General features: G+C 70.3%; 38 protein-coding genes. 25 read left to right on the top strand and 13 right to left on the bottom strand.

Annotation, left to right across the window (positions count from 1 at the left end; genetic code table 11):
• The 20 genes from hisD to QM582_RS05490 all read left to right on the top strand — a co-directional run.
• The coding region (hisD, locus tag QM582_RS05585) for a histidinol dehydrogenase (protein ID WP_415082500.1) at positions 1–1,065 on the top strand (1,065 nt) is incomplete at its 5' end.
• Positions 1,062–2,156: a histidinol-phosphate transaminase gene (locus QM582_RS05580; protein WP_415082498.1), complete on the top strand. Its 1,095-nt coding sequence runs from the start codon at positions 1,062–1,064 to the stop codon at positions 2,154–2,156. The genes hisD and QM582_RS05580, both read left to right, overlap by 4 nt.
• Entirely contained in the window at positions 2,153–2,767 is a 615-nt protein-coding gene (gene hisB / locus QM582_RS05575) for an imidazoleglycerol-phosphate dehydratase HisB (RefSeq protein WP_415082497.1), read from the top strand. The genes QM582_RS05580 and hisB overlap by 4 nt, the downstream gene beginning before the upstream one ends.
• Positions 2,764–3,390: an imidazole glycerol phosphate synthase subunit HisH gene (hisH, locus tag QM582_RS05570; RefSeq protein ID WP_415082495.1), complete on the top strand. Its 627-nt coding sequence runs from the start codon at positions 2,764–2,766 to the stop codon at positions 3,388–3,390. Before hisB ends, hisH begins: the two co-directional genes overlap by 4 nt.
• 136 nt (positions 3,391–3,526) lie before the next feature.
• Entirely contained in the window at positions 3,527–4,528 is a 1,002-nt protein-coding gene (locus QM582_RS05565) for a serine hydrolase domain-containing protein (protein ID WP_415082493.1), read from the top strand.
• Between the two features lie 236 nt (positions 4,529–4,764).
• Complete coding sequence (locus QM582_RS05560) at positions 4,765–5,352, top strand: ArsR/SmtB family transcription factor (protein WP_415082492.1); 588 nt, start codon at positions 4,765–4,767, stop codon at positions 5,350–5,352.
• Positions 5,345–6,025, top strand: a complete 681-nt coding sequence (locus QM582_RS05555) for a hypothetical protein (protein ID WP_415082491.1) — start codon at positions 5,345–5,347, stop codon at positions 6,023–6,025. Before QM582_RS05560 ends, QM582_RS05555 begins: the two co-directional genes overlap by 8 nt.
• Positions 6,026–6,243: 218 nt before the next feature.
• The gene (locus QM582_RS05550) at positions 6,244–7,440 is read left to right on the top strand and encodes a cysteine desulfurase-like protein (protein ID WP_415082489.1); all 1,197 of its coding nucleotides are present in this window, start codon (positions 6,244–6,246) and stop codon (positions 7,438–7,440) included.
• A 218-nt stretch (positions 7,441–7,658) separates the two neighbouring features.
• Positions 7,659–8,384, top strand: coding sequence for a bifunctional 1-(5-phosphoribosyl)-5-((5-phosphoribosylamino)methylideneamino)imidazole-4-carboxamide isomerase/phosphoribosylanthranilate isomerase PriA (gene priA / locus QM582_RS05545; RefSeq protein ID WP_415082487.1), 726 nt, complete (start codon positions 7,659–7,661; stop codon positions 8,382–8,384).
• Between the two features lie 31 nt (positions 8,385–8,415).
• Positions 8,416–9,426, top strand: a complete 1,011-nt coding sequence (locus QM582_RS05540) for a GNAT family N-acetyltransferase (protein WP_415082486.1) — start codon at positions 8,416–8,418, stop codon at positions 9,424–9,426.
• Positions 9,423–10,187, top strand: coding sequence for a YebC/PmpR family DNA-binding transcriptional regulator (locus QM582_RS05535; protein ID WP_415082484.1), 765 nt, complete (start codon positions 9,423–9,425; stop codon positions 10,185–10,187). Before QM582_RS05540 ends, QM582_RS05535 begins: the two co-directional genes overlap by 4 nt.
• Before the next feature lie 870 nt (positions 10,188–11,057).
• Positions 11,058–11,603: a crossover junction endodeoxyribonuclease RuvC gene (ruvC, locus tag QM582_RS05530; RefSeq protein WP_415082507.1), complete on the top strand. Its 546-nt coding sequence runs from the start codon at positions 11,058–11,060 to the stop codon at positions 11,601–11,603.
• The gene (gene ruvA / locus QM582_RS05525) at positions 11,600–12,205 is read left to right on the top strand and encodes a Holliday junction branch migration protein RuvA (RefSeq protein ID WP_415082483.1); all 606 of its coding nucleotides are present in this window, start codon (positions 11,600–11,602) and stop codon (positions 12,203–12,205) included. The genes ruvC and ruvA overlap by 4 nt, the downstream gene beginning before the upstream one ends.
• Positions 12,206–12,272: 67 nt before the next feature.
• A complete protein-coding gene (gene ruvB / locus QM582_RS05520; RefSeq protein WP_415082505.1) occupies positions 12,273–13,289 on the top strand; it encodes a Holliday junction branch migration DNA helicase RuvB in 1,017 nt (338 codons plus the stop codon).
• A gap of 327 nt (positions 13,290–13,616) precedes the next feature.
• Positions 13,617–14,042: a preprotein translocase subunit YajC gene (gene yajC, locus QM582_RS05515; RefSeq protein ID WP_415082481.1), complete on the top strand. Its 426-nt coding sequence runs from the start codon at positions 13,617–13,619 to the stop codon at positions 14,040–14,042.
• 66 nt (positions 14,043–14,108) lie between these two features.
• Positions 14,109–15,734, top strand: coding sequence for a protein translocase subunit SecD (secD, locus tag QM582_RS05510; protein ID WP_415082503.1), 1,626 nt, complete (start codon positions 14,109–14,111; stop codon positions 15,732–15,734).
• Positions 15,734–16,960, top strand: coding sequence for a protein translocase subunit SecF (gene secF / locus QM582_RS05505; RefSeq protein WP_415082479.1), 1,227 nt, complete (start codon positions 15,734–15,736; stop codon positions 16,958–16,960). Before secD ends, secF begins: the two co-directional genes overlap by 1 nt.
• 2 nt (positions 16,961–16,962) lie before the next feature.
• Positions 16,963–17,499 (top strand): adenine phosphoribosyltransferase, encoded by a 537-nt coding sequence (locus QM582_RS05500; RefSeq protein WP_415082477.1) that lies wholly within the window; start codon positions 16,963–16,965, stop codon positions 17,497–17,499.
• Between the two features lie 224 nt (positions 17,500–17,723).
• Positions 17,724–20,051 carry a RelA/SpoT family protein gene (locus tag QM582_RS05495; protein ID WP_415082475.1) on the top strand — a complete coding sequence of 776 codons (2,328 nt, stop codon included), beginning with the start codon at positions 17,724–17,726 and terminating at the stop codon, positions 20,049–20,051.
• Positions 20,052–20,320: 269 nt separating this feature from the next.
• Entirely contained in the window at positions 20,321–21,682 is a 1,362-nt protein-coding gene (locus QM582_RS05490) for an alkaline phosphatase (RefSeq protein WP_415082474.1), read from the top strand.
• 100 nt (positions 21,683–21,782) lie between these two features.
• Here the strand turns inward: QM582_RS05490 and QM582_RS05485 are convergent, their stop codons facing one another.
• Together QM582_RS05485 and QM582_RS05480 are read right to left on the bottom strand one after the other, a co-directional pair.
• A complete protein-coding gene (locus tag QM582_RS05485; protein WP_415082473.1) occupies positions 21,783–22,115 on the bottom strand; it encodes a gamma-glutamylcyclotransferase family protein in 333 nt (110 codons plus the stop codon).
• Positions 22,116–22,119: 4 nt separating this feature from the next.
• The gene (locus QM582_RS05480) at positions 22,120–23,361 is read right to left on the bottom strand and encodes a DUF349 domain-containing protein (protein WP_415082471.1); all 1,242 of its coding nucleotides are present in this window, start codon (positions 23,359–23,361) and stop codon (positions 22,120–22,122) included.
• 258 nt (positions 23,362–23,619) lie between these two features.
• Here QM582_RS05480 and QM582_RS05475 point away from each other — a divergent pair, with 258 nt between their 5' ends.
• From QM582_RS05475 to QM582_RS05465, 3 genes are read left to right on the top strand one after another with little or no spacing between them, the layout of a single operon-like run.
• A complete protein-coding gene (locus tag QM582_RS05475) occupies positions 23,620–24,318 on the top strand; it encodes an MBL fold metallo-hydrolase (protein ID WP_415082469.1) in 699 nt (232 codons plus the stop codon).
• Positions 24,315–25,649: a histidine--tRNA ligase gene (hisS, locus tag QM582_RS05470; RefSeq protein ID WP_415082467.1), complete on the top strand. Its 1,335-nt coding sequence runs from the start codon at positions 24,315–24,317 to the stop codon at positions 25,647–25,649. The genes QM582_RS05475 and hisS overlap by 4 nt, the downstream gene beginning before the upstream one ends.
• Positions 25,646–27,340, top strand: coding sequence for a choline/carnitine O-acyltransferase (locus QM582_RS05465; RefSeq protein WP_415082465.1), 1,695 nt, complete (start codon positions 25,646–25,648; stop codon positions 27,338–27,340). The genes hisS and QM582_RS05465 overlap by 4 nt, the downstream gene beginning before the upstream one ends.
• Before the next feature lie 200 nt (positions 27,341–27,540).
• Here the strand turns inward: QM582_RS05465 and QM582_RS05460 are convergent, their stop codons facing one another.
• From QM582_RS05460 to QM582_RS05425, 8 genes are all read right to left on the bottom strand, one after another.
• Positions 27,541–29,349, bottom strand: a complete 1,809-nt coding sequence (locus QM582_RS05460) for an ABC transporter ATP-binding protein (protein ID WP_415082463.1) — start codon at positions 29,347–29,349, stop codon at positions 27,541–27,543.
• Entirely contained in the window at positions 29,349–30,146 is a 798-nt protein-coding gene (locus QM582_RS05455) for an ABC transporter permease (RefSeq protein WP_415082501.1), read from the bottom strand. The genes QM582_RS05460 and QM582_RS05455 overlap by 1 nt, the downstream gene beginning before the upstream one ends.
• A 5-nt stretch (positions 30,147–30,151) precedes the next feature.
• A complete protein-coding gene (locus tag QM582_RS05450) occupies positions 30,152–31,192 on the bottom strand; it encodes an ABC transporter permease (protein WP_415082461.1) in 1,041 nt (346 codons plus the stop codon).
• Entirely contained in the window at positions 31,189–32,610 is a 1,422-nt protein-coding gene (locus QM582_RS05445) for an ABC transporter substrate-binding protein (RefSeq protein WP_415082459.1), read from the bottom strand. The genes QM582_RS05450 and QM582_RS05445 overlap by 4 nt, the downstream gene beginning before the upstream one ends.
• Before the next feature lie 591 nt (positions 32,611–33,201).
• Entirely contained in the window at positions 33,202–34,404 is a 1,203-nt protein-coding gene (locus tag QM582_RS05440; protein WP_415082457.1) for a hypothetical protein, read from the bottom strand.
• Positions 34,401–35,306 carry a dihydrodipicolinate synthase family protein gene (locus QM582_RS05435; RefSeq protein WP_415082455.1) on the bottom strand — a complete coding sequence of 302 codons (906 nt, stop codon included), beginning with the start codon at positions 35,304–35,306 and terminating at the stop codon, positions 34,401–34,403. Before QM582_RS05435 ends, QM582_RS05440 begins: the two co-directional genes overlap by 4 nt.
• Positions 35,303–36,535: a trans-sulfuration enzyme family protein gene (locus QM582_RS05430; RefSeq protein WP_415082453.1), complete on the bottom strand. Its 1,233-nt coding sequence runs from the start codon at positions 36,533–36,535 to the stop codon at positions 35,303–35,305. Before QM582_RS05430 ends, QM582_RS05435 begins: the two co-directional genes overlap by 4 nt.
• Positions 36,532–37,269 carry a B3/4 domain-containing protein gene (locus tag QM582_RS05425; RefSeq protein WP_415082451.1) on the bottom strand — a complete coding sequence of 246 codons (738 nt, stop codon included), beginning with the start codon at positions 37,267–37,269 and terminating at the stop codon, positions 36,532–36,534. Before QM582_RS05425 ends, QM582_RS05430 begins: the two co-directional genes overlap by 4 nt.
• Before the next feature lie 149 nt (positions 37,270–37,418).
• Between QM582_RS05425 and aspS the strand changes: the two genes are divergently transcribed.
• Positions 37,419–39,212 (top strand): aspartate--tRNA ligase, encoded by a 1,794-nt coding sequence (aspS, locus tag QM582_RS05420; RefSeq protein ID WP_415082449.1) that lies wholly within the window; start codon positions 37,419–37,421, stop codon positions 39,210–39,212.
• Positions 39,213–39,389: 177 nt separating this feature from the next.
• On the opposite strand, the gene QM582_RS05415 is transcribed toward aspS, so the two are convergent.
• The gene (locus tag QM582_RS05415) at positions 39,390–40,124 is read right to left on the bottom strand and encodes a helix-turn-helix transcriptional regulator (RefSeq protein WP_415082447.1); all 735 of its coding nucleotides are present in this window, start codon (positions 40,122–40,124) and stop codon (positions 39,390–39,392) included.
• A gap of 249 nt (positions 40,125–40,373) precedes the next feature.
• Here QM582_RS05415 and QM582_RS05410 point away from each other — a divergent pair, with 249 nt between their 5' ends.
• Positions 40,374–41,726 (top strand): replication-associated recombination protein A, encoded by a 1,353-nt coding sequence (locus QM582_RS05410; protein WP_415082445.1) that lies wholly within the window; start codon positions 40,374–40,376, stop codon positions 41,724–41,726.
• Between the two features lie 122 nt (positions 41,727–41,848).
• Here QM582_RS05410 and QM582_RS05405 read toward each other — a convergent pair whose 3' ends face one another.
• Complete coding sequence (locus QM582_RS05405; protein ID WP_415082443.1) at positions 41,849–43,159, bottom strand: 6-phospho-beta-glucosidase; 1,311 nt, start codon at positions 43,157–43,159, stop codon at positions 41,849–41,851.
• Positions 43,156–44,877 carry an AAA family ATPase gene (locus QM582_RS05400; protein WP_415082441.1) on the bottom strand — a complete coding sequence of 574 codons (1,722 nt, stop codon included), beginning with the start codon at positions 44,875–44,877 and terminating at the stop codon, positions 43,156–43,158. The genes QM582_RS05405 and QM582_RS05400 overlap by 4 nt, the downstream gene beginning before the upstream one ends.
• Positions 44,878–45,112 lie beyond the last annotated feature (235 nt).

Genomic DNA, 45,112 nt, shown 5'->3' with positions numbered 1-45,112 from the left:
GCCGAGGTGGAGGCCCGGGCCGCCACCCTGCGCGCCGAGCCGGCCCCGGGTGCCGTGGTCGAGTCCCGCGCCGTCCCGGTCGACCGGGTCGGGCTGTACGTGCCGGGCGGGCTCGCGCCGCTGGCGTCCTCGGTGCTGATGAACGTGGTGCCCGCCCAGGTGGCCGGGGTGCCGTCGATCGCGGTGGCGTCCCCGCCGCAGGCCGACTTCGGCGCCCTGCCGCATCCCACCATCCTGGCCGTCTGCGCCCTGCTCGGCGTGGACGAGGTGTACGCCGTCGGCGGCGCGCAGGCGATCGCCATGTTCGCCCACGGCGTCGACGACCTGTGCGCACCCGTCGACCTGGTCACCGGTCCTGGCAACATCTACGTGGTGGCCGCCAAGCGGCTGCTCCGCGGCAAGGTCGGCATCGACTCCGAGGCCGGCCCCACCGAGATCGCGATCCTGGCCGACGACAGCGCCGACGCGCGGTTCGTGGCCGCCGACCTGATCTCGCAGGCCGAGCACGACCCGTTGGCCGGAGCCGTGCTGGTCACCGATTCCGTCGGATTGGCGGACGCCGTCCGCGCCGAGCTCGAGCCGCAGGTCGCAGCGACCACCCACAGCGAGCGGATCCGCACCGCGCTCGCCGGGCAACAGTCGGCGATCGTGCTGGTCGACGACCTGAACCAGGGCCTGGACGTGGTCAACGCCTACGCCGCCGAGCACCTCGAGATCCACACCCGGGACGCCCGCGCCGTCGCCGGACGGGTCCGCAACGCCGGGGCGATCTTCGTCGGCCCCTGGGCGCCGGTCTCGCTCGGCGACTACAGCGCGGGCAGCACCCACGTGCTGCCGACCGCCGGCTGCGCCTGCCACTCGTCCGGGCTGAACGTGAACAGCTTCCTCAAGCACGTGCACGTCATCGACTACTCCCGCGAGGCCCTCCTCGAGGTGGCGAGCGTCGTCGAGACCTTCGCGGCCGCCGAGAACCTGCCCGCCCACGGCGCCGCGGTGACCGTGCGCCGCGAGCCGGTCCCGGCCGGCGCCGTCCGATCCACGTCCGACCAGGAGTCGAACCGATGAAGCCGAACCCGTCGCTGGCCGATCTGCCGCTGCGTCCGGAGCTGATCGGCGAAGAGCCCTACGGGGCGCCGCAGCTGGACGTCCCGGTGTGCCTGAACGTCAACGAGAACCCGTTCCCGCCCAACGCCGAGATCGCCGCCGACATGGCCGCCGCGATCACCGCCGGAGCGACCGGGCTGAACCGCTACCCGGACCGGGAGGCCACCGGGCTGCGCACCGCGCTGGCCACGTATCTCGGGCACGGGCTGACCATCGAGAACATCTGGGCCGCGAACGGCTCCAACGAGGTGATGACCCACCTGCTGGGCGCCTTCGGCGGCCCCGGACGCACCCTGCTCAGCTTCACCCCCACCTACTCGATGTACCCCGAGTACGCCCGCAACACCCACACCCGCTACGTCACGGCGCCGCGCCACGACGACTACAGCCTGGACGCCGACCTGATCGGCTCCGCGATCGCCGAGCACGACGCCGGCGTGGTGATCATCACCACGCCGAACAACCCGACCGGCACCCCGACCGCGCTGCAGGTGATCGCAGAGGTGTTGGCGCACACCGACGCGGTCGTGGTGGTCGACGAGGCCTATCAGGAGTTCTCCCGGCACCCCGAGCAGACCGCGCTCACCCTGCTGCCGCGGTTCGGCAACCTGATCGTCAGCCGCACCATGAGCAAGGCGTTCGCCCTGGCCGGCGGACGGGTCGGCTACTTCGCCGCGGCCCCGGCGATCGTGGACGCCTGCCGCATCGTCCGGCTGCCCTACCACCTGTCGGCGCAGACCCAGATTGTCGCCGAGACCGCGCTGCGGCATGCCGACTTCCTACTCGGCCAGGTCGACCAGCTGCGCCGCACCCGCGACGAGATGCTGGTCCGGCTGCCGGAACTCGGCGTCGAGGTGATCGACTCCGACGCTAACTTCTGCCTGTTCGGCGCCTTCGCCGACCGGCACGATGTCTGGCAGCGGCTGCTCGATCGCGGGGTGCTCATCCGGGAGACCGGACCAGCGGGCTGGCTACGGGTTTCGGTGGGGACACCGGAAGAGACCGAGACGTTCTACACGGCCCTGGCCGAGGTACTGGAGGAGATCCGATGACGGCACGCACCGCGGTGGTGGAGCGCAGCACCAGCGAATCGAGCGTTCGGGTGGGGGTGAACCTGGACGGCACCGGCACGTCCACGATCAGCACCGGCGTCGGCTTCTACGACCACATGCTGACCGCGCTGTCCAAGCATTCGCTGATCGACCTGGAGGTCAGCACCACCGGCGACCTGCACATCGACGGCCACCACAGCGTCGAGGACACCGCGATCGCGCTCGGCGCGGCGGTGAAGCAGGCGCTCGGCGACAAGCGCGGCATCGTCCGGTTCGGCGACGCCACCGTCCCGCTGGACGAGGCCCTCGCGCACGCGGTGGTGGACGTCGCCGGACGTCCCTACGCGGTCTGCTCGGGCGAACCGGACGGCCAGGTCTACGCGCTGATCGGCGGCTCGGGCGTGCCCTACGCCGGGTCGATGACCTACCACGTGATGGAGTCGTTCGCGATCAACGCCGGCATCTGCCTGCACCTGCGGCTGCTGGCCGGACGCGACCCGCACCACATCGTCGAGGCGCAGTTCAAGGCGGTCGCCCGGGCGCTGCGGATCGCGGTAGCGATCGACCCGCGGGTGGCGGACGCGATCCCGTCCACCAAGGGCTCGCTGTGACCGAGCCGCGGGTCGTCGTCCTCGACTACGGCTCCGGCAACCTGCACTCGGCGACCCGGGCGCTGCGCGCCGCCGGCGCCGAGGTCGTGCTCACCGCGGACGCCGACGCGGCGCTGGCGGCGGACGGCCTGGTGGTGCCCGGCGTCGGTGCCTTCGCGGCCTGCATGGCGGGGCTGGAGGCCGTCGGCGGGCCGGCGGTGATCCGCGAGCGACTGGCGAGCGAGCGTCCGGTGCTGGGCATCTGTGTCGGTCACCAGGTGTTGTTCGGCCATGGTGTCGAGCACGGTCTGGACGCCGCCGGCGTCGGCGTCCTGCCCGGCGTGGTGGAGCGGCTGACCAGCGCCCGGCTACCGCATATGGGGTGGAACACGGTCGACGCCCCGGACGATTCGAGGCTGTTCGCCGGCCTGGCCGGGCAGCGCTTCTACTTCGTGCACTCCTACGGCGTCCGATCCGGCGCCGACCTGCCCGGCGACGCCACGATCACCTGGGCCGAACACGACGGCGACCGGTTCATCGCCGCGGTGGAGCACGGGACGCTCTCCAGCACCCAGTTCCACCCGGAGAAGTCCGGTCAGGCCGGCGCGGCGCTGCTGCGCAACTGGATCGCCACCCTCGGCTGACGGTGGGACGAGGGGACGGTTCTTTTCGTCCCACGGATGGAGTTCGGGTCGACCGGGGAGGGACGAGAACCGTCCCCCTCCTGCCCCGGCGTTTCGACGGGGTAGGCATCCGGCAGCTCCGGCGGCACACTGAGGCATGGAACTCGACACCGACGCATTGGTCGCCGCCGCCACGGACAACGGCTTCACTGGGGCGATCCGGGTGGAGGCGGCCGGGGAGTGCCTGTTCGAGCAGGCCTTCGGTCTGGCCGACCGGGCCCACGGGATCCCGAACACGGCCGAGACCCAGTTCGGCATGGCCAGCGGGTCGAAGACCTTCACCGCGCTCGCGGTGTTGTCCCTGGTGGCGGACGGCATCATGAGCCTCGACGATCCGGCGCGCCGCTGGCTCGGCACCGACCTGCCGCAGATCGACGATGCCGTCACCGTGCGGCACCTGCTCGGCCATCGGTCCGGGGTCGGCGAATATCTCGACGACGACGCCGACCTCGACGCGTACCTGCTGCCCGGCAGCATGCACAGCTACACCTCGCCCGAGGATTTCGTGCCCCTGCTGGACCTGCCGATGCAGGCCGAGCCCGGCGCCGAGTTCTTCTACAACAACGGCGGTTTCGTGCTGCTCGGGCTGCTCGCCCAGCGGGCGTCCGGCGTCCGCTACCAGGACCTGGTACGCCAGCGCGTGCTGCGGCCCGCGGGTCTGCAGCGCACCGACTTCCTGCGCTCCGACGAGCTGCCCGGCTCGGCCGCGCTCGGCTACCTGTACCCGGACAGCCTGCGCAGCAACATCTTCCACCTGCCGATCGAGGGCAGCGCGGACGGCGGCGCCTACATCACCGTCGGCGACGCCCGGCGGTTCTGGCTGGCGCTGGCCGCGGGGGCGATCGTGCCGCTGGAACTGGTCGAGGAGATGACCACGCCGGTGCCCGGTCACGATGCCGAATGGCCGTACGGCTTGGGGTTGTGGTTGCCGACGCCGGGTGGCGTGTGGGCGATGGTGGGTGCGGACGCCGGCGTCGAGATGAAGAGCGAGCACGTGCCGGCCCACGACCTGACCTGGACGGTGCTGGCCAACGAGTCGGACAAGGCCGGCCCGATGATGCGGCACCTGCGGCTCTGGCGCGAGGACGTCCTCGGCTGATTTCGTTCGTCGAGCTTGTCGGGACCAGGTCGTCGGTCGAGATTGTCGAGACCCAGGCCGTCGGTCGAGCTTGTCGAGACCCCCTGGCGACGGTTTCGACATGCTCAACCAGCGGTGCTCAGGTTGGCCGAGTTCCCGGTTTCGACAAGCTCGACCAGCGATGCAGCGACTGTGCCTCACAGGACGTCCATCCTCAGCTATTGACAAACAATATTGTCGAATTGCACCCTGGTGCCATGCCAGCCGCAGCGATGGAACTCCTTCACCAGGACGGACAGGTGAAGGCTGCGCTCGCGCCGATCCGCCGGCAGTTGCTCGAACTGCTGTGCGAGCCGGCGTCCGCCACCGAACTCGCCCGGCAGACCGGGCTGTCCCGGCAGAAGCTGAACTACCACCTGCGGGTGCTGGAGCGCGCCGGGCTGGTCGAGCTGGTGGAGACCCGGCAACGCCGCGGCTGCGTCGAACGGGTGCTGCGGGCCAGCGCCGACCAGCTGGTGGTCGATCCGGGCATCCTGGCGCCGGGGGAGCGGCTGCGGTCCCGTGACCGCTACGCCGCCGAACACCTGGTGGACGCCGCATCGGACGTCGTCCGCACCGTCTCGCGGCTGCGCGCCGGTGCCGAGTCGGCGCAGAAGCGGCTGCTCACCTTCACCGTCGAGGCCGAGGTGACCTTCGGGCAGCCGGCCGACGTGCACGCCTTCGCCGATGCGCTCGCCGCATCGGTCGCCGAACTGGCCGAACGATTCGGCTCCGACCAGGGACAACGATTCAGCCTGCTGATCGGCGGGCATCCGGCAACGAGAGAGGACCACGACCATGACTGACGATCGACCGGTGATCGAGGTGACCATCGCCGCCCCGGTGGAGGCGGTGTGGGCCAGCCTGCGCGACCCCGTGCTGATCCGGCGCTGGCACGGCTGGCACTACGACGGCCTGGACGAAGAGATCGCGATGATCTTCGGCACCGAGGGCGCCGACGACGAGGCGCACGTCCTGAACGCCAACGCGGGCGATCGCTTCGAGGTGGACGCCGTCCCCGGCGGCACCCGGGTCCGGGTCACCCGTGCGCCGTACCTGCCCGACGAGGCGTGGAGCGCCTACTACGACGACATCACCGAGGGCTGGAAGTCGTTCCTGCAGCAACTGCGGTTCATGCACGAGCGGCACCCCGGCGAGGACCGGCGCACCATCTTCCTGATGGCCCGCGGCGAACCGGACGCGCCCGAGCGGCTGCGGGGCTCGGTGCCGGCCCGCGCGGGTGAGCTCTGGTACGCCGCCGAGCGGCAGCGCGGAGTGCTCTTGCCCGACCTCGGCCCCGGGCTGCTGATCACCGTCGCCAAGGAACCCGCCACCGACGAGACCGGCACGAGCTTCGTGGACGCCTCCGCGATCGTCACCTGCTACGGGCTGGACGACGATCAGTTCGCCGCCGAGCAGGCGCGCTGGACGGCGTGGTGGGCCAGCGCCTACCCCGAGACGGCGCCGGCGCCCGCCTGAGGTCGCCCCGCGTCGGCCGAGCCTCGTTGGTCGAGCTTGTCGAGACCTCTACGGGTGTCGACAGGCTCGACCAGCGATGGGTGGGCCGCGCAGGACCAAGGCCCCTCGGGCTTCGACGAACTCGCCCAGCGATCGCTCGCCGATAGAACCCGGCGTCCGCGGCAGGCCCTAGACTCACCAGCGCCCCGGCCCGCCGACCACCGAATGTGAGTTGCCCGATGTCCCTCGACGTGAACGCCCTGCGTGCCCGCTTTCCCTCGCTGACAACGGGCGTCGCGCACTTCGACGGACCGGGCGGGACGCAGACGCCGATCGAGGTGGGCGAGGCCATCGCCCGCACGATCACCGGACCGCTGTCCAACCGGGAGACGATCACGCTGGCCGAGCGGAACGCCGATTCCGCCGTCGCGGAGTTCCGGACGGCGTTCGCGGACCTGCTCGGCTCACAGCCCGGCGGCATCGTGCACGGCCGCAGCGCCACCCAGCTCACCTACGACTTCTCCCGGGCGCTGGCCAAGACCTGGCGTCCCGGCGACCAGATCGTGGTCTCCCAGCTCGACCACGACTGCAACGTCCGGCCCTGGGTGCAGGCCGCCGAACACGCCGGCATCGACGTCCGCTGGCTGCGGCTCGACCCGGCCAGCGCCGAACTCGACCTATCCGACCTGGACGAGGTGGTCAACGACCGCACCCGGTTGGTCGCCGTCGCCGCGGCGTCCAACCTGCTCGGGACGAAGCCGCCGGTGGCCACCATCGCGGCTCGGGCTCATGCCGTCGGAGCCCTGGTCTACGTGGACGGCGTGCACTACGCCGCGCACACCGCGATCGACCGGAGGGCGCTGGGGGCGGACTTCTTCGTCTGCTCGCCGTACAAATTCTTCGGACCGCACTGCGGGGTGCTGGCCGCCGATCCGGAACTGCTGGACGGCATCCATCCGGACAAGCTGGCACCGTCCACCGACGCGGTCCCGGAGCGCTTCGAACTGGGCACCCTGCCCTACGAGATCCTGGCCGGCGCCACCGCGGCGGTCGACTTCATCGCCGGTCTCGCGTCCGAGGGCGGCAGCCGCCGGGAACGGATCGTCGCCGCCAATGAACTCGTCGACCAGCACGAGCTCCGGCTGCGGCGCCGGATCGAGGACGGCCTGGCCGGCTTCGGCGAGCGGGTGAGGCTGCACTCCCGGGCGCAGGACCGGACGCCGACCCTGTTCGTCACCTTCGCCGACCGGGACCCGGCGGACGCCTACCGCTTCCTCGCCGCGCGCGACATCGCTGCCCCGGCGGGCACTTTCTACGCCTACGAGCCGGCCCGGGCGCTCGGTGTGACCAGCGGGCTGCGGGTCGGTCTGGCCCCGTACAACACCGACGCCGAGATCGATCGGCTGTTGGACGGACTGGACGCCTTCCTCCGCTGATCCAGGCGTCGTCTCGCTGGTTGAGCTTGTCGAAACCGTTGTCAGAGCGGTCTCGGCAAGCTCGACCAGCGAATGATCGGCACTGCCTGATCCAGTGAGGACGGTTCTCGAGAACCGTCCCCGAACCGTTCAGGAACCGTCCCCGAAAGGGTCCTCAGCCGCCCGCGGAACGTTGCACCGCCGCGCACTCGCCCGCCGAGCCTCTAGAGTCGAGCACCGTGACCGCACTGACTTTGTTCCCCGCCGTCGACATCCAGAACGGCCAGGCCGTCCAGCTCACCCAGGGGGTGGCCGGCTCCGAGAAGGTGTTCGGCGACCCGCTGGCCGCCGCGCTGCGCTGGCAGGACGCGGGCGCCGAATGGCTGCACCTGGTCGACCTGGACGCTGCCTTCGGACGTGGGTCGAACGCGGACCTGATCGCTTCGATCATCGCCGAGCTGAGCCTGAAGGTCGAGCTGTCCGGCGGCCTGCGTGACGACGCCAGCCTGGAACGGGCGCTGGCCACCGGCTGTCGGCGGATCAACATCGGCACCGCCGCTCTGGAGAACCCGGAGTGGTGCGAGCGGGTGATCGCCGAGCACGGCGACCGGATCGGCATCGCCATCGACGTGAAGGGATCCCGGCTCGCCGCCCGCGGCTGGGTCCGTGAGGGCGGGGACTGGGCCGAGGCCGTCGACCGGCTGTCGGCGGCCGGCTGCTCGGCGTTCGTGGTGACCGACGTGAACTCCGACGGCATGCTCACCGGCCCCAACCTCGACCTGCTGCGCGCGGTCTGCGCGCGCACCGACGCCGAGGTGATCGCCTCCGGCGGCATCGCCCGGCTGGACGATCTGGTCGCGCTGCGCGGACTGGTCCCGGCCGGTGTTACCGGCGCGATCATCGGCACCGCGCTCTACGTCGGCAACTTCACCCTTCAGGATGCACTGGCTGTTGCCGGTGGATGAGCCCGACTAGATTTGGGGCAAGGAGGCGACGATGCCCATACCGGCCAAGAGCCATGGCTGCACGTGGCACTGGCTGTCCCAGCAGGATCTCCCCGAGATCGCCGGCCTGATCGCGGCCGAGGAACATTTCGGCGACGCCACCCACCACCACGACCTGCCGGCTCTGGAGGCGGCGGTGGCCCGGGGCGTCGTCCGCGAGACGTCCACCGGCGTGGTGCTGCGCAAGCCCAGCGGCACGCTGATCGCCTACGCCTGGATCCGGTTGCCGGACGCCGGCGAGGCGGCCAATCGGTTGCGGCTGCACGGCGGCTGCCACCCGGCGTGGCGGGACGAGGGCGTCCAGGAGACCATGCTGCGCTGGCAGATCGAACGTGCCGAGGAATGGCAGCTGGAGCAGGACGAGCCCGAACCGGTCGAGCTGTCGATGCTGATCTCCGGCGGCAACCTGTTCCTGGCCGAGACGCTGTCCGACTGCGGTTTCCGGCCGCAGCGCTGGTACCACGCCATGCGCCGCAACCTCGCCGACCGGCTGCCGGACGGCCGCGGTCCGCTCGAGGTCGGGATGGAGCCGTTCGGGGCGTACTGGAGCGAGCCGGTGCGACAGCTCTATAACGAGACGGTGAGCCATCCCGAGGATCGGCTGGAACCGGACGCCTGGGAGTGGGGCCTGGCCAGCGCCGGCATCCGGGACTACTGGTCGTGGGTCGCCGTGGTCGGCGGCGAGCCGGTCGGCTGGGTTTTGAACGCCGAGACCAGCCTGGCCGGGGAACTCGCCGGCTGGACCGAGTATCTGGGTGCTCGGCCGCAATGGCGCAACCGCGGCCTGTACCGGACGCTGCTGGCCCGCAGCCACGACTCCTTCGTCGAGGCCGGCCTGGCCACCGCCGGGATCGGCATCGAAACCGACTCCGACCAGGGCGCGCGGCCCTACGCGGAGCTCGGGTACACCAGCGTCGACTCGATGGTCTGGTACGTGCACCAGCTCGGGCTGGATACAATCGGGGCCGCGCACACGGACGAGCAGCAGATGGGACGTACATGAGCGGGCACTCCAAATGGGCCACCACCAAGCACAAGAAGGCAGCGATCGACGCCAAGCGAGGCAAGCTCTTCGCGAACCTGATCAAGAAGATCGAGGTGGCGGCGCGCGTCGGCGGCGGTGATCCCGGCGGAAACCCGACCCTGTACGACGCCATCCAGAAGGCGAAGAAGAACTCGGTCCCCAACGACAACATCGATCGCGCCGTCAAGCGTGGCTCCGGCGTCGGCGGCGAGGCGGTCGACTACACCGAGATCATGTACGAGGCCTACGGCCCGGGCGGCGTGGCGATCCTGATCGAATGCCTGACCGACAACCGGAACCGTTCGGCGTCCGACGTAAAGGTGGCGGTGACCCGCAACGGCGGCACCATGGCCGACGTCGGCTCGGTGTCGCGGATCTTCGACCGCAAGGGCATCGTCGAGGTGGCCAAGACCCAGGGCGGGCGGCAGCTCGACGAGGACGACCTGCTCGAGGCCACCCTGGACGCCGACCCCGAGGACGTCTCGGACGAGGGCGAGACCTTCAAGGTGATCTCCGACCCGAGCGCCGTGGTCGAGGTGCGCAAGGCCGTCCAGGACGCCGGCTACGACTACGAGTCGGCCGAGGTCCAGTTCGTCCCGCAGTACACCCAGGCGATCGACGCCAAGGAGTCCGCCGAGAAGCTGTTCAAGCTGCTCGACGCGATCGAGGACGTCGACGACGTGCAGACCGTGTACTCCAACGAGGACGTCCCCGAGGCGGTGCTCGCCGAGCTGGAGTGACCAGCCGTCGCAGGGGATCGCGCTCGGCGAAAGCCAGGATCTTGTGCCCGAGGCGGTGCCCGCCGAGTGGGAGTGACTGATCGTCGCAGGGGATCGCGCTCGGCGAACGCTGGGATCTTGTGCCCCGATGCGGTGCTCGCCGAGTTGGAGTGTCCAGTCGTCGCAGGGATCGCGCTCGGCGAACGCTGGGATCTTGTGCCCCGATGCGGTGCTCGCCGAGTTGGAGTGTCCTGTCGTCGCAGGGGATCGCGCTCGGCGGACGCTGGGATCTTGTGCCCCGATGCGGTCGCCGAGTTGGAGTGACCAGCCGTCCCGGTCACCTGGGCGTCCCGTCAGCCCGCGTCCCGTGCTCATCTCGGGATCTCGGCGCCCGCAATCAGGTGGCACGCCCGGGGACGGTTCTTTGTTCACCGTTGGGCGAGCTTGTCGAGCCCCGCTCCACAATCTGGCAGCGGCGATCTCGACATCGCCGTCCGGTGGAGGGAAACCTGCCCGATTTCGCGTCACGACACTAAATCGGCGAGGTTTGCCTCCATCCGTGAGCGATGTCGAGATGGCCGGCCCCGTAAGGCCGCGGGCATCCAGGTGGTGGTGGAGATTTCCCTCCACCGGACGGCGATGTCGAGATGGCTGGCCCGGTAAGGCCGGGCATCCAGGTGGTGTCGGCGAGGTTTCCCTCCACCGGACGGCGATGTCGAGATCGCCGGCACCGCGGATACGGGCGGTGGCGTCGCGGTAGTGCCCGCCACGTAGGGCCCGCCAATGGCAAGGACCAGCGGCACGCCCGCCCGGTTACCTGGCCGGGCGTCCGACGTCCACTAGTATCCGAACATCTGTTCGGCTGACCGGGAGTTCATCGGCATGCGTGTTCTGGGCGTCGACCCGGGCCTGACCCGCTGTGGCGTGGGCGTGGTGGACGGTGTGGTGGGCCGCACCCCGACGCTGGTCGAGGCCGGGGTGATCCGCACCCCGTCGGACGCCGACCTGGCGCTGCGGCTGCTGGCCATCGAGGCCGGCTTGGAGGAGTGGATCGGACGGCACCGTCCCGACGTGGTCGCGGTCGAGCGGGTGTTCAGCCAGCACAACACGATGACGGTGATCGGCACCGCCCAGGCCGCCGGCGTGGCGCTGCTGGTCGCGGCGCGTCACCGGCTGCCGGTGCGGCAGCACACCCCGAGCGAGGTGAAGGCGGCGATCACCGGTTCCGGACGCGCCGACAAGGCCCAGATCGGGGCCATGGTGACCCGGGTGCTGCGGCTGGCCGAGGCGCCGAAGCCGGCCGACGCCGCGGACGCGGTGGCACTCGCGGTCTGTCAGCTGTGGCGCGGGGCCGGGCAGGCTCGGCTCGCCGCCGCGGTGGAGGCCGAGCGCCGTCAGCAGCACGGGAGCCGTCAGCAACACAGGAGAGGTGCATGATCGCCCAACTCAGCGGGACCGTGATCGCCGCCGGCGCCACCTGGGTGGTGCTCGATCTGAACGGCTTCGGCGTCCGTACCCTGTGCACGCCGGCGACGGCGTCCGCGGTGCGCGTCGGGCAGCCCGCCACGCTGGCCACTTCGCTGGTGGTGCGCGAGGATTCGCTCACCCTCTACGGCTTCGCCGACGCCGACGAGCGGGACTGCTTCGAGCTCGTCCAGTCGGCCAGCGGGATCGGTCCCAAGATCGCCCAGGCCGTGGTCTCGGTGCTCAGCCCGGATGCCCTGCGCGCCGCGATCGCCGCCGAGAACATCAGCGCACTGACCAAGGTGCCCGGCATCGGCGTCAAGGGTGCCCAGCGGCTGGTGATCGAGTTGAAGGACAAGATCAACATCCTGGCCGCGGTCACCGACCCGGCCACCGCGGCGGCGTCCGTGCCCGCGCAGTGGCGCGACCAGGTCAAGGGCGGCCTGGAGGGCCTGGGCTGGTCGTCCCGGGACGCCGACAAGGCCTGCGACACCGTCGCCCACCTGGTCGACGACGATCCGGCCACCCCGGTCGCGGTGCTGATGCGGGCCGCGCTCCGTAGCCTGGCCAAGTGAGGGCCGGCCAAGTGAGCGAGATGAGCGGACGGGGCGCGACGACGTGAGCCATGAGACCGACGAGGTGATGGATCCGCACGTCCACGACGGCGAGGCGTTGGCGGAATCGGCGCTGCGGCCCGGCAGCCTGGCCGAGTTCGCCGGCCAGCCGCGGGTCAGCGACCAGCTGGGGCTGGTGCTGGACGCCGCCCGGCACCGCGGTTCGGTGCCCGACCACGTGCTGCTGTCCGGCCCGCCCGGGCTGGGCAAGACCACGTTGGCGATGATCATCGCCGCCGAGGTCGGCTCGCCGATCCGGATCTCCTCGGGCCCCGCCATCCAGCACGCCGGTGACCTGGCCGCGATCCTGTCCGGACTGACCGAGGGGGAGGTCTTCTTCCTCGACGAGATTCACCGCATGTCGCGGCCCGCCGAAGAGATGCTCTACCTGGCCATGGAGGATTTCCGGGTCGACGTGGTGGTCGGCAAGGGCCCCGGGGCGACCGCGATCCCGCTGGAGATTCCGCCGTTCACCCTGGTCGGCGCCACCACCCGGGCCGGCCTGCTGCCCGGACCGCTGCGCGACCGGTTCGGCTTCACCGCCCAGCTCGACTTCTACGACACCGAGGCGCTGCGCTCGATCGTCCGTCGCTCGGCGGGCCTGCTCGGCATCGCCCTGGAGCGCGGCACGGACGAGGTGATCGCCTCCCGCTCCCGGGGCACGCCGCGGATCGCGAACCGGCTGCTGCGCCGCGTCCGGGACTATGCGCAGGTGCGGGCCGACGGACGGCTGACCACCGCCGTGGCCAAGGCCGCCCTGGAGCTGTACGAGGTGGACGAGCTGGGCCTGGACCGGCTGGACCGCTCGGTGCTGTCGGCGTTGTGCGAACGCTTTGGCGGTGGTCCGGTCGGGTTGTCCACGCTGGCCATGGCGGTGGGGGAGGAGCGCGAGACCGTCGAGGAGGTCGCCGAGCCGTTCCTCGTCCGGCAAGGATTCTTGATGCGGACGCCGCGCGGACGGGTGGCCACCGGTCGGGGTTGGGCGCATCTCGGCCTGGCCATGCCGAACGCTGCCGAGCCCGAGCTGTTCGGCACCGACGGCTGACGTCGAACGGCAGCCCTTCCCCGCCCACGCCGAGACTCGACCTCGACGCCGGCCGGGCCGCACCGCCACCTGACTGCCTTCGTGGCCCGTCGCTGCCCGCGCGCAGGCAGCGACGTGTCAGGCAGGCAGCGACGGTGTTGAGCCGGGGAGCCAGGAGCCGGCGAGCGGAGCCGGAGACGCGGGTGCTGACGCCCTCGGCCGGCCGAAGAAGCCGCGCCCGGCAGGGTGCCCCCGGCTGGTCGGAATCGGGCAATCCGGACGCCTCGGCTAGAGTTGTGCGTCGGTGGCTGCGCCCACCGCCCAGCCATCTAGCGAAAGAAACCACACATGCCTGACCTGAGCACCCTCCTGATGCTTGTGCTGATGGGGGCCGCGTTCTACTTCCTGCTGATTCGTCCGCAGCAGAAGCGGGCCAAGAAACAGCAGGAGATGACCAACTCGCTGGCGTCGGGCACGCGCGTCATGCTGTCGTCCGGGGTGTTCGGCACCATCCGCCACCTGGGCGAGCGGCAGGCCATCATCGAGATCGCGCCCGGCATCGAGATGACCGTGGTGAAGCAGGCCATCGTCAAGACCCTGACTCCCGAGGACGACGAGTTCGAGTACTCCGACGATCAGCCGGCCGCCGCCGACGACGAGCCGCTGGGTTCGCCCTTCGACAGCATCGAGCCGTCCGACTTCGTCGATCCGAAGCCGTCCGAGTCGCGCGCCGCCGACGACGACCCGACCGATCAGTCCAGCTCGCACAAGTGAGCCGCGGGATCATCACGAGCCGTGGCAACGACAAGTAAGCATCACAGCCATCCGCTGCGCACGCTGATCGTCTTCCTGGCGTTCAGCATCGCCCTGGTCGGGCTGATGGCGCTCGGCGGCGCCTGGACGCCCAAGCTGGGCCTGGACCTGCGCGGCGGCACCACGATCACGCTGACCGCCAGCAACACCACCGGCGAGGGATCGGTCGATCCGGCCAGCCTGGAGCTGGCCCGCACGATCATCCAGCAGCGCGTCGACTCGATCGGTGTCGGCGAGACCGAGGTGACCACCTCCGGCGACCGGCAGATCATCGTCAGCGTTCCCAACGTCCAGCAGGACGAACTGGTCCGCATGGTCGGGCAGACCGCGCAGCTCTACTTCCGCCTGGTCTACGCGAAAGAGGCGGTGACGCCCCAGGTTGAGCCGTCGGCCGAACCCAGCCAGGGCACCGGCGACCCGTCGGTCGAGCCCAGTGCGCAGCCGTCGGCGACGCCGAGCGTCAACCGGCGTCCGCTGCCCAACCTGCCGACCCCGGTTCCCAGCCCGCGTCCGACCGCCCCTGGTGCCACGCCGCTGACCACCCAGCAGGTGCTGGACTGGCAGCCCTCCGAGCGCGATCAGAGCGAGTACACCAGCTACCAGTGCGGAGACCCGTTCCCCGACGTCTCCGACCAGCCGCTGATCACCTGCGACCAGGGCGGCACCACCAAGTACCTGCTGTCGCCCACGGTGATCTCCGGACGCGAGTTGACCTCGGCCGCCGCCGGCATCCCGCAGAACCAGGTGAGCTGGGTGGTGAACCTGGAGTTCAACAGCACCGGCGCGACCACCTTCGAGACGGTCACCCAGGCGATCTCCACCAAGACCAGCCCGCAGAACGAGTTCGCCATCGTCCTCGACGGCGACGTGATCAGCAGCCCGTACGTGAGCAAGGCGATTCCGGGTGGCCGGGCGGAGATCTCCGGCTCGTTCAACCAGCAGAGCGCGACGGAGCTGGCCAACGTGCTGAAGTACGGCGCGCTGCCGCTGGCCTTCGACGTGTCCAGCGTCGACAACGTGTCCGCCAAGCTCGGCGGCGAGCAGCTCGAGGCGGGCATCATCGCCGGCATCATCGGCCTCGCGCTGGTGGTCGCCTACAGCGTGCTGTACTACCGCGCGCTGGCGCTCGTGGTGGTGAGCAGCCTGGTGGTCGCCTTCGGCGTCACCTACGCCTTCATCGTGCTGCTCGGCCAGGCGATGGGCTTCGCCCTCAACCTGCCCGGCGTGGCCGGCCTGATCGTGGCCATCGGCGTCACCGCGGACTCGTTCATCATCTACTTCGAACGAATCCGGGACGAGGTGCGCGACGGTCGCACGCTGCGTACCGCGATCGAGGTCGGCTGGGTGCGTTCCCGGCAGACCATCCTGGTCGCCGACGGGGTGTCGCTGCTGTCGGCCATCGTGCTGTTCATCCTGGCCATCGGCGCGGTCAAGGGCTTCGCCTTCACCCTGGGCCTGACCACCCTGATCGACCTCGCGGTGGTGTTCTGGTTCACCAAGCCGCTGGTGTCGGTGCTGGGCCGGACCAAGTACTTCGGCGAGGGACGCAAATTCTCCGGCTTCGAGCCCGAGCATCTGGGTGCCAAGCGCCAGCCGCCGCTGCATCGCCGGCGTCCGGTGAAGGCCGCCGCAACCGCGACCAAGGAGGCGTGATGAGCACCACGACGGACGCCCCGGAAACCCCGGTCGAGCAGCCGAAGGACGGCGGCAAGCCCGCCAAGAAGGCCAGCTTCGCGCATCGGCTGTACACCGGTGAGGTCGAGTACGACTTCGTCGGCAGGCGCAACCGCTGGTACATCGTCTCGGCGGCGCTGCTGGCCATCTCGGTGCTGGCCATCGCGATCCTGGGCCTCAACCTGGGCATCGAGTTCAAGGGCGGCGCCGACTTCACCGCGCCGGTCGCGGTCAAGGCCGACACCACCGACCAGATGCGCACCGCGGTCGAGCAGCTCAAGCTGCCCGACAACGACGACGTCAGCGTCACCACCATCGGCGAGGGCCAGGTGCGGGTGCAGACCCGTTCGCTGAGCGTGGACGAGGTGACCCAGGTCAAGGCGGCCATCGCCAAGGTGGCCGGCGTCGAAGTCGACCAGGTCGGCTACAGCCTGATCGGCGCGTCGTGGGGAACGATGATCACCCAGCAGGGCCTGATCGCGCTGGCCGTCTTCCTGGTGCTGGTGTCGCTGCTGATCTGGGGCTACTTCCGCAACTACAAGATGGCGATCGCCGCCATCGTGGCGTTGCTGCACGACCTGGTGGTCACCGTCGGCATCTACGCCCTGGTCGGCTTCTCGGTGACTCCGGCCACCCTGATCGGCGTGCTGACCATCCTCGGCTACTCGCTGTACGACACGGTGGTGGTGTTCGACAAGGTCCGCGAGAACGTCGCCGATCTGAAGAACAGCCGCACGACCTACTCGGAGGCGGCCAACGCGGCGGTCAACCAGGTGCTGATCCGGTCGATCAACACCACCATCCTGGGTGTCCTTCCGGTGGCGGCGCTCACCGTCACCGGCACCTTCGTGCTGGGCACCGGCCCGCTGAAGGACCTCGGGCTGGCGCTGCTGGTCGGCATGCTGGCCGGTGCCTACTCGTCGATCTTCATCGCCGCCCCGATGCTGGCGCAACTCAAGGAGGCCGAGCCGGAGATGCGCGAGCATCGCGAGCGGCTGGCCCGCCGGGCACAGCGGCATGCCGCCAAGGAGCAGGAAGAGGCGGCAGCGGTCAAGCGCCGGGCCGTGGTGCTGCACGACGGCGACGGCCCGCTGGCCGAGGTGGAGCAGGTGGAGCCGGAGAAGCTCGGCCTGGTCAGTGCCACCGAGTTGAGCCGCCAGCGGCAGCAACCCCATCGCAGCACCCGAGCGAAACGGAAGAAGTGACCGTGACCGGACGCGACGACAAGCAGCTGATCCAGGAACTGATCACGGACATCCCGGACTTCCCGAAGCCGGGGGTGGTCTTCAAGGACATCACCCCGCTGCTGGCGTCGCCGGCCGGGCTGCGGGCGGCGGTCAGCGAGCTGGTCGCCCTGGCCCCGGAACGCATCGACGTGGTGGTCGGGATGGAGGCCCGCGGCTTCATCCTGGCCGCACCGGTCGCCCTGGAGCTGGGCGCCGGCTTCGTTCCCGTCCGCAAGCCGGGCAAGCTGCCCGGCAACCTGTACTCGGAGCAGTTCGCCCTCGAGTACGGCCACGAGACGCTGACCGTGAAGACGGACGCGGTGCTGCCCGGCGCCCGGGTTCTGGTGGTGGACGACGTGCTGGCCACCGGCGGCACCGTGGGTGCCACCGCGGCCCTGGTGCACCGGCTGGGTGCCGACCTGGTGCACGTCGCGGTGCTGATGGAACTGAGCTTCCTGCCCGGACGCGCCAAGCTCGCCGAGCTGGGCATCGGTTACTCCGCCGTCGTCACCGTCTGAACCACAGGGGACGGTTCTCGGTGGTTGGGGACGGTTCTGGTCGGTCCAAATTCGCACCGTTGGGGACGGTTCTTCCGCTCCGGGGCTGGGATCCCCGGCTGGATACCGGCCCGGACGGCTCGGCGGTCCGATGCCCGCCCAGGGTGTTCTGGCAACGTGAAACGTCCGCTCGCGCACGGGTGGGAGCCGGGCAGTATGATGCAAGCCTGCCGAAGGGGAGCCGGGTGAGCGAAAGCGTCCATGGTCCGTACGGGGCAGGCAACGGCCTGCCTGGAGAGCCCCGCGCGCTGACGCGTCCGGCCACCGTGCCCGACCAGCCGCGAATGCGGATGCGGCACGCCCTGGCCCGCCTCGGCGCCCCGAAGAACAGTCAGGCGGCGGTGCTCGATCCGCTGGTCAAGACGCTGCGGGCGAACCATCCGCGGGCCGACATCGCGGTGATCGAACGCGCCTACCGGACGGCCGAGCACTACCACTCCGGCCAGTCCCGCAAGAGCGGCGACCCCTACATCACCCATCCGCTGGCGGTGGCCACCATTCTGGCCGAGCTGGGGATGACCGAGACCACGCTGTGTGCCGCGCTGCTGCACGACACCGTCGAGGACACCTCGTACACGATGGCGCAGCTGACCGCCGACTTCGGCTCCGAGGTGGCCACCATGGTGGACGGGGTGACCAAGCTCGACAAGGTCACCTACGGCGATTCGGCGAAGGCCGAGACGCTGCGCAAGATGGTGCTGGCGATGAGCCGCGACATCCGGGTGCTGGTGATCAAGCTCGCCGACCGGCTGCACAATATGCGCACGCTCGGCTTCCTGCGCCAGGACAAGCAGGCGGTGATCGCCAACGAGACACTGGAGATCTTCGCGCCGCTGGCCCACCGGCTGGGCATGAACGCCATCAAATGGGAGCTGGAAGACCTGGCCTTCGCCACCCTGCACCCGAAGATCTACGACGAGATCGTCCGGATGGTCGCGGCCCGGGCACCGCTGCGGGAGAACTACCTGCGCCAGTTGATCGAGCAGGTGCAGGCCGCGCTAACCGAGGCCAAGATCAAGGCCACCGTGTACGGACGGCCCAAGCACTACTACTCGATCTACCAGAAGATGATCGTGCGCGGCCGCGACTTCTTCGAGATCTACGACCTGGTCGGCCTGCGCATCCTGGTCGATCACCAGCGCGACTGTTACGGCGCGCTGGGCGTGCTGCACGCCCGCTGGAACCCGCTGCCCGGCAGGTTCAAGGACTACATCGCGATGCCGAAGTTCAACCTGTACCAGTCGCTGCACACCACCGTGCTGGGGCCGGACAGCAAGCCGGTGGAGTTCCAGATCCGCACCCACGAGATGCACAAGCAGGCCGAGTACGGCGTGGCCGCGCACTGGAAGTACAAGGCCGGCAAGGGGGCCGGCGCCAACGACCTGGCCTGGGTGCGGCAGATCACCGAATGGCAGCGCGAGACCGAAGACCCGGGGGAGTTCCTGGACACCCTGCGCTTCGAGATCAACACCACCGAGGTCTTCGTCTTCACCCCGAAGGGGGACGTGATCTCGCTGCCCGCCGGCTCCACCCCGGTCGACTTCGCCTACGCGGTGCACACCGAGGTCGGGCATCGCTGCATCGGCGCCCGGGTCAACCAGCGGCTGGTGCCGTTGGAGTACCAGCTGAACAACGGCGACCAGATCGAGGTGCTGCTCTCCAAGTCGCCCAACGCCGGGCCCAGCCGGGACTGGATGAACTTCGTCGCCAGCCCCCGGGCTCGGACCAAGATCCGCCAGTACTTCACCCGGGAGCGTCGCGAGGAGTCCATCGAGCAGGGCAAGGAGGCGTTGGCCAAACAGCTGCGGCGGACCGGCCTGCCGGTGCACCGGCTGCTCTCCGCGGAGCATCTGGCCGCGCTGGCCCGGCACTTCCGGGTGCCGGACGCCAACGCGCTCTACGCGGCGATCGGCGAGGGAACGGTCAGCGCGCAGAACGTCGTGGAGCGGTTGATCGCCGCCGAGGGTGGGGCCGAGGCGGTGGCCGAGGCCAGTGTCGAGGATCATCCGGCGCTGACCACGACAGCGACATCGCGGCGGCGGCGTCCGTCGCGGCGGACCAACGACATCGGCGTCGTCGTCCAGGGCCACTCGGACATGTGGGTCAAGCTGGCCAAATGCTGCATGCCGGTGCCGGGCGACGACATCATCGGCTTCATCACCCGCGAGGAGGGTGTGTCCGTCCATCGCGCCGACTGCACCAATGCCGACAATCTGCGGCAGAAGCCGGACCGGCTGGTCGAGGTGAGCTGGGCGACCCCGTCCGCCGACTCCAGCTTCCTGGTCGCGGTCCACGTCGAGGGCCTGGACCGGGCCGGGATGCTCTCCGACGTCAGCCGGGTGATGACCGAGCACCACTCGAACATCCTGTCCATGTCGGCCACCACCAACAAGGACCGGGTCTTCACCATGCGGTTGCAGTTCGAGACCCCGGACCCGACCCACCTTGCCTCGCTGACCAATGCGTTGAAGCGCATTCCGGGGGTGTACGACGCCCACCGGGTGAAGAGTTGATCGGGCCAGTCGACCGGGCCCGTCGATCGCGGTGGTTGCGCGATCCGGGTCGTTCTGGGTGGCGGACGACGTCGCCCACGAGCGAGGGTGGCGCAACAACCCAATATCGAGTTTGATTCTCATTCCGATTGATTCGGAGAGTTCGCGGTACGGTCGGCGGGATTGGCGATTCGGGGTGAATTCTCCGGTTTCCCTGGCGCGACCTTCTTAGTTCTCCTAAGATCCGGCTAAGCGACAACGATGTCGCCGTTCACCCCAGGAGGCTCTTTATGCCCAAGAAATCGAGCGCGCCCTTGGCGGCTCTGGCCGGACGCGGAAGCGGCGTCCTCGCGGTCGCCGTTGCGGCGCTGCTGGCCTCGTCGATGTCCGGACCGGCAGCGACCCAAGCCCAGCAGCAATCCCCGAAAGCGGCCCCGGAACAAGCTTCGGCACAGGCCGCGACACAGCAGATCGTGGCCGCCAATAGTTCCGGAAAGGGCCAACGGGCGCGGAATGTCATCTTCATTCAGGGCGACGGTATGGGCATCGCCCACCGCGAACTGATGCGTCTGGCACTCAAGGGCCAGAACGGTCAGCTGACCATGAACAAGATGGAGTACACCGGCCTGGTGCACACCGACTCCGCCGACAAGAAGGAGGCGGTCACCGACTCCGCGGCCGCGGCGACCGCGTACTCGACCGGCGTGCGCAGCTACAACGGCGCGATCGGCGTCGACAGTGACGGCAAGCCGGTCACCAACCTGCTGGAGCGGGCTCGGGCCGCCGGCAAGTCGACCGGCGTGGTCACCACCTCGCAGGTGACGGACGCCTCGCCGGGCGCGTTCTCGGCACACGTGGCGAACCGTTCCGACCAGAGTGAAATCGCCCGGCAGATCATCGAACAGACCAAGGTGGACGTCGTCCTGGGTGGCGGCGAGGACTGGTGGTACCCAGCCGGAAATCCCGGCGCGTGGCCCGATAATCCGCCCACCGATCCCACCGAGCAGAGCAAGGGAACCAAGGGCAATCTGGTCGATCGGGCCCAGCAGCTCGGCTACAAGTACGTGCGCAATGAGGCGGAACTGAAGAAGGTGAAGCGCGGCAAGGTGCTCGGGCTGTTCGCCAACGAAGAGATGTTCGAATACCACAATGAGGGTGAGGGTGATCTCTACGACCCGTCGGTCCGGCTGCCGGTGATGACCAAGAAGGCCATTGACCTGCTCTCCCGCGACCGCGACGGCTTCTTCCTCTTCGTCGAGGAGGAGGGTATTGACGAAATGGCTCATCACGGCAATGCCACGCTGATGGTCAAGGCCGGCGCCGAGCTGGACCGCACCGTCAAGATCGCGCTGGACTTCGCCGCCCGGACGCCCGGCACCCTGGTCCTCGTGGTCGGCGACCACGAGACCGGCGGCCTGGCGATCGAGAACGTCGACCCCAATGACGAGAACGGCACCGGCGACCAGGCCGAGGACACCATCCCGATCGCCAACTCGGACCTGAAGATGGTGGCCGACTGGACCACCGGCGGTCACACCGGCGCGGCCACCCCGGTCACCGCGTCGGGGCCGGGCGCCTACCGGCTCAGCGGCTTCATCAAGAACACCGACGTGCACGACGCGGTGCTGAAGGCCATGGGCTTCAGACGCTGACCCTCCCGCGGTCGGCCCGGTTCCACCTCGGTGGGCCGGGCCGATCGGCGTCCGAGCGGAATCGGTGTCGTCTCCGGCCAGCGGGCGGAGACGCCAGGCCCTAGCCGGCCAGATAGACCCAGGCCGGCGTCCCGGAACCCAGGGTGACCGCGGTACGGACGTAGTCGTCCACCTCGTAGGCGTCGGCCTGGGCCAGCTCGTGGTCGTCGAGTTCCAGGTAGGCGCCGTCGACGACGTCGGCGGGCGAGCCGGGGCGCAGGATCGGGTGTCGATCCGATCCGCTGGTCGCGATCACCGCGGGGTCGGTGATCGTCAGCCAGTCGATCCGGTAGCCGGGCAGGGTGTCGGCCACCGTGCGAACCGGACGCCCGAACAGCGCGGTCTGGACGTTCTCCTGCCGCAGCGTGCCGTAGGAGAAGACGCGATGGGTCACGGGCTCAGCGGGAGAAGTCGGCCAGCGTCTCGCGGGCCTGGTCGAGCCAGGTCTGGTACGTGGCGATCGAGTCCCGCGCCTTGTCGGCGGCCTTCGCGTCGCCCCGGGCCTCGGCCTTGACGATCTTCTCGTTCAGCTTGTCGATCTCGTTGCTGAGCATCGCCACGGTCTCCTCGGCGCGGGAGCGGGCCTCGGGATCGGTGCGCTTCCACTCGGCGTCCTCGGCCTCGCGGATCGCCGACTCCAGGGCCCGGACGCGGTTGTCCAGCCCGCGGATCGACTCCCGCGGCACCTTGCCGAGCGCGTTGTAGGCGTCCAGGAAGGTGCGGAAGGCGGCCCGCGCGGTGGCGGTGTCGGCGACCGGGACGATCTCGGCCTCGGCCTTGCCGAGCAGCGCCTCCTTGGCCTCCAGGTTGGCCCGGAACTCGGCGTCCTGCTCCGACAAGGTGGCCTGCCGGGCGTTGAAGAACTGATCCTGCAGGCCGCGGAACTCCGCCCACAGCGCGTCGTCGATCTCGCGCGGCGCGGCGCCGGCGGCCTTCCAGCGGGCCATCAGGTCACGGAAGGCGCCGGAGGTCGGACCCCAGTCGGTGGAGTCGGCCAAGGTGCGGGCCTCGGCGATGATCTGCTCCTTGATCCGGCGGGCTCCGTCGCGCCGCTCGGCCTGCTCCGCGAACTGCGCCTTGCGGCGCCGGGTGTAGGTGGTCCGGGCGGTCGAGAACCGATGCCACAGCGCGTCGTCGGTGGCCCGGTCGATCCGGGGCAGCGCCTTCCACTCGTCCAGCAGGCTGCGGAACCGGTTGACCCCGCCGCGCCAGTCGTTGCCCTGGGCGAGCCGCTCGGCCTCGGCCACCATCCCCTCCTTGGTGGCCTTGGTCTGCTCTGCCTGCCGGGCGCGCTCGGCCTTGCGGGCCTCGTTGGCCTGCGCCAGCACCGGTGCCAGCGCCTCCAACCGGACCAGCAGGGCGTCCAGGTCGCCGACCGCATTGGCGCCGGTGACGTTCGAGCGCACCGTGGCGATGCTGCCGCGCGCCTCGTCGGGCGACAGGGCGCCGGACGCGATCCGGCGCTCCAACAGGCTCACCTCGAGTTCGAGTGCCTCGAACCGCCGGGTGTAGAAGGCGAGTGCCTCCGCCGCGGGCACGTCCGGGATCTGTCCGACGCTGCGCTCTCCCTCGGCGGTGCGGACGTAGACCGTCCCGTCGGAGTCGACGCGACCGAAGTCGGCCGGGCTGCTAGAAGTCATGGGGACATCTTGCCGTATGCCTGCCCGGTTTGTGATCGCGCCCGCCCGGGGTGCCGCGGCTCGTCGGTCATTGCGCCGCCGCCGGCCGATCTGCCGCTGTCCCGGGCGTCGTGGTTCCTTGCCCCCGCACGCGCCCGAGCACCTTCTTTCTCGGTCGACATGGCTCCGCCCCAGCGTCGTGCGTCGGCGGCATTCAGGCACGCACGGGAACGACGCCCAACTCGACCGTCCTCGCCGCGGAACCTCTAAGCTGTCGGGGTGTTCTTGGCGTCCTTTCCCGCCGGCCCCTGGCAGGCGAACTGCTATCTGGCCGCGACGGCGGAGGGCGGCGAGTGCGTCATCGTCGATCCGGGCGTGGACGCCTTCGATGGCGTCCGGTCCGCAGTGGTCGAGCACGGACTCACCCCGGTCGGCGTGCTGCTCACCCACGGGCACATCGACCACGTCGCCTCGGCGACCCGGGTGGCGGACGAGTGGGGGGTTCCGGCCTGGATCCATGCCGCCGATCGGGAGCTGCTCACCGACCCGGTGGCCGGCCTCGGCCGGTCCAGCGCCGGGCTGCTCGCCCAGGTGCTGGGCGACGTCCAGCTCCGCGAGCCCGATGACCTGCGTCTCTTCGAGACCGGTCTGGACGTCGCCGGGCTGACCTTCGAGGTGCTGCACGCCCCCGGCCACCGGCCCGGCTGCGTGATGCTGTCCACCCGGCTGACCGGTCACGATCAGCTGGACGCCGTGGTGTTCTCTGGCGACGTGCTGTTCGCCGGGTCCATCGGACGGACCGATCTGCCCGGCGGCGACCATGCCGTCATGCTGGACACCCTGCGCGTCGCGGTGCTCGATCTGCCCGACACCGCCGCGATCCTGCCCGGACACGGGCAACAGACCGTGATGGCCCGGGAGCGGGCCACCAACCCGTACCTGCAAGCCAACTATCTAGGTGGTGCCCGCACCCGATGAGTCGTCCCAAGCCGTTGAGCGGTTTTCCCGAGTTCCTGCCCGCCCAGCGGATCGTCGAGCAGCGCGTCCTGGCGTCCCTCGCCGAGACCTTCGAGCTGCACGGCTTCGGCTCGATCGAGACCCGGGCGCTGGAGCCGATGGCGCAGCTGGCTCGCAAGGGCGAGATCGACAAGGAGATCTACGTCGTGCGCCGGCTGCAGGCCGAACGCCACGGCGGGGGAGCCGAGGCCGACGAGCTCGGGCTGCACTTCGACCTGACCGTGCCGTTCGCCCGCTACGTGCTGGAGCACTCCGGGCACCTCACCTTCCCGTTCCGGCGCTACCAGATCCAGAAGGTGTGGCGCGGTGAGCGTCCCCAGGAGGGCCGCTACCGCGAGTTCCTGCAGGCCGACATCGACGTGGTCGGCCAGGCCACCCTGGCCGCGCACCACGACGTCGAGGTGGCCCGGGTGATCCTGGACGCGCTGGAGCGGCTGCACACCGACTTCGGCGTCCCGCCGGTGCTGATGCGGGTGAACAACCGCCGGCTCGCCGAGGGCTTCTACCGCGGCCTCGGTATCGACGACCACCTCGCCGTGCTGCAGCGGGTCGACAAGCTGGACAAGATTGGCCCGGACGCGGTGGCTGAGCTGCTCACCGGCGAACTCGGGCTCAGTGCCGAGGTGGCGGCGACCTGCCTGGAACTGGCCACCATCTCCGCCCCGGACGACTCGTTCGTCGAGCGGGTCCGGGCGCTCGGCGTGCGCAACGACCTGCTGGACGAGGGGCTGGAGCAGCTCGCCGCGGTGGTGCGCGCCGGCGCCGCGGCCGCCCCCGGACGCATCGTCGCCGACCTGAAGATCGCCCGCGGCCTGGACTACTACACCGGCACCGTCTACGAGACCGAGCTGAGCGGCTACGAGCACCTCGGATCGGTCTGCTCCGGCGGCCGCTACGACTCGCTGGCCTCCGACGGCCGCACCACCTACCCCGGCGTCGGGCTGTCCATCGGCGTCACTCGGATCCTGGTCCCGCTGCTCGCCAAGGGCGCGCTGACGGCGTCCCGGACGGTGCCGACCTGCGTGCTGGTCGCGGTCGACTCCGAGGAGACCCGGGGTGAGGCGGACGCCATCGCGGCCCGGCTGCGGGCCCGCGGCATTGCCACCGAGGTGGCGCCCAAGGCGGACCGGTTCGGCAAGCAGATCCGCTACGCCGACCGCCGCGGCATCCCGTTCGTCTGGTTCGCCAGCGGCGAGGTGAAGGACATCCGCTCCGGTGAGCAGACGGCGGCCGACCCGGACCAGTGGCAACCGCCCGCCGACGACCTCACACCGAAGGTGAGTGCCCGATGAGAACCCTGCCCGTCCCGCCGCTGAGCGGCACCTTGGAGCGTTACCGGGCCGCGGTCGGTCCACTGCTGACCGACGCCGACCGGGACGCCACCGCGGCCCGGGTCGAAGCGTTCGCCGAGAACGACGGCCCCGCGCTGCAGGCCGAACTGGAGGCGTTCGCCGCCGCGGAGGACGCGGCCGGGCGGAGCTGGCTCTCCGAGGCCTGGCTGGACGGCTACCTGACCAGCCGGGGTCCGATCACGCTGACCAGCAACGTCGGCTTCCTGCTCAACTGGCCGGGCTCGGCCACCGGGATCGAGCGTGCCGCCGACCTGGTGCATCGGATGGCGGCCGTCCATCTCGGCTGGCTGCGTGGCGAACTTCCGCCGGAGAGCACCCCGCGCGGCGACGAGCTCGACCCGCAGCAACTCCGCTACCTGGCCGGTGGGCTGCGGCATCCCCGCCCGGGGGCCGACGAGTTCATCGAGGGTCCGGGGCAGGCCGCGGATCGCGAGATCGTGGTGTTCCGCGGCGGAGCACCCTTCGTCCTGCGGATCAGCGACGGCGCGGGACAGCCGCTGAGCGTCCCGGCGATCGCTGCCGGCCTGACCGGTCTGCTCGGACGGGCCGGCGCGGACAGTGCCGGCTTCACCCGTCCGTCCTACGCCGGCAGCGAGCCGGCCGCGGCCCTGCTCGACCGGCTGCTGGCCGACGAGGCGAACGCCGCCGGCTACGACCGGTTGACCCGGGCCCTGTTCGCGGTCAACCTCGCCGACGACGGGCTCGACGCCGACGGCTACCTGCAGCGGGCCACCTTCGGGCTGGGCCGCACCTGGGTGTACAAGCCGGCCACTTACGACATCGATCTGGCTACCGGGCTCGCCTCGGTGCAGATGGAACACACCGTGGTGGACGGCGCGACCCTGAAGCGGGTCGTCGCGCTGGCCCAGCAGGTCGTCCCCGACCTGAACCCCGGTGCCGCACCGGAGGCCGAGCCGCTGCACTGGCGGTTGGACGACGCCCTGGCGGCCGACATCGACGCAGCGGCCGGGCGGTACGCCGAACAGGCAGCCGACTACCGGGTACGCACGGTCGCCGTGCCGTTGCCGGCACCCGGGCGGCCCTCGTTCAAGCTGAGCCTGGACGGCGTCCAGCAGTGGGTGATGTTGTTCGCCCAGCTCGCCTATCACGGCGGTGCGCCGCGCGGCACCTACGAGGCCGTCGACATGCGCGAGTACCAGGCCGGACGGACCGAATGCCTGCGGCCGGTGACCGCCGAGGCGGTGGCGCTCGCCCGCGGGCTGCGGGCCGGCGAGGCCGTCCCCGAGCAGTTGTTTGCCGCGATGGCCGCGCACAAGGGGTGGGTGATCGCCTGCAAGACCGGCAACGGCATCGACCGGCACCTATTCGGGCTGCGGCTGATGGCCGCCCGCAGCGGCCGGACGCCGGAACTGTTCGCCGACCCGGCCTACACCCGGCTGACCACCGACTACCTCTCCACCACTTCGCTGGGCGATCCGCACCAGCTGGTCCGGTTCGCCTTCGCCCCGACCAGCGCGGGGGGCATCGGGATCAGCTACAGCAGCGACGCCGGCGTGCTCGAGTTCTGCCTCAGCTACCGGGCGTCCGAGCACGACGACATCGAGGCCTTCGCACAAGCGCTCACTGAGGGCACCCAGGCCCTGGGGGACCTGATCACCCGCGCGTCGTAGCGGTCGTCGGTCGAGCCCGTTGAGAAGGGCTCGACGGACTCACAGTGGGACGAAAGGAACCGTCCCCGTCGTCCCACGCTCAACCCACAGTGGGACGAAAGGAACCGTCCCCACCGTCCCACCGCTCGACCGAGGTGGCCCGGCGGCGGCGCAACCAGACACAACCGCGAAATGGCCAGCCACAAGGGGTTTCGGCGAGCTCAACCGGCGGAGGTGTCCATCCAGCGGTCCAGGGTCGGGGTGTTGGCCAGCAGCTTCTGGGTGTATTCCTCCTGCGGACGGTCCAGGACGTCGGCGGCCAGCCCGCCCTCGACCAGGCGTCCGTTCTGCAGCACCAGGACCCGGTCGGCGATGGAACGGACCAGGGCCAGGTCGTGGGTGACGAACAGCATCGAGATCTGCCGCTCGGCCTTGATCGAGTTGAGCAGTTCGGTGATCGAGCCCTGGATCGACACGTCCAGCGCCGAGGTGATCTCGTCGCAGACCAGGATGTCCGGTTCCACCGCGATCGCCCGGGCGATCGCCACCCGCTGGCGCTCGCCGCCGGAGAGCCGGTTGGTCCGCAGCGACATGGTCGACTCGCCCAGCTGGACGTCGTCCAGCAGCCGGGCGGCCCGCTCCCGGGCGGCCTTGCGCTTGGCGACCCCGAACAGCTCCAGCGGACGGACCAGGATCTGTTCGACCGTGCGGCGCGGGTTCAGCGACAGGTACGGATTCTGGAAGATGTACTGGACGCGGCGGCGCTGCTCGGCCGTCCGCTTGCGGGCCGCGTGGGCGAGCGGTTCGCCCTCCACCGCGATGGTGCCCTCCCAGTTGTCGTGGATGCCGCCGACACAACGCGAGATGGTGGTCTTGCCGGAGCCGGACTCACCGACCAGGGCGACGATCTCGCGCACTGCCAGGTCGAAGTTCACCCCGTGCACGACGTGGCTGGTGCCGTAGAAGATGTCCAGGTCGGAGACGGTGAGGATGATCTTCCGGTCCCGCCGCGGGTCGGTGTCGGCGACCACCCGGTCGGTGGGGTCCCACGGCGGCAGGGCGTCGGTGCGGATGCATGCGGCGAAATGACCGGGGGAGACCTCCACGTCCGGCGGCTCCTCCGCGGAGCATTCCGGGGCGGCGAAACTGCACCGATCGTTGAACCGGCACCCCGGCGGACGGTTGCCCGGCGCCGGCGTGCGGCCGGGAATCCCGGTCAGGGCGAACGGACGGTGCAGGTGCGGGATCGCGTTCAGCAGGGCACGGGTGTACGGGTGACTCGGGTTGGTGAAGATCTGCTTGACCGGGCCGATCTCGGCCAGCCGTCCGGCGTACATCACCGCCACCCGGTTCGAGATGGTGGCCACCACCGACAGGTCGTGGGTGACGTACAGGGCGGCGACGTCGAACCGTCGGCACAACTCCTCCAGGGTGCGCAGCACCATGCCCTGGGTGGTGACGTCCAGGCCGGTGGTGGGCTCGTCCAGCACCAACACCTGGGGACGGGGCAGGAAGACCATGGCCAGCGCCACCCGCTGCACCTGACCGCCGGAGAGCTGGTGCGGGTAGCGGCGGAGGAACGCCTCGTCGTTCGGCAGGCCCACCTCGGGCAGGATCTGCCGGATCCGCTCCGCGCGCTCGTCGGGCGTGCCGATGTCGTGCAGGTCCAGCAGCTCGCGCAGCTGGGCGCCGATCCGGATCGACGGGTTCAGCGCCGAGCTGGGATCCTGCGGCACGTAGCCGATCGTGACGCCACGAATGGCGCGCACCTGGGCCGGCCCGAGGTCGCGCACCTTGTGCCCGGCCACTTCGATGTCGCCGCCGGAGATGGCGGCCCCGGTGCGGGCGTAGCCGAGCAGGGCCGTGCCGGTGGTGGTCTTGCCCGAACCGGATTCGCCCACCAGGCCCAGGATCTCGCCCGCCGTCAGGGTCAGGTCGACGTGATCGACGACGTCCACACCCCGGGCCGGCAGGCTGATCCGCAGATCCTCGACTCGGCAGCGGACGTCTTCGGTGACGGTCTGGCTCATCATGCCCCCTTCGCGGCCCGCTGGCCGATGCCGTCGGCGATCAGGTTGGTGCCGATGGTGAACAGACCGATCAGGATGACCGGGGCCAGCACACCCCAGGGCTGCACCAGCAGCGCCAGCCGGTTCTCGTTGGTCATCTGGCCCCAGTCGGCGGCGCTCGGGTTGCTGGCGAAACCCAGGAAGCCGATCGCGGCGACGGTGCCGATCGAGTAGGTGAGCCGCAGGCCGGTCTCGGCCAGCAACGGCACCACCAGGTTCGGTCCGAGCTCGAACACGGCGATCCGCCAGCGCGGCTCGCCGATGGCCTCGGCGGCGGTGACGAAGTCGTTGTTCACGTACGACAGGGCGACGCCGCGGGCGACCCGGGCCACCCGCGGGGCGTGCGCGATGCCGACCAGCAGCACGATCATCCACCAGGTGGGCTGCTCCACGGCACTCAGCACGACCAGGGCGATCAAGATCTGCGGGAAGGCCAGCAGCACGTCGTTGCCACGCATCAGCAGCTCGTCCAGCCAGCCGCCCACGTAGGCGGCCGTGACGCCGACGACCAGCCCGAGCGCGACTCCCAGGACGGTGGCCAGCACCGCGATCATCAGCACCGACTGGCCGCCGTACAGCACCCGGCTGAGCACGTCCTGACCCAGGTAGTCGGTGCCCAGCGGGCCGCCCTCCATGGTGAACGGCTTGCCCACGATCTGGTTCTCGCCGTACGGCGCGAACAGCGGGCCGAGAACGGCCAGCACCACGACCACCAGGGCGATCACCGACCCGGTCACGATGCGCGGGTCGCGCAGCATGCCTCTCACTTCACCATCCCCGTCCGGGCGCGCGGTGTGAACAGGATCGACAGCACGTCGGCGATCAGGTTCACCAGCACGTAGACGGCGGCGATGATCATGGCCAGCGCCTGCACCATCGGGAAGTCGGAGTTGCGCACCGAATCGACCAGGGTGGCGCCGATGCCCGGATAGTTGAACAGGTACTCGATCAGCACCACGCCACCGACCAGCCAGGCCAGCTGCAGCGCGGTCACCTGAATCGTCGGCACCACGGTGTTCGGCAGCACGTGCCGGCGCAGCACCAGGTTCTCGGGGACGCCTTTGAGCCGGGCCAGTTCGACGTAGTCGGAGTCCATCGCCTCGATCATCGTCGAGCGCAGGATCCGGGACAGATACGGCACCACCGCGATGATCAGGGTGGCCACCGGCAAGATCATCGACGCCGGACGATCCCAGGGCGCGCCGCCGACCGGCATCACGGTGACCGCGGGCAGCCAGTGCAGGACGCTGGTCGAGAACAGCGCCACCAGCAGGATGCCGGTGACGAACTCGGGCAGACCGGCCAGCGCCAGGGTGAGGAACTGCAGGGTGTTGTCCAGCAGCCCGCCCCGCCACCGCGCCGCCAGCATGGCCAGACCGAGCGACATCGGGATCATGATCACCGCGGTCACCAGCACCAGGAAGGCGCTGTTGATCACCCGGTCGCCGATCAGTTCGACGACCGACAGGCCGTTGGCCGCCGAAACGCCGAGGTCGCCGCGCAGCAGGTCGCCGAGCCACATCAGGTAGCGCTGCCAGGCCGGCAGATCGAGGTGCAGCAACTGCTCCAGCGCGGCCACCCGGTCCGGGCTGACGTCGTAGTCCTTGCCGAGGATGGCCCGGACGGGGTCGCCCAGCGCGTTGGTGGCGAAGAACACGATGATCGACACCGCCAGCAGGGTGAGGATCGCCAGCCCGAGGCGGCGCAGCAGCCACTGCGTCCAGGCCCGGGCCGGAGAACCCACCCGGCGGGACGGCTGGTCGGCCGGGGCTTCGACCAGGACTTCCTGTTCCACGGCGCTCATGGCATCACCGGCCGGACCCGGTTGAATCGGAAGGCGGAGACGGGTTGCTCACGGGCCGGCTCGAGCCCGGTGACGAAGCTGCTGTAGGCGTCCACCTGGTTCTGGAATCCCCAGATGATGTAGCCGCCCTCCTCGTACTCGATGCGCTGGGCGTCCTGGACGAGCCGGCGCCGGCGGACGGGATCGACCTCACGCTGCGCGGACTGGATCAGGCCGGCGAACTTATCGTCGTAGAAGTGGGTCTCGTTGTACGGCGACGATTTCAGCGCACAGTTGGCTGCCTGCGGCAGGTAGAGCCGGGTGCTCCAGAAATCTTGGGCGAAGATCCAGGAGAGGTACTGGTCGCCGAAGAAGATGCCGCCGTCGACCTTGTTCAGCCGGACGTCCACGCCGGCCGCTTTCGCTTGCTGGACGAACAGGCTGGCTGCTTCCACCGCGCCCGCGCCGACGCCGGTGGAGGTGACCAACTCGACCTGCAGGTTTTCGTAGCCGGCGGCCTTGAGCAGCGATCGGGCCTTCTCGGGGTCGGGCTTGCGCTGTGGCACGTCGTTGCCGATGTAGTCGGGATCGAACGGTGCGTAGAGGTCGTTCGCGACGCGTCCGAAACCGTTGAAGGCCTGGTCGATGATCTGTTGCCGGTCGACGATCAGCCGCATCGCCTGCCGGACCCGGACGTCGTTGAACGGCTTGGCGTCCACCCGCATGGTGAACGGCACCCAGCCGCCGGTCTCGGAGACCAGGGTGTTCGCGCCCTGGCTTTCGATCGCCCCGGCCAGGTAGGTGGGCAGGTTGTCCAGCGACTGCACCTGGCCGGCCAGCAGCGCGTTCACCTTGGCGGCGTCGTCGCTGAAGTTGAGGATCACCAACTCTTCGAAGGTCGCCTTGACGTCCCAGTAGTCGTCGAACTTCAGGAACCGGCTGCGCTGCCCGGGGACGAAGGCGTCGTAGCGGAACGGACCGGTGCCGATCGGGTGCTTGACGTCGAAATCCTCCGGGACGATGCCCAGCGCGTAGCCGGCCATCACGGCGTCCAGAATCGCGTACGGAGACTTCAGCTTGAGCCGATAGGTGCGGCCGTCGAGCACCCGGCTGCCGGCGAGGTCGGCGATCGCGGCGATGTCCGAGGCCTGGGCGCCCGGATTCTTCGGGTTCAGCATCCGCTCCATGCTCGCCTTGAGATCGGCCGCGCGCACCGGACGCCCGTCGTGGAAGCGCAGCCCCTGCCGCAGCCGGAACGTCCACTCGGTCGCGTCGGCGTTGTGCTCCACCTCTTCGGCGAGGCCGTGCTCGATCTCGAACGCCGAGTTGAACCGCATCAGCGGCTCGAAGAGCTGCCGCACCCGGGCGATGTCGGGGTAGCTCACCGGGAAGTGCGGGTCGAGGGTGTCCTTCAAACCGCCGCCCGTGGTGGCGTGCACCAATTGCAGGTTGACCGCATCGGATGAGGGTGCTGCACAGCCGCTCATACCGAGAGTCGCGCCGGCCACCGAGGCGGCCCCCAACTGCAGAAATCGTCGTCGATTCATCCCCGTTGAAGACACCTCGCCAGGATTCGAATTCATCGTCACCTCCGTCAAGGTTGCCGCCAACCTAGGCCACAATGCGCTCGATGTCACAACCGTGCGGGGTGGACGGAGTGTCGCCGCGCACCGATCGGACCAGTGCCGGTGCGCCGGACGAGGGAAAGACAGGCGTCGATCGGCGGCTTGTTCAGGGTGCTGCGGATGCCGGAAGAATGCGCGCCAAATCTGCGTATCGCGCGCCTGTGGCGCGAAGATCGTGCGTCACAGCGCATGACTCCGAAATATCCGCCCGCCCCCGGCCGATGTCGCCGCACTCGGGACGATGCGCGTCCCAACCCTGCCGGAGCTGGTGGGCCCGGACTCGTGGAGCCGTCCGGACGTCCCGGCGCGATCGCCCCGGTCGCGGGTGTGGCTATTCCCCGGCGGGTCGGCGCTCGAGCCGCCTCCCTTATTCATACAGCCGTTCGATACTGGGTTGGGGTTGGGTCATCTCGTGTGGTGATCGGGGGCGGGGGCCAGCCGTCGGTCGAGCACGGCGAGGCCGACCCCGAGCGCGGTGAGTGCGGCACCGAGCGCCACCGGCAATTGGACGGCGTGCGCGACCAGGGCGCCCGCGGCGGCGGTTCCCGCCGAGCCGGCGGTGATCTTCAGCGCGCCGACCCAGACGAACACCTGGCCCCGGACCGCCGGCGGTGAGTACTCGCTGCGCGCCGCCAGCGTGGCGGCGAAGAAGAACGAGTTGAGGACGCCGGCCGTCGCGTAGCCGGCGGCCGCGATCCAGATGCCGGGGGCGAGCAGCACCCCGATCAGCGCGATGGCGACCAGGCTCGCGAGCAGCGGCATGGCGGCGTCCGGATCGCCGCGCAGCGGGCGGATCGTCACCAGCACCGATCCGGCCAGTCCGCCGAGCCCGTAGCAGGCGGCGAGCGCGCCCGCGGTGGCCGGATCGACGCCGAACAAACCCGCGCTGGCTACCGCGGTCACCGGCAGCACACCGACCGACAGGGCCACCATCGTGGTCAGGTACAGGGTCCGGCGCAGCGCCCCGGTGCGGGCGATGATCTGCAGGGTCCGGACGGGGTGCGGCACCTCGGCGTCCGTGCCGTGCGGCGCGGCATAGGGCAGCAGCCGGACGACGAAAGCGGCCAGCAGGGTGCCGCCGGCCAGCACCAGCGCCGCGACGGTCGCGTTCGTCCAGGCTGCGACGAGCGCGACCACACTCGGCCCGATGGTGCCGCCGATGCCGTAGGTGGCGACGTCCCAGCCCTGGGCCCGACGCTGCGCGACCAGATCCGGCCCGGCGATCGCCGGCAGTCGGGAACTGATCCCGCCGGTCAGCAGCGGGCCGACCACTCCGGACGCGACGAGCAGCGCCGCCGGGACACCCACCCAGCCGAACGGGTAGCTCAGCACGGCCGCGGCCAACAGCCCGCCGTGCAGCACACAGGCCGCGGCGAGCACCGTTCGGCCGTCGCGGGCCACGTCCGGGCTGCGGGCGACGAACGGGCCGGCCATGTGCGGCAGGGTGAGGCAGGCGCCGAGCAAGCCCGCCGTCCAGCCCGATCCGCCGGAGGTGGTGACCAGCAGCACGACGGCGACCACGCCGCCTCCGTCGGCGGTGCGAGCCAGGGTGGCCGCGATCACGTAGCGCGCCAGCCCCCAGCGGACGGCCTCACCGGCCGCACTCATCGCGTCGGCTGCAGGCCGAGCCTCTCGATGAGAGCGATCGCCTCGGCGCGCACCCCGTCGTCCAGTCCGCGAATCGGCAGCGGCAGGCAGGACCGACTCGCCGGCCCGTAGTGCTCGGCGACGGCGGCCATCACCCGCAGGCTGCCGACCCGGCCGAACAGCTCCCAGAAGGGGCGCAACCGTTCCGATTCGGCGACGGCGGCTGCGGCGTCCCCTTGCTGGACGGCCCTGGTGATGGTCAGCGCCGGCTGCGGCAGGGTGCCGCCGATCACCGAGTACCAGGCCTCGCAGCCCGCGATCAGGCCGGTGGCCGCCGCCGGATCGCCGGAGATCCCGATCGTCACCTGGGCGGGGAGGTGGGCGCGGATCTGTGCTACCCGCGCGGCGGCCGCGTCCGGATCGTCGGGCAGACCGGGGATCTTGATCGACGCCACGTTCGGCAGCGCGGTGATCCGCTGATAGAGCTCGTCGGTGAAGGTGAAGTGCGTGGTGCCCGGGTTGTCGTAGACGATCAGCGGCACCGACAAGTCGCCGGTGACGTCGGCATACAGGCCGTACACGTCGTCGTCGGTGTGGGTCTGGTAGGTCATCGGCGCCAGCAGCACGCCGACCACCCCGGCGTTCTGGGCGTCCTCGGCGAGGGCCCGGACGTGGCTGGTGCGCAGCGCGCCGATGCCGGCGAAGACCGGCACGTCGCCGGCGTTCTCGATCGCGATCCGCAGCGCCGTCCGGCGTTCCTCGCGGGACAGATACGCGTACGAGCCGGTCGAACCCAGCGCGGTGATCGAGTCGACCCCCGCGTCGACCAGCCGGCGGATCAGCCTGGCGTAGCCGGTCTGATCGAGGGCGTCGTCGCGCAGCGGGGTGAGCGGGAAGGCGCTCAGTCCGGTGAACAGGTTCATCGCGGTGCCTTTCGTGAGCCGGTGATCTCGGTACGGTCCAGTGCCTCGGCGAGGTCGGCGATCAGGTCGTCGGTGTCCTCCAGGCCGACCGACAACCGCAGGTGGCCGTAGGTCTGGAAGCCGGGCGGGTAGCCCTCGCTGCCGCCTCGGGTGCCGGGGCCGACGTGCACGATCAGGCTCTCGTCGTGGCCCAGTGAGAAGGCGGAGGTGATCACCCGCAGGTTGGCGACGAACCGATTCTGGGTGTCCGGGTCGCCGTCGATCGCGAAGGCGAGCATGCCGCCGTAGCCGCGGCCGCCGAACTGACGGGTGGCCAGGTCGTGCTGCGGGTGACCGGGAAGTCCCGGGTACTCCACGTAGGCGACCCGTGGATCGGCGGCCAGGAAGGTCGCGATCTGCTCCGCCGAGGCGAGCAGTTGCCGCAGCCGCAACGGAAGAGTCACCGAGCCGCGGATGATCAGCCAGGCGTTGAACGGCGAGATCACCCCGCCGACGTCCACCACCGCGTCGTGCCGGATCCGGTCGATCAGGTCGGCGCGTCCGGTCACCACGCCGCCCATCGCGTCGCCGTGGCCGTTGATGTACTTGGTCAGCGAATGGACCACCAGGTCGGCGCCGTCGGCGATCGGACGATAGAGCGGCGGGGGAGTGAAGGTGCCGTCGACGGTCAGGATCGCGCCGGCCCGATGGGCGATGTCGGCCATGGCGCGGATGTCGGCCACCTTCGTGGTCGGGTTGCCGATCGTCTCCACGTGCACGAGTTTCGTGTTGGGGCGGACTGCCGCGCGGACGCCGTCCAGATCGGCGACGTCGACGAAGGTGGCCTCGATGCCGTAGCGCTGCGGCAGCAGTTCGGCGAACAGCCGCCAGACCGCCTCGTAGCTGACGTCCGAGACCACGACGTGATCGCCGGACTTCAGCAGGGTGAAGAACACCCCGTGCAGCGCGGCCACCCCGGACGCGAAGCAGGCGGACGCGTCACCGCCGTCCATCGCGGCCAGCTTGCGTTCCAGGGACTGCTGGTTCACCCCGCCGTTGCGGGTGTAGGTGAGCTGATCGGTGGCCGACCAGTCCATCGCCGCCGGGTCGTCCGGCAGCCGGTACGAGTTCGCCATCACCAGCGGGGTGCGGAGCGCGCCGGTGCCCGCGTCGATGCTGTTGCCGCCGTGCACCGCCCAGGTGCCGAAGGCGACGGACGCCGGGTCGTGCTTGTCGGGACGCGCGGTCATCGGGGCTCCTGGGTGGACGGGCGGGCGATCAGCCGGCGGGTGGTGACGACATCGCTGCCCAGCCGGCGCAGCTGCCCGGCCAGCTCGTCGGCGGCCGTTTCGAGTTCGTCGTCAGTCATCGGGTCCAGCACGTCGAGGATGAACAGCACCGCGGACGTCGCGTCGGTCAGCTGGGTGCGGCGGCCCTGGCGCCAATTCCAGCGCCGGCAGGTGACGCCGGCGTCGTCGCACCAGATCACCTCGCCGGTCTCCGGGTGCTCGATGGCGGGCTCGCCGCCGGCGACGGTGTCGAACGGCTCGTCGCCGGTGGCCCGGATCAGCCGTGGCGCCCCCGCGTAATTCCGCAGGTTCTCCCCGCCGATCGGCAGCTGATGCAGCACCGAGATCGCGTTGTAGAGGTCGGTCAGCCGGTTGATCCGGGGCAGTCCGGTGACGGCCCGCCGGGTCAGCGCCTCGACGCTGGTCCGGGTGCGTTGCGGCTTGGCGCCGAAGCCGCGGAAGGCGTCCCGCCAGGCGGCGATGTGCGGCAGCTGCTCCACCGGGGTGCCCGCGGTCGCCCGCCTCGCCCATTCCTCGGCACGGACCAGCAGCGCCTCGCCGGCATCGTCCCCGGCGCCGGGTTCGATGCCGTCCGCGGCGATCAGCAGCGCGCGATAGTCGGGACGCAGCGCGAACACCTCGTCGGCCACGCTGGCCGAGGCGAGGAACGCGTCGAGTTCGGTGATGTCGGGCATGGGCTCCTTCTATCTCGATCCGGGCTCGGCTCGCCGGGACCGGGCTGCCGGATGACCATCATGGCCGTTTCGACGCACCCGCGCCCGTCGTCATAGGATCGAACGACGTGCCCGCACCGTCTATGCGGGGCAGAGAAAGGAACATCGCCATGCTGCGGACCCATCAGGCCGGAACCCTGCGCGCCTCCGACATCGGAACGACCGTCACCCTGACCGGCTGGGTGGCCCGCCGCCGAGACCATGGCGGTGTCGCCTTCGTCGATCTCAGGGACGCCTCCGGCGTCGTCCAGGTCGTCGTCCGGGACGAGGTGCTGGCCGCGTCCGGCGCCCACGAGCTGCGCAACGAGTACTGCGTCAAGGTGGTCGGCGAGATCGAGGCGCGGCCCGAGGGCAACGCCAACCCCGACCTGCCCACCGGTGAGATCGAGGTCGCGATCAGCGAGCTCGAGGTGCTCAACCCGTCCGCGCCGCTGCCGTTCCAGATCGACGAACGGGTCAGCGTCGGCGAGGAGGCCCGGCTCAAGTACCGCTATCTCGACCTGCGGCGTCCGGCCCCGGCCCGTGCGATCCGGCTGCGCTCTCAGGTGAACGCCGCCGCCCGCCGGGTGCTCGAGGCCCGCGACTTCGTCGAGATCGAGACCCCCACGATGACCCGCTCGACGCCCGAGGGTGCCCGCGACTTCATCGTGCCGGCCCGGCTGGCGCCCGGCTCCTGGTACGCCCTGCCGCAGTCCCCGCAGCTGTTCAAGCAGCTGCTGATGGTGGCCGGCATGGAGCGCTACTACCAGATCGCCCGCTGCTACCGCGACGAGGACTTCCGCGCCGACCGGCAGCCCGAGTTCACCCAGCTCGACATCGAGATGTCGTTCGTCGACCAGGAGGACGTGATCGCGCTCGGTGAGGCGCTGGCCACGGAGATCTGGTCGCTGATCGGCGTCGAGCTGCCCACCCCGTTCCCGCGGCTCACCTACGCCGAGGCGATGGACTGCTACGGCTCCGACAAGCCCGACCTGCGCTTCGAGGTGAAGCTGACCGAGCTGACCGCGTTCTTCGCCGACACCCCGTTCCGGGTCTTCCAGGCGCCCTATGTCGGTGCCGTGGTGATGCCGGGTGGGGCGTCCCAGCCGCGGCGCACCTTCGACGCCTGGCAGGAATGGGCCAAGCAGCGCGGCGCCCGCGGCCTGGCCTACGTCACCATCGCCGAGGACGGCACCCTGGGCGGTCCGGTCAGCAAGAACATCTCGGACGCCGAACGCGCCGGCCTGGCCGCCGCGGTGGGCGCCAACCCGGGTGACTGCGTCTTCTTCGCCGCCGGCGCCAAGGCGTCCTCGCAGGCGTTGCTCGGCGCCGCCCGCAACGAGATCGCCAAGCGCTGCGACCTGATCGCCGAGGGCAGCTGGTCGTTCGCGTGGGTGGTCGACGCGCCGCTGTTCAAGCCCACCGGCGAGGCGGTCGCCGAGGGCGACGTGGCGGTCGGCGCCGGCGCCTGGACGGCGGTGCACCACGCCTTCACCTCGCCGCAGGACCTGGACACCTTCGACACCGATCCCGGCAACGCGCTGGCCTGGGCCTACGACATGATCTGCAACGGCAACGAGATCGGCGGCGGCTCGATCCGTATCCACCGCCGCGACATCCAGGAGCGGGTGTTCGCCGTGATGGGGCTCGCCGAGGAAGAGGCCCAGGAGAAGTTCGGCTTCCTGCTGGACGCCTTCAAGTACGGCGCCCCGCCGCACGGCGGCATCGCCTTCGGCTGGGACCGGATCGTGGCCCTGCTGTCCGGTTCGGAGTCGATCCGCGACGTGATCGCCTTCCCGAAGAGCGGCGGCGGCTACGACCCGCTGACCGGTGCGCCGGCCCCGATTTCGCCGGAGCAGCGCAAGGAGGCCGGGGTGGACGCCAAGCCGCCCGCAGCCAAGGCCGCTGAGCCGGCCCAAGGCTGATCCTCCCCACCACAAGGCCCTGCCTAACCAGTTCTGCCCTCCCGCATGTGAGAGGGCAGAACCAGTCAGGGAAGCGCTGATTTCCGTTGGTCGAGCTTGTCGAGACCGCTATGGCAACGGGTTTCGACAAGCTCAACCAGCGCAACACCGCATTGATCAGCGGTGGGTTCTACGGTGTCAGCGCAAGTCGTCGGGGTTGGCCAGGTCCTGGTCGTCCTCGGTGCCGTCGCCGTCGCCGTCGCTGGCCAGCAGGCCGTAGAGGCTGCGCCGGGTCTCGGCGAGGATCTGGGCCGCCTGCTGCTGCTGGGCCCGGCTGCCGGAGCGGGTCAGCTCCTGGGCCGCCATCGCCAGGGAACTGAACTCCTTCCACAGCCCGCGCAGCACCTCGGGGTGCTCCGGGGCGTTCTCGGCGTTGAAGGCGTCCCACGGCTTGGGGTCGATCAGCGCCGCGGCGGTCTGGCCACCCTCGGTGAGCCGGTAGGCCTTGGCGCCGTTGTTGTCGAACGGCTCGATCAGCCGCTCGTCCTCCAGCTGGGACAGCGCCGGGTAGATCGCTCCGGGGGACGGCTTCCAGCCGCCGCCGGTGCGCTCGGCCATGGTCTGGATCATCTGGTAGCCGTTCATCGGCTCCTCGGCCAGCAGGGCGAGGACGGCTTGCCGGATGTCACCCCGGCGGGCGCGTCCGCGACCCCGTCCGCCGAAACCGCGACTGGCGAACGGGCCGCCAGGGCCGAAGGGGCTGTGCGGCCCGAACGGACCGGCCGGACCGAAGGGTCCGCGGGGCCCGAAGAACGGGTCGCCGCCGAAGGCCTGGCCGCCCCGGGCATGGCCCTCGCCGCGCGGTCCGCGACGGGGGCGCTGGTCATCACGCTTGCCGCGGAAGTCCCGCGGCTCAAAATCCTGGTTCCACATGAGTGGACTCCTTTCGTAGGTATCTCGTTGTGTCAAAGATATATCGCGAGTGTTCGCAACGCAAATGATGGGTGTCTGGCGCGGGCCTCGGGTCCGGCCTCAGGTCCGGCGTCCGGGATCGACGTTGCCCTGCTTCAGCGTCTTTCACCGGGTTTGAACCTGTGCAATGACGCTGAACCCGGGCAACGTCGGACGGCCGGTCGGGACGCGCGGTGCGGACTGTCGGCGTCCACTCGTAGACTCGGCGCAGTGGAGGATCTCTTCGGCAACACCGACCCCGTCACCGCAGCGCCGGGCGGGTCGCTGAGCACCCCGTCCGCGGACGCCCCGCTGGCCGTCCGGATGCGGCCGCGCAACGTCGACGAGATCGTCGGCCAGCAGCATCTGCTCGGCCCCGGTTCTCCGCTGCGCCGGCTCGCCGAGGGGGACGCCGCCATGTCGGTGTTCCTGTGGGGGCCGCCCGGCGTCGGCAAGACCACCATCGCCGCGGTGGTGTCGCAGTCGGCGAAGCGGCGCTTCGTCGAGTTGTCCGCGGTGACCGCGGGGGTCCGCGAGGTCCGCGCCGAGTTGGACGCCGCCCGCCGCGAACTGGCCCGCGGCCGGTCCACCGTCCTGTTCGTGGACGAGGTGCACCGATTCTCCAAGGCCCAGCAGGACGTCCTGCTGCCGGCGGTGGAGAACCGACTGGTCACCCTGATCGCCGCCACCACCGAGAACCCGTCCTTCTCGGTGATCGCGCCGCTGCTGTCCCGCTCGCTGCTGCTCACCCTGAAGTCGCTGACCGACGCCGACCTCGGCGTGCTGATCGATCGGGCGCTGACCGACGAACGCGGGCTCGGCGGCGCCTTCACCCTCACCGACGAGGCCCGCGCCGACCTGCTCCGGCTGGCCGGCGGGGACGCCCGTCGCGCCCTCACCTACCTGGAGGAATCAGCCGCCGGCACCGCGTCCGCCGGCCAGGACAGCATCACCCCCGAGGCGATCAGCCGCGCCGTCGATCGGGCCGCCGTCCGCTACGACAAGGACGGCGACCAGCACTACGACGTGATCAGCGCCTTCATCAAGTCACTGCGCGGCTCCGACGTGCAGGCGGCGCTGCACTACCTGGCCCGGATGATCGAGGCCGGCGAAGATCCCCGGTTCATCGCCCGGCGGCTGGTGATCCTGGCCAGCGAAGACATCGGCATGGCGGCTCCCTCGGTGCTGCAGACCTGCGTGGCGGCCGCGCAGGCCGTCCAGCTGATCGGCATGCCGGAGGCCCGGCTCAATCTCGCCCATGCGGTGGTGGCCTGCGCGCTGGCGCCCAAGTCGAACGCGGTGACGCTCGGCATCGACGCGGCGCTGGCCGACGTCCGGGCCGGACGGATCGGGCAGGTGCCGCCGCACCTGCGTGACGCGCACTACGCCGGCGCCAAGGCGCTCGGCCACGGCAAGGGCTACAAATACGCCCACGACCATCCGCACGGGGTGGCCGCTCAGCAGTACCTGCCCGACGAGCTGGCCGGCGCCCGCTACTACGTGCCCACCGACCACGGCAACGAGGCCGGCATGGCCGAACGGATGGAGACCCTGGACGAGCTGCTCGGACGCCCTTCCTCGTAGCCGGCGACCCGGACCGACCACATCGCCCGGGTTCGGCGTCCTTCACCGGGTTGGAACCACGGAAAGGACGTCAAGGCAGGGCAACGTCAAGCGGGCAACGTCGCGCCAGGGTTGCGGACGGCTCAGCGCAGGTAACCCAGTTGTGGGAACGCCCGGCGATACTCGGCCAGCAGTTCGGACGCCACCGCGGCCGAGTCGACCAGCGGATGGTGGGTGAGCGCCAGCCGGGCCGCCCGTGCCGAGCCGGTGATGGCGGCCTCGATCGTCCAGCGCTCCACCTGCTTGATCGTGGCGACCAGGCCGCGGGCATAGTCGGGCAGCGGGGCCAGCGGCAGCGGATGCAGGCCGCGTCCGTCCACCCGGCAGGGCGCCTCGATCACCGCGTCGTCGGGCAGCTCGGGCAGCCGTCCGGCATTGGGCAGGTTGAGGATCAGGGTGGCCGGCTCGTCGCGTCCGATGGCTCGCATGATCGCCAGCGCCACCCCCTCGTAGCCGCCTGAGACCAGGTCGGCGATCGAGCGCTCGAAGCCGCCGGCGGCCTCCCGGTTGGCCGCGCCGTAGGTCTCCTCGCGCTCCCGGCGGGTGGCGTCCCAGGCGGCCAGGGCGGCGTCCGGGGCGGTGGGACAGTCGCGGTAGAAGCGGTCCTGCTGCTCGGCCAGGAACGCGCCGCGACCGCCGCCGGTGCCGCCCTCGCGGCGGAAGTAGAACCAGTGCAGGTACTCGTTCGGCAGCGCACCCAGGTCGCCGATCAGCTGGGGTCCGAACAGCCGGCCCTCCTCGACGGTGTGCAGCGCGTCCGCGTCGGCGAGCAGTTCGGGCAGCCGATCGACGCCGTCCACCAGCAGGCCGCGCAGCCAGCCCAGATGGTTCAGCCCCACGTAGTCGGGCTGCGCGGACGCCGGATCGACGCCGAGCGCGGCGGCGGCGCGACGGGCCAGCGCGACCGGCGAATCGCAGATGCCGACCACCCGGGGATGGACGGCGCTGAGTGCCTCGGTGACCATGCCGGCCGGGTTGGTGAAGTTGATCAGCCAGGCCTGCGGCGCGACCTGGGCGACGGTGCGGGCCAGGTCGAGCGAGGCGGGAATGCTGCGCAGCGCGTAGGCGATCCCGCCGGCGCCGACCGTCTCCTGGCCGATCAGCCCGTGCCCGGCGGCGATCCGCTCGTCCAGCACCCGAGCCGCGGTCCCACCGGCCCGCAGTGCGGAGAACACGAAGTCGGCGCCCTGCAGAGCCTCGGCCGGGTCGGTGTGCACGGTGTGCCGCAGTCGCGCCGAACCACCGGCCTGCGCGGTCAGCACCCGGTCGATCACCGCCAACCGCCTCGGGTCGACGTCCAGCAGCGCGACCTGGTCGATCAGGTCGTCCGCCAGCAGTGCCGCATGTACCAGCGGCACCCGGAACCCGCCGCCCCCGACGATGGTCAGCTTCATGGCCGCAGCCCATCCCACCCCGCCGCCAGATCGGCCGCCGTAATCGTGGTGAGCTCGGACAGCGACGGGGGCTCGGACACCTCATCGCCGAAGACTCGAAGATCGCGCTCCCGGGCGGCGCCTTCAACGAGGTTCCGGACGAAACGCGCGTTGCCGAAGGCCGGATCGTCGAACCCGCCGCTCTCCTCCAGTGAGCTCAGTCGCTGCCGCAAATAGCGGAGGCCGCCTTCGTTGATGGTGTTGCCGGAGCCAGCCGCCATTAGTTGCGCGATCTGGACCAGTTCCGGCGTCCGGTAAGGGTCGAAGCGGATGGTGGTGGTGAACCGGGATCGGAGTCCAGGATTCGAATCCAGGAACCGGGTCATCGGCTCGGTATACCCCGCCACGATCACCACCAGCCGCTCCCGGTCGTCCTCCATCCGCTTCAGCAGGGTATCGATCGCCTCCTGCCCGAAGGGGTCGCCCGCGTCGAAACCCTCGGTCTGCAGCGCGTAGGCCTCGTCGACGAAGAGCACCCCGTCAAGTGCGGAGTCGATCGCCGTCGTCGTGCGGGCGACGGTGTGGCCGTGGTACTCGCCGATCATTCCCGACCGGTCCACCTCGATCACCCGGCCGTCGGCCAGGATGCCCAGAGCGCGGTAGAGCCGGCCCAGGATGCGGGCGATGGTCGTCTTCCCGGTGCCGGGCGGACCGGTGAACACGAAGTGCTCAGTCAGCCGGCCCTGCGGCAGGCCGGCGTCACGCCGCGCCAGGTTCGCCCGGGTCTGGGCCAGTACGCGCTTGACCTGGGCCTTCACCCCGGGAAGCCCGATCTGCGCGTCCAGATCGGCCAACACCTCGGCCACCGTCTCCTCCGCCCCCGGCGGCCTCTGGTTCGTACCTGCCGGCTCCGCGGTCGCGGGCCCGGGGCGGGCCGGAACCGGCTGTGGGGGAGCGGGCTCATCCGGGACGCGTTCGCCGAGGCTACGGACCCGGATGATGGCGTAGTTCGAGTCGCGCAAGGCTTCGGTCACTTCGGACAGGCCGGGGTTGAGGGCGTATGCCCGGTGCAGGTGGTCGCGGGCGGCGTCCTCGCGTCCTTCTGAGCGGGCGATCAGACCTAGAAACAGCTGAGCTTCGGCGTGGGTGTCCGGCACCGCCTGCTGTCGCAAGACGGCCATCAGATGATCCCGGGCGGGTGCGATCGCGGACAGCTGAGCGAGCGCGACCGCGCTGAGCAGTCGGCTCTCGGCATCGAAATACGGGTCGCCGCCGAGGATCGGCAGCAGGGTCCGAACGGTCTCCTCCGGGTTCTCGCTGGCGAAGGCGAGCCGTCCGGCGAGGAACCGGGACGGCACCGCGGTGGGAACGGTGCGTCGCAGCGCGGACGACGCTAGGTCGAGTTCGTTGCGGGCCAGATGCATCGCAGCCACCGCGCAGAACAGGTCGAGGTGGTCTTCGAGGCTGTGCGACACGTAGGTGCCGATGTTGTAGCGCGAGGTCAGTCGGCGATTCGCTCGGGTGCGCTCCTGCCCGAACCGGCGCTCATTGCGCGCCATGGCCGACAGTGCTTCCTCTTCACGGACACCGCAGGCGTGCAGGCCCAGCCAGGCGTCGGCCATCCCGGGATCGATGTCGACGGCGCGCTCGAAATGCTCTCGGGCGCGCCCACGGTTGGTCGGCAGTTCGTAAACGCCACTGAGCCAGTGACTGCGTGCCCGCGTCGTTTCCAGTACCACAGTGATCCCAACTCACTCCTCCGGTGGACAACGCAAGTATCCGCCGATCTTCGCCCCGGCGTCTCGACGCGGTCGCGATCCGGGCGCCCACGGCCCTCTGTGCGACCCGGGACGGTTCTCAAGGGAGCAGGAGCTGCTCGACGAGGTGCGGGACCGCTAAGAGTTCCCCCACCCCAGCGCTCGCCTAACTATTTGGGGCTCGCTGAACTCAGCGAGCCCCAAATAGTTAGGCGAG

This window comes from Micropruina sp. (assembly GCF_047607385.1).
Classification (GTDB): domain Bacteria; phylum Actinomycetota; class Actinomycetes; order Propionibacteriales; family Propionibacteriaceae; genus Micropruina.
Note: the sequence above shows the minus strand (reverse complement) of the source record. Positions and strands in the feature narration are given on the sequence as shown.

Coding starts and splice junctions, on each gene's coding strand:
- QM582_RS05435 (WP_415082455.1), bottom strand. CDS start 35,306: ATGAACCTGTTCACCGGACTGAGCGCCTTCCCGCTCACCCCGCTGCGC.
- QM582_RS05535 (WP_415082484.1), top strand. CDS start 9,423: ATGAGCGGGCACTCCAAATGGGCCACCACCAAGCACAAGAAGGCAGCG.
- QM582_RS05455 (WP_415082501.1), bottom strand. CDS start 30,146: ATGCTGCGCGACCCGCGCATCGTGACCGGGTCGGTGATCGCCCTGGTG.
- hisS (WP_415082467.1), top strand. CDS start 24,315: ATGAGTCGTCCCAAGCCGTTGAGCGGTTTTCCCGAGTTCCTGCCCGCC.
- QM582_RS05560 (WP_415082492.1), top strand. CDS start 4,765: ATGCCAGCCGCAGCGATGGAACTCCTTCACCAGGACGGACAGGTGAAG.
- QM582_RS05480 (WP_415082471.1), bottom strand. CDS start 23,361: ATGACTTCTAGCAGCCCGGCCGACTTCGGTCGCGTCGACTCCGACGGG.
- QM582_RS05450 (WP_415082461.1), bottom strand. CDS start 31,192: ATGAGCGCCGTGGAACAGGAAGTCCTGGTCGAAGCCCCGGCCGACCAG.
- QM582_RS05415 (WP_415082447.1), bottom strand. CDS start 40,124: ATGTGGAACCAGGATTTTGAGCCGCGGGACTTCCGCGGCAAGCGTGAT.
- secF (WP_415082479.1), top strand. CDS start 15,734: ATGAGCACCACGACGGACGCCCCGGAAACCCCGGTCGAGCAGCCGAAG.
- QM582_RS05555 (WP_415082491.1), top strand. CDS start 5,345: ATGACTGACGATCGACCGGTGATCGAGGTGACCATCGCCGCCCCGGTG.
- QM582_RS05425 (WP_415082451.1), bottom strand. CDS start 37,269: ATGCCCGACATCACCGAACTCGACGCGTTCCTCGCCTCGGCCAGCGTG.
- QM582_RS05430 (WP_415082453.1), bottom strand. CDS start 36,535: ATGACCGCGCGTCCCGACAAGCACGACCCGGCGTCCGTCGCCTTCGGC.
- ruvB (WP_415082505.1), top strand. CDS start 12,273: ATGGATCCGCACGTCCACGACGGCGAGGCGTTGGCGGAATCGGCGCTG.
- yajC (WP_415082481.1), top strand. CDS start 13,617: ATGCCTGACCTGAGCACCCTCCTGATGCTTGTGCTGATGGGGGCCGCG.
- QM582_RS05565 (WP_415082493.1), top strand. CDS start 3,527: ATGGAACTCGACACCGACGCATTGGTCGCCGCCGCCACGGACAACGGC.
- QM582_RS05580 (WP_415082498.1), top strand. CDS start 1,062: ATGAAGCCGAACCCGTCGCTGGCCGATCTGCCGCTGCGTCCGGAGCTG.
- QM582_RS05490 (WP_415082474.1), top strand. CDS start 20,321: ATGCCCAAGAAATCGAGCGCGCCCTTGGCGGCTCTGGCCGGACGCGGA.
- ruvA (WP_415082483.1), top strand. CDS start 11,600: ATGATCGCCCAACTCAGCGGGACCGTGATCGCCGCCGGCGCCACCTGG.
- QM582_RS05465 (WP_415082465.1), top strand. CDS start 25,646: ATGAGAACCCTGCCCGTCCCGCCGCTGAGCGGCACCTTGGAGCGTTAC.
- hisB (WP_415082497.1), top strand. CDS start 2,153: ATGACGGCACGCACCGCGGTGGTGGAGCGCAGCACCAGCGAATCGAGC.
- QM582_RS05550 (WP_415082489.1), top strand. CDS start 6,244: ATGTCCCTCGACGTGAACGCCCTGCGTGCCCGCTTTCCCTCGCTGACA.
- QM582_RS05460 (WP_415082463.1), bottom strand. CDS start 29,349: ATGAGCCAGACCGTCACCGAAGACGTCCGCTGCCGAGTCGAGGATCTG.
- aspS (WP_415082449.1), top strand. CDS start 37,419: ATGCTGCGGACCCATCAGGCCGGAACCCTGCGCGCCTCCGACATCGGA.
- QM582_RS05540 (WP_415082486.1), top strand. CDS start 8,416: ATGCCCATACCGGCCAAGAGCCATGGCTGCACGTGGCACTGGCTGTCC.
- QM582_RS05405 (WP_415082443.1), bottom strand. CDS start 43,159: ATGAAGCTGACCATCGTCGGGGGCGGCGGGTTCCGGGTGCCGCTGGTA.
- QM582_RS05440 (WP_415082457.1), bottom strand. CDS start 34,404: ATGAGTGCGGCCGGTGAGGCCGTCCGCTGGGGGCTGGCGCGCTACGTG.